Raw genomic sequence first — 57671 nt, forward strand, 5'->3', positions numbered from 1 at the left:
AGATCCGTTTCCAACCAGCAGTCTTTGGCAATGGAGCCATACGTGGTGGTTGTTTTTTTCTTTCAATTACTAATGTAATCCATGCAATTAAACCAAATAATGCGATTGAAACAATCCATGCGCCACCATAGCCTAATCCTGTAGATGTCGCTAGTGAGATCGGTTCAAAAGATGGTGTCTCATCCGTCCAAAATGGCAAATGATAGGCACCGATTGTTGAACCTACAATGAAAAATAGCAAAGTAAACAGCATTACTGTACGTCCACCTCCAACAGCATAGAGCGTACCAGAGGCACAACCGCCACCTAACTGCATTCCAATACCAAATAAAAACGCACCTAAAATCACGCTAACACCGACAGGAGAAACATAGCCAGATACTCCTGTACCAAAGAAAGACACACCGAATGCGAGAATCGGTGCAAATAATGTGACCGCGACCGCAAGCATAACCATATGGGCGCGAACGGCTTGCCCATTCCCTACTGCTGCTAAGCGGCGAAAGGCAGATGTAAAACCAAAACGCGCATGAAACAGTGTATATCCAAGTAATAAACCAAGGATTAATAAAATAGATTGCATTGCGACTTGGGTGAACAATAAATACACCATTAATATAGCCGTTACAATCAAGCCAGCTATAATCAAAGGTGTTTGTGGTTGATTTAACTGTTGATCTTCTCTTTTTATTGGATCTAAAGCCTCGTTGACAGGCTGTACTTTTGTTGTCATATTCAATTCCTCCATTTCCGATTGATTTAATCGGGTTTAACATATTGTCTATAATATTCCCCTGCCGGCTTTTTGTCAATAAAAATTCTCCAAAATAAAAAAGATACAAGAGTGATGGTCTCTCGTATCTTTCATTTAGCAATAGCAGGCGATTTTAAATATCGTCCGGCCGCTCAATCCGTATTTGTTATTTATATTCAAAGAATATTGTTCAGCATAACGTCCAATAAGATTGAGTTATCGATCTTTTTTGGGCGTATGCTTGCTGTTGACTGCTGATAAATGTGATCGGACTGTTGATTAATGCTTGCTGACTGTTGATTAATGGGTTCGAACTGCTGATAAATGCTTTTGACTGCTGATAAAACGGTTCGAACTGCTGATAAACGCCTTCTGACTGCTGATAAATGGGTTCGAACTGCTGATAAACGCAGGCTGACTGCTGATAAATGGACTCGAACTGCTGATAAATGCAGGCTAACTGCTGATAAATAAGCTCGAACTGTTGATAAACGCCTTCTGACTGCTGATAAACAGGCTCGAACCGCTGATAAACGCAGCTTTTCGATACTTTTTCAGCAACAGTACCTATATAACAAATTCTAAGTCACTGCTTAGACTTACTTTTGTCTAAATAATCTATAATCCCTTGTGCACAAACTTTCATATCAACTTCTAAAAGCTGATAAACAGGATGATCATCACTCACCTTACGATCCACTAAATGTGAAGCGACGGATTCAATTAGCAACTCGTAGAGCAATTCCGCCTTTTCGGATGATGTCCGTCCCTCATAGTCCTGATCGACCTTTCTGCCTCGATCCATGAATATAGGGAGAAAATAGGTGATTTGGCGATAGACATTTTCAGGATCTTCCGATACCCCATAATGACCAAAGAAGATTCTTGAAACACCCATATCCTTGATTCGTTGCATGGATTCCAACATTGAGTCCGGGTTAAATTGATTTGGCGACGTCGATGGCAAAATAAATTCATGTTCACCTGCCAGTTGGGCATAACGAACACCAATCGTATCTCCGGTAAACATACCGTTACTAACAGAATCATGTATAGAAAAGTGATGCTTTGCATGACCTGGTGTATCGTAGAATGTTAAAACTCGATGTTCACTTAGGCGTAATTGCTCGCCGTCTTCCTTTGTGATAATCCGGTCTTCGGGCACCGGCTTAATCGGATCGAATAATTGATCAAATTGGTCACCGTAGACCGCCCGTGCTCCTTGAATCAACTTCGTTGGATTAGCGATATGTCTAGCACCACGTGGATGAACGACTACCGTTGCATTCGGACAATGCTCCAGTAAAACACCAACGCCTCCAGCGTGATCTAAATGAATATGTGTCACAATAATATATTGAATTTCTTCTGGTTGAATTTCCAATTGTTCCAAGCCGTTTAATAAATGAGGGATGGATGGACTTGCACTCGTTTCGATAATTGACGGTTGTTCTTCGTGGAGAATATAGCTTCCCGTTCTTTCTGGAACAAACAAGTCATGTAAATCAACCATTGAAATTTTATCGCCTAAGTCTGTGATGGTCGACATTTTATCGCTCCCCTTCTAAATAATTTCACACTAATGACTATATTCAACAAAAATCGCAAAATCCCTTTAAAGACGTAACATCTTATTACTCCATCCTATTTATTATACGCATCCGAAGTCTTAAGATGTATCTCATCGATTCAAACATGCCACCCACTAAACGGTCTCTATTCCCAAACGGAACATAAAATCTCAAGCACACTTGCCTAATGAATGAATATCTTATGGATGAAGACTAAAGGAGGGATTCATGATGAGTCATAAAGATGCTTATCAGCCAAAGAAACAACCAGAAGCAATGTGTGGAGATCACCATCAACACGGCATGATGTATGGACATCAAGGAAATCCAAGTATGGTTCAAGGACAGCATTATATGGGGCCTGGAATGGACTGCAATCAACAAAAGCTGCCCGCACATTATGGTAATATGCCACAACAAATGATGCCTGGACAGCATGGATTTATGCCACAACAAATGGATGAAAAACAACATAAAAAGAATATGTATGACCACTGCAATAAGCATAAACTTCATCTCATGCATGCGCAGTTAATGGATGGATCGATGGTAGAAGGTATTTTAGATGAATATGACGATGATGGTGTGACACTGATTATTCCATGTGGGGATGAGTTGAGGGAATCATCCGATGAACGGATTAATGGATTCGGATCAGGTTATGGTGGCTATGGGCACGGCGGCTACGGATCTGGCTATGGGCACGGAGGCTACGGATCTGGCTATGGGCACGGAGGTTATGGCGGCTATGGATCTGGTTATGGACACGGGGGATATGGCGGCTCCTATGATCATTACCCAAGAAGATTCCGCAGATTCCGTCGTCGTCGATATCCATTCACTAATATTTTCCGACTGTTTACTCCATTCTTTTTTTAATAGAAAGCAAAGAACCGCACAGCTATCATAGCCATGCGGTTCTCTTCTTACATATTGCACGAGTCGTCATCACAATATTCCGTCTTGGATCCCAACACCTGAATTTTTGACTCTTGTTTTTCTTCCTCTTGTACCTTTTGCAGTACTTCTAAGAATGTCTCACTAGGTTGTGCTCCTGATACGCCATACTTATCGTTAAATACGAAAAACGGAACACCTTGGGCACCAATTTGCGCAGCTGTCTGCTGATCTGCAACTACTTGGTCTTTAAAGCGGTCGCTTTCCAAAACTTGTATCGATTCTTCTTTATCAAGATCTACATCTTCTGCGAGCCCCAGTAAAACATCTTGATCGTTAATATTCTTGCCCTCTGTAAAGTATGCTTTCAACGTACGGTTGACAAAGGCTTCCATCTTTCCTTGCTCTTTTGCATAATGGCTAAGCCGATGAGCATTTTCCGTATTTGCCGGACGTGCTTTGTCTAAGTTAAATTCCAATCCAACGTCTTTAGCTTGTTCGCTGATCGAGTCATTCATTTCTTTCGCTTTTTCAACTGACATTTGATATTTTTTAGCCAATGCTTCATCCAGACTCATATCTGTTTCTTTCGGACTGTTCGGATCCAATTGGAAACTTCGATACGACACCGAAACATCCGATTGACCTGAGAAGTTTTCCAACGCCTGTTCAAAACGTTTTTTACCTATATAACAAAAAGGACAGACCATATCTGAGTAAATATCAACTCTCATATTCATACCTCCGTCTTCACTTCAATTCAAAACATTTCTCTAAACATTATTTAAGAAATCCCTTTAAAAATCAACCAATTGAACTTACTGTTTCGCTTCAATATGACTATCCAATTCATTTAAAAACCGATGTTTTACAAAGATGTTTTCAGAACACAAGCGCTATTTTCCAACCAAAGTTACCGCGAACGACAGTGGTCATAAAATACTTATCCCTCTTGCGTTTAGTTTACTTCCAATGAAGGAATGCTTATGTATATAATGTTTTTCAAGAGGTGATTTTTATGGATACAGAAAAACATGTACAGCATATTGTGAATTGGTTAAAGGAATATAAAGACCAAGCCGGTGCAAAAGGTGGCGTCGTCGGGTTGAGCGGCGGGCTTGATTCCACTGTTGTCGCTTACCTCATGAAGCGCGCTTTTGGTGATCATGCCCTTGGTGTCCTATTACCGATCCACAACTCTGTTGAGGCAGAAGAAGATGCACTGCTTGTCGCAAAGGATTCGAAAATAAACCATATCGGAATTGAACTGACGGATGCATTTAAAGAAGGTTTCGGTCAAATTGAAAAAACACTTGGCGAAAAGTGGAATAAAGATTCCGCTCAATTGGTCGGTGCGAATTTCCAAGCAAGATTACGTATGTCAACGTTATATGCGATTGCTCAAAATAATCAATATCTAGTGATTGGTACCGGAAATTCTTCGGAGCTCTTTACCGGCTATTTTACGAAGTATGGTGATGAAGGTGTCGACATCAATCCTCTCGTTAATTACAGAAAAGAACAAGTGAAAGAAATGGCTAAATACTTAGGTGTACCTGATCGTATACTAAACAAGGCTCCTAGCGCAGATTTATGGGAAGGACAGACGGACGAAAAGGAGATGGGTATTTCTTACGCTGCAATCGACCGTTATCTTCGTGGAGAAGAAATCCCGGCAGAAGACGAAAAAACACTCATGAAACTACACAAGTCTTCAGAGCACAAACGTCATCTTCCACCTGGACCACCTCAACTAGACGCATAAGCTAGAAGGAGAGTTCCTATGAAAGACAACACAGCACTGATTTTAATTGATATGATCAATAAAATGGATTTTGAGGGTGGTGAGGATCTTCTTGAAAATACGAAACCAATCGTCGATCCCATCATGAAGTTGAAAAAACAAGCAAAGGAATTAGGTTTACCTACGATTTATGTAAACGATAACTTCGGCCTCTGGCAAGAAGACGTTGAAAATGTCATTGAAGTATGCAGAAATGAACGTGGACAAGAAGTCGTTGAACAAGTCCTCCCTGAAAAAGATGACTTTTTCATCATCAAGCCAAAACACAGTGGTTTTTATAGTACTCAACTGGATATCTTACTCAGCCACTTAGGTGTCAAGAATCTAATTTTGACCGGTGTTGCTGGAGATATCTGTGTGCTGTTCACAGCGGATGATGCTTATATGCGGGAATATAACTTATGGGTACCAAGTGATTGCACAGCTTCCGAAACGGAAGGAGACAATGATAACGCCCTTCGTTTGATGAAACGCTCGATGTTCGCAAATATCCAGCCAACGACAAAGGTGAACATAGAAAGCGCCTTTCAACAGACAAAACAATAACTCTGTTTCAAACCTTCTCTGATGTTCAGAGAAGGTTATTTAGTATGAACATGTTCATTGAGACAAACAATCCCTCTACTAATTAAATTTTTAAAAAATTCCCTACAACTTCAATTTTTTTGATACAATGTTTAGTTAGTGACATATCATTCATAACATAATGAATAAGTTATCGGGGGAGGGAAATTTTGTGAATGAAATATTAAGCGTTAAAGGATTAGGTAAGTCGTTTAAAAATACGCGGGTAGTAAAGAATATCGACTTTGATGTACATAAAGGTGAAATCATGGCGGTTCTTGGACCAAATGGTGCTGGTAAGTCGACTACAATCCGTAGTATTATGGGCATCCTATTGCCTGATGAGGGTACAGTCACATTTCACAATCATGCGCAAGGCGAGGTGCCGAGGCACAAGATCGGGTATTTGCCTGAAGAGCGCGGACTTTATAAAAAGGTTAAGGTAATGGACATCTTACTTTATTTTGCGGAGTTGAAAGATTATCCATTGGATAAAGCCAAGGAACGTGCACTCGCTTATTTGAAAAAATTTGATCTTGAAGGAAAAGAGAATGTTTCTGTCGATGAACTATCCAAAGGAATGGGCCAAAAAGTTCAGTTTATTGGATCCATTATTCATGAACCGGAGTTATTGATTTTGGATGAACCATTCTCCGGATTGGATCCTGTCAGTCAAGAAGTTTTCAAGCAAGAGATCAAAGACCTTGCCAAAAAAGGAACCGCTATATTGCTAAGTTCTCACCAAATGAACTTAGTAGAAGAAATGTGTGATCGGTTGTTTTTAATCCATCGTGGTCAAAAAGTTATTTATGGTTCTATGGATGAAGTGAAGGCACAATATGCGAACTTTAAATGTACGATTCACGGTAATAATGATCGTTCTCTCTTAGAAAAGATCAATCAAGTTGAGCGAATTGAACAGCAAGATGACATTTCCATTTTATACTTGTCTTCCGATGTGCAGGTCAACGATTGGATCAAACAATTACCGAGTACATTAGATATTCAAGAGCTGAGCGTCGATCGTATTTCACTCCATGAAATCTTTGTCGATATTGCGACAGACAGTAGTTTAGCACAGGAAGCAGGTGTAGTTGATGCGAAATAGTTGGAAAGTCGCCAAATGGGAAATCAGAAGAAACCTTAAAAGCAAATCTTTTTTAATTTCATTGTTTTTAACACCGATTATTTTTGCGATCTTCGCAACCGTTCCAACACTACTTAGTGATTCAGGCGAAGACCAAGACAGTGAACCAGCACAAACAACTGTCTACCTGAATGATGAAATTGGAGTGTGGGATCAACTGGAACCGATGCTGAGTGAAGGTGGAGACCTTCATTGGGATGTTGAGCTTACAGATGAATCATCTGATGAGATGGCTACAACGCTTGAAGATGAAACACGGTCCGTTTATATACATCTAGATGAATCTGCCTTGCAGAGTGGAACAGTTGATTATTATACCTCAGAAGAAGTTCCTGAGAGTTTTCAATATGAAGTGCAGCTATTTGAGCAGCCACTTCGCTATATTCAGCTTGAGCGAACAGGTTTAGACGAATCAGAGATCCAGACAGCCATGAATCCAATTACATTCAACCAAAATGAAGTGACAATGGAAGCAGGTACTGACGCTGGTGAAGCACAATCACAAGGAATCGAATACTTTTTACAAAAGTTTGTTCCGGGTGTCTTTGCTGGACTTGTTCTTTTCTCCATCGCCATTACCGGTATGATGGTTTTCCAAAGCGCCTCAGAAGAAAAGAAAGAGAAAGTGGCGGAGATCATTTTATCTTCCGTTACGGCGGGTGAATTGATGCAAGGGAAAATTATTGGTTATTTCGTTTTAGGAATTTTACAAGTGACGGTTTGGATTGGAATGGCTGCACCAGTTGCGCTAGCCTTAGTCGATTATCCGATTATCGAATACTTACTTGTCCCTGAATTGTTATTATTCCTTCTTATTGCTATTTTGGGTTACCTGATGTTTGCGTCGATTTTTGTCGGACTCGGTGCTACATTAGAAGACTCATCTAGCGGAAGCAACTTCCAAGGTTTTGTTTTCATGATTCCTTGGTTACCATTCATTTTTATTGGCCCGGTTCTTACAAATCCAGAAGGCATGCTATCGCAAGTTTTATCTTATATTCCATTTACATCACCTGGTATCATGATCCTTCGGTTATCGATATTGGACGAATGGCCATGGGTTCAAATTTTCATCAGTCTTGCCATTTTGATTGTCTCTATCTGGTTACTCATGAAGTTAGCCGGTAAGATCTTTAGAATCGGCATCCTGATTTACGGTAAAAATGCTACACTACCTGAAATTTGGAAATGGTTACGTTCGTAACGATTTAAGGACGAAGAAAAAATTCTTCGTCCTTTTTTTATTTTCAATTGCTGCTCGAATAGTTTCTGATGTTTGTTCAAACAATATATCTGTATTTCTTTTTTTAAGTAAGGAGAAGATGGATGGATCTCAATAAATTAAGGAGTGTGTTTATGGGCGTATTAAGTGGCAATCCAACAAATGAGCCAATTAGTTAAATCATGCTGGTGATGAAGATTTAAAAAAGTTATTGGAAGAAGCAATTGAAGCAGGACAACGTGAAAGTAAACAAATTGAAGCGCTATTAAAGGAAAATGGAATTGGACTGCCTCCAACACCACCGGAACGTCCAAAAGCTTCTTTAAATGATATTCCCATTGGGGCACGTTTTCAAGACCCAGAAATCACTGCCGCTTTATCGGCACATATTGCTGCTGGGTTAATAGCATGCAGTACAATCATGGGCGAATCGATTCGGGAAGATATCGGCATGCTGTTTGGACAATTCCATACGCAAAAGGCTCAACTCGGTGCAAAGGTCCTTCGTTTGAAAAAAGATAAAGGATGGTTAGTCCCACCTCCTTTACATCATCATAAAGCGGATGATTGTTGATTCTGCATCGGCTCGTAGACGCAAAAGAACTGGACGGGAATGATTCCGTCCAGTTCTTTTCTATTTATATTTAAATTTATTTTATCGATGTCCTAGTTCCATATCTAAATTTGGATGTGCTTGATCTATTGGAAGTGTTGTATTGGTATCATTTCTGCGATTTCTCACTTGAGTCACCAAGCTATCCACCGCGTACAACACGAATAATGTGGAAAATACTGAGAGCGATACAATGATTAATGATGTTGTCATTATCATCAAACCCCTTTCTCCCTTAAACGTTATATATTTTTGTTTCTAATTATATCATACCAAATTTGGCCATTATTACAACCTTATTGCTCATATACATACGATTTATTCTAATTTCTTCACCATTCTGCCATATACTCAAAACGCATTTTTACTTTAACGTTAAAAAGTGATTTATAAAAATTATAGCTGTTTTAGATAAACAAATAATGGGTAATATATAAATATAGCGATCAATAACATGATGCAGCTATCTCTAACATCCTTTAAAGGAGGCTAATGCATGAATGTTATCCGTGCACAAGAAGTTTCTGACTTACCGGATATGAAGCATGTTGAATATAACGGCGAACGCGTCTATATCAAACATGTCGATGAAGAAAAACAAACAGCCGTCATTAATTATTTAGAAGACGTCGATAAGGATTTAGAGGTGAAAGTACAAGACTTGGAAGAAAAAGAATAATCACGCTATGTTCTCTCTCCCCCTTGAGTTCATATAAAAAAATCTGGGCCTGAATCGGCCCAGATTTTTTAGGTTATTGATCAATTTCATTTGGTGACGTTTCATCGTTTCTCCCTTCAACCGAGTGTCGAGCTCAACCCCAAGAGATATGCGCCATTGAAATTTTAGAGGAAAATGAGTAGCACGATTTAAATATATGAACCCAATTCCAGGAAATATGCGCCCAACCTGGCGAGATATGCCGCCTGATGCTGTATAAATGCGACCGACCAGACGAGATATGAGCCCGTGAGCAGGATATATGCACTCACTTTTGATTTTTATGCGCCCATCGGAATTTTAGAGGAAAATGATTAGCATGATTTATATATATGAGCCCAATTCCAGGAAATATGTGCCCAACCTGGCAAGATATGCCGCCTAATGCTGTGTATATGCGACCGGCCTGGCGAGATATGAGCCCGTGAGCAGAATATATGCACCCACTTTTGATTTTTATGCGCCCTTCGGAATTTTAGAGGAGAATGATTAGCATGATTTATATATATGAACCCAATTCCAAGAAATATGCGTCCAACCTGGCAAGATATGCTCCTAATGCTGTGTATATGCGACCTGCCTGGCGAGATATGAGCCCGTGAGCAGAATATATGCACCCACTTTTGATTTTTATGTGACCAACGGAATTTTGGAAGGACCTTTTCACTCTTTTTTGCACCATTCAGGCGTTTAGAAGTAGACTACTACAAAATCAAAAGCCGATGTGCGTCGTTGTAATGTAACACTCAGCAATGTTCATCGAATCGACGTATAATATAAAAAAACAGCTGATTGCTCAGCTGTTTTCCTTCAATCATTATACCGTTTCTTTTTTCTTCCGTGCTTTTTCTTTTTTGATTTGCTTGCTTCGTAATTGTCCACATGCTGCATCAATGTCTGTTCCCTGTTCAACTCGTACACCGCATTGGATTCCATTTTCGAGTAAAATTTCATAAAACTTAAGAATGTTTTCTTTACGGCTTCGTTCGTATTGATTATGCTCTTCAACCGGGTTGTATGGAATCAAGTTAACATAGGACAGATGCTTTTTATCCTTCAGCAGTTTGACTAGTTGTCTTGCTTCTTCAGGATGATCATTCACATCATGCAGTAAAATATATTCAAATGTGATACGTCGATTTGTTTTTTCTAAATAATAATCGATGGCTGGCATTAATTTTTCAAGCGGATACGCTTTGTTGATCTTCATGATACGTGTACGCAATTCATTGTTTGGTGCGTGAATGGATAGCGCCAAGTTGACTTGAGATTGCTCATCAGCGAATTGATAAATTTTATCCGCTAAACCACTCGTTGAAACGGTGATGTGACGAGCTCCTATGGATAGACCTTTTTGGTCGTTCACGATATTTAAGAACTTCATCGTGTTGTCATAGTTATCAAACGGTTCACCGATTCCCATCACAACGATATGGCTAACCCGCTCATCCTTTTGTTGCTGATCAAGATGATGTTGTACATTCATAATTTGCTCAACAATTTCACCGCTCGTTAGATCGCGATTTTTTCGAAGCAGTCCACTGGCACAAAAAGAACAACCAATATTACAGCCGACTTGTGTCGTTACACAAACCGATAATCCATAGTTGAAACGCATTAAAACCGTTTCGATATGGTTTCCATCAGGGAGTTCAAATAGAAATTTGATGGTTCCGTCCTTGGACTCCTGCTTGATCACTTGTTCCAATGCTTGTACCTCGAAATTTTCTTCAAGCAGTTCAATGCATTCTTTATTCACATTTTTCATATCTTCAAAACGTTTAATTCGTTTCTTATAAAGCCAGTCCCACACTTGGGATGCACGAAAACGTTTTTCACCATTCTCAACTAACCAATCTTGCAAATCATTATATGTCAAACCATAAATAGATGGTTTTTGCATGCTTACCCTCTTTTCGAATTTGCTTATTTCCTTTGTCAATACTACTGAATGTTGCGCGAATAATCAACTCATAACAAACAAAAAATCCCTGGAAACCAACACGGATCACCAGGAATTTTTCCATTATGAAAGTAGATTATCAAAGAAAACACGTAAGACATCAGCGCCACCGATAAATGTTCCGATTGAGCTACCGATGTTTGCCAACACGACAATCAACAAAATACGTGTGACTTTATTGTCCCAAAATCCTTTTACGGAAAGCACATCATCCGGTAGGGTCTCAAAATCTGACACATGCGGCTTCCGGATCAACGCTTGGACAATGCCCGCAAACCAACCCGCTGCCAATAACGGGTTCAATGAGCTGAATGGTGCCGCCAAAAATGCAGTCAATACCGTCAGTGGGTGCCCTAAAGCGATGGCTGCACCTAAAGCAGATAATCCACCGTTCCATAGGATCCAACTAATGGTTTGTTGCCAACCGGCTGATGGATTCATATAAAATGTGTAGGCGATCACGGATAAAATAATGATCGGAATCGACCAACCGATAATCTTTGGCACTTTCGACTTTTTCGGAACCTCAGAAAGTTGCTTCAAATCATTTTCTTGATGGATCTCTTTTGTAATCCCAGGAACATGTGCTGCACCTAATACAGCAACCACTTTATCACCTGGGGCTGTTTTGATCTTTTGAGCCAAATATTGATCGCGTTCATCAATTAATGGTGTCTTTAAACGTGGAAACTCTCTCGTAAACTCCTCCATGACGGAATTCAACATGTCTTGGGATTTCATTTTTTCCAGTTCTTCTTCGGAAATCTCTTCTTTATTAAAAATACTGTAAAAGATACTCATCATTAACTTTGCGCGTCCTGAAAGACCAATATTCCGCCAAATACGCGAAAAGGTCGTTTGGATATTCCGATCGGCGAGTACAAGCTCGGCTCCGGTTTCATTGGCTGATTCAATCCCTTGAATCATTTCCTGGCCTGGCTGGATTCCAAATTGCTTAGCAACGCGATTTTGAAATGATGAAATCATCATGTTCATTAATAACAGTGTCGCTTTCTTTTCCTTGACGACTTTAAAAATGTCCATGTTTTGCCACTTGTTTTTATCTTTCACGGATTCATAGCGCTGTGCGTCTAACTCGACACAAACAGAGTCCGGTTGCTCCGCTTCGATTACTTCTTTCACTTGTAGAGCGCTTTGTTTCGAGACATGTGCTGTACCTATGAGGATGATCTCTTTCCCGTCTAACTCTATGCGCGTTATATTTTCTTCTGACATAAGCGACTTCCTTTAAATAAAATTTCAAATAACCTCTTCATTTTACCACAAAAGAGCCCGTCCCTAGAAAGGAATGGGGCTCTTTTTTAAAAATACTTTTGATTTCCTGTAAGCTTATACGTAACCTGGCTTCCCAAGTAATTCAAAGATCTTCGTTTTATAATCTTCAACACCCGGTTGGTCAAACGGATTAACATCCAATAAATAACCGGAATACGCACAGGCGAGCATGTAAAAATAAAGCAAATGACCAATGTGGTGAACGTCTAATTTTTTCATGCGTAAGCCAATCTGGGGAACGTCTCCGGCCAAGTGAGCCTCAGAAACACCTTGATAAGCCTTTTCATTAAACTCATGTAAGCTACGTCCTGCCAAGTAGTTGAGCTGATCTGCATTATTCTCTTTTTCAGCAATCGTCAAATCTTGATCGACTTCATCAAACACGATAAAGGATTCAAATAGGTTTCTTTCGCCATCTTGAATATATTGTCCCAATGAATGCAAGTCCGTCGTATAAGAAACGGATACAGGGAAAATTCCTTTTCCTTGCTTGCCTTCACTTTCTCCGAATAATTGCTTCCACCATTCTTGAACGTAATTCATCTTCGGTTCAAAGGTTGCTTGTACTTCCGTCTTGTATCCTTCCTGGTAAAGAGCATGACGGATCGCTGCATAACGAATTGCTGGGTTTTGGTCCACATCGAACGACTTGTATGCTTGTTCCGCTTCTTTCGCACCAGCAATCAATTCATCAATTGAAAATCCTGCACTCGCGATCGGTAATAAGCCAACTGCTGTAAATACGGAATACCGTCCACCGATATCGTCTGGAACGACAAAGCGGTCGTAGCCTTTTTCTTTTGAGACTTCGAGCAAAGCACCTTTCTTTTCATCCGTCGTGACATAAATCCGCGAAGCCGCTTCATCACCATATCGTTCTTCCATATATTGCTGAAGAAAACGAAAAGCAATCGCCGGCTCTGTCGTTGTGCCTGATTTCGAGATGACATTAACCGCAACTTCTTTATCGTTGATGTATGCCAAAAGTTCTTTTAAGTATGCACCGCTTACCTGATGGCCCGCAAAAAGAACTTCGAAATCATTGTCGTTGGAAAAATATGACGACAAGGCTTCAATCACTGCCTTTGCTCCTAGATAAGAACCGCCGATTCCGATGACAACAAGCACATTTGCTTGCTTACGGATCGTGTCGGCAGTTTCGTTCATTCTATTCAAAAATGGTTCACTCAGTTGGCTTGGCCAATCCAGCCAACCGAGAAATTCTGACCCCGCGCCTTTTTTATCATATAAATTGGCGTGGGTTTGTTGTAAAGATTCTTTGCGTTCATTGATGATCTGTTGTTCATCACCTGAATAAGTCAGCTGAATCATCTTATTCCCTCCGACTGCTTTTAATGAATATGTTCGACCTCATAACCTTCTTCTTCCAATATGGAGATGACATGAGGTTCTAGAATCAAATGTAAACTTCCGACAATGACAAAGTAGGTTTGGTCTTCTCCTGATTCGAGAAACTTGGTGATTTCCTCTGCCATTCCGTAGTTTCGGTTATCATTCAATGCTTCCATGTAAGCTTCTTCCTCCACACTCATGGCAGCATCTGTTTCAAATAAAACATCCAATAAGTCATCGACATTTCCCGATTTATAAATATCAATTAACTGCTGCAAGTCTTGCTCATATGTGTTGATATCAATCAGTGACTCTTCCAACATTTGCACTTGATAGTCCATCGACAAATCCGCAAAGATCCCGAGCTGGTCTCTCGGTGTTTCCAAAGCGATGATTTCTTTGTCGTCCGCCTGCGCTTTCGATAAGAAATACATATCGACACCTTCAGTAAATCCAAGTTCTTGTACCATCAATTGGGAGACCATGTTTGATACGAGCCATGGTTTATACGTATCGATGACACCCATTGGAAAGCCTCTGTCCATGAAAAACGTTTCTACTTCTTGATAAGTCTCTTCAGGAAGATGGTCTTCTAGATTTGTTTCATCTTGGTATGTTCCCAACTCCATTTGTAGTTTGTTCATTTCAGCCATTTCAACATTAAACAAATCAATCTCCGGCACGACGACATCGGATTCTACATAAGCTTGCTCGATTTTTTCATGCATCGGGAAAAGATCCGGCTCACCTAAATGGACCGTCCCTTGAAGGTAAACTGTAGTGTCACCATTCTCGACCTTCCATAAAAATCCTCCCGGTCCATCAGGCAAACCGACTTGTTCTATTTCGAAAGCTACTTCAATACCGTTCTCTTCCAATTCTGTGATTGCTTCTTCTTCCAATGGATTACCGGTCAGCTTAACTTCTTTCAATTCGGGCATCGTTGTTAACGGCTCTACATCGGTAATCTCATTATCTGTTAAATTGATTTCTTCGATTGATTCGAGCGCTTCAATGCCATCTAAATCTTCAATTGCTTTTGCAGACAGATCTAACGTTTTTAAATCACGTACGTCCGATAAATACAATTCATCTTCAGGTTGATCTACTTCAGCTCGGATTGCTTCTTCCAACTGTTGATCGGCAAAATTCACTTCTGTTTCCGATTGGCAAGCAACAAGCAAGAAGAATGTGAGCAGGAATAGAATGGGCTTCAAAATCTTCACATGAACTCTCCTTCATTAAAAGCTTTAGATATCTTTCTTATTGAACATTTTCAATAACGACTGCAATCCCTTGGCCACCGCCGATACAAAGGCTCGCAACGCCATAGCGCTTATTCTGTCTCTTTAATTCATATGCCAAGCTCAATACCAATCGTGTTCCACTCACACCAACTGGATGCCCGAGCGCAATCGCTCCCCCATTCACATTGGTTTTTGCACGATCCAATCCGAGTTCTTTTTCAACGGCTAAATATTGAGCGGCAAATGCCTCGTTGACTTCAATTACATCCATATCTTCCAAGCTCATGTCAGCACGCTTCAACGCTTGTTTGATTGCAGGAACTGGGCCGATCCCCATAATCGTCGGGTCTACTCCTGCAATCCCCCACGAAACGATCTTTGCCATCGGTTGTAATTGATGTTTTTCTACAGCTGATTCAGTTGCGACGATGACAGAAGCTGCCCCATCATTGATGCCGCTCGCGTTTCCAGCTGTTACCGTGCCATCTTTTTTGAAAGATGGTTTGAGCTGAGCCATTTCCTCTGTCGTTGCATCCGCTTTGATATGTTCATCTTGTTCAAAAATAATTGAACCTTTTCTCGTTTTCACTTCATAAGGAACAATCTCTTCGGAAAAACGCCCTGAATCTCTCGCTGCATCAGCTCTTTGCTGACTCTCGAGTGCAAAAGCATCCTGTTCTTCTCGAGAAATTTCATACTGTTCCGCAAGCTTTTCAGCAGTCAATCCCATGCCGCTTCCCGCATATTCATCTGTTAACGTACTCATCAGCATGTCCTCAAACTTCAACGTTCCCATTTTTTTGCCGCCGAATCGTTGTTCGAAATTGGCGAAAGGAGCCATCGACATATTTTCCGCTCCACCAGCTAAGGCGATCTCACCGTCACCAACCATTAAGGATTGGACTGCTGAAATAATGGACTGTGCACCTGATCCGCACAACCGGTTTAACGTTAATGCTGGCACCTCTTGTGGGATGCCTGCTTTCAGACCAATATGTCTTGCCAAATAAGCTGCATTGGTATGAGAATGAATGACGTTACCATAAACAATATGATCGATCTGCTCTTCGCTTACATTCGACCTTTTCAAGGCTTCCCTTGCTGTAACAGCACCCAAGTCATCCGCCTGTTCGGATTTCAATGAACCGCCAAATGTTCCAAATGCCGTACGTGCACCATCAATTAAATAAATTGGTTTCATAATATCCCCCTTAGTATGTAAAATTATCCTACTTCCTATCATACCTTATTTATGATTGAATTTCTGCTCATAAAAAAATCCCCCTGTGACATTCACAGCGAGATTTTCTATTGCTATTCCCATATATATTGTAATGTCAGTCTTCCTCGTTCCCCTTCTTCCTTGGCGTTGAGTTGCACTTCTAATTCCGTCGGCGTGTATTTCACCGAGCAAACGGAAGATTCGAGTGATTGACCCAATAAAGAAACCACCGTTTCATGGTCATTTCTCTGAGCAGCTCCCATAATCGCACGAGCATGAGATTCCGAGTCAGTAATGGCCGTTGTCAGGCGATCAGCATCTTTAATCAATCGAGTCATTTGGGAGGACGACGTCTGAAATGCTTGTGGCTGAACTTCAGGATATTGATATTGCTGATCTGGACTTTGTTGCCGGAAAACAGGTGTCCAGTACGTTGGGTTTCCATTCATGACCACTCTCATCGACCTCCCTTTTCTACTGTTATCTTATGCAGCTGGCTTTGCCATATTACTTATTTTTACGCAGGTGATTCCACACAAATAAATGATGAATGACGGTAAAGACAATCAACAACGTGTTCTGAGAGATAATACAGTTCAACTTTCTTTTCACAGAATCCATCGATCATACCCTCCTATCCTTTTATTAAAATCATTCCCTACAGGATCCGATATTAAGCATTTCGCTTAAGCGCATACAAATGCTTTTAATTGACTTTCCATCACTTGCCAGGTTATACTTAGACGTCTGATAGGTTCTTAACAACAACGATTGGATAGTTACAGCTGAAAATGGAAGTAACACTTTTTCGCCTAATTCAGCATGTGCTATTTTTTTATGGAGATAATAGATATTAGGCATTTTACATTATAGGAGGAAAAAGTTTGAAAACATTTAACGAATTAAACATTGAAGCAAGTGTTTTGAAGTCGCTTGCCGAAATGGGATTTGAGTCAGCTACGCCAATTCAGGAGCAAGCAATCCCAACCGCTCTAGCCGGTAAAGACATGATCGGACAAGCGCAAACAGGTACGGGTAAAACGACTGCTTTCGGGGTGCCGATGATCCAAAATATTGACCCAAGCAACCGTTCTATTCAAGGAATTGTCATTGCCCCAACACGTGAATTAGCAATCCAAGTTGCTGAGGAATTAAACCGGATTGGACAGCATAAAAACGTGCATACCGTTCCAGTTTACGGAGGACAAGATATTCAACGACAGATTCGTGCGTTGAAACGACGTCCACAATTAGTCGCAGCAACACCTGGCCGCTTATTGGACCACATTCGTCGCAAAACCATTCGTTTGGATGGCATCCGTACAGCTGTATTGGATGAAGCAGATGAAATGTTGAATATGGGTTTCATTGAAGATATCGAAGCGATTTTAGCAGAAATTAAACAAGAACACCAAACATTGCTTTTCTCGGCAACAATGCCGAAACGGATTCAGAATCTTGCAGAAAGATTCATGAATGAACCAGAAATGATCCGTGTAAAAGCAAAACAACTCACCGTCGATCATATCGATCAGTTTTACTTCGTTGTCAAAGAGAACGCAAAATTCGATGCGCTATGTAGATTATTAGATACGGAGTCACCGGATTTAGCAATCATTTTCGGTCGGACGAAAAAACGTGTCGATGAATTGACAAGTGGTTTACTGAAACGTGGTTATTCTGCAGAAGGAATCCACGGTGACATTCAACAGTCTAAACGTGAAAAAGTCATTTCACGCTTTAAAGAACAAACAACAGAAATCCTTGTCGCTACCGACGTCGCAGCGCGTGGTCTTGATATTACTGGAGTTACACATGTGTATAACTTCGATTTGCCTCAAGATCCGGAAAGCTACGTACACCGTATCGGTCGTACAGGTCGGGCAGGGAAAAAAGGTCAAGCCTACTCTTTTGCAACACCTAGAGAGATTGACCACTTGCGATCCATTGAAAAATTGATCAAACGGAAAATCGAAGAAAAAGCAATTCCTTCGTATTCCGATGTCGTCGAAGGACTTCAGGAAACGGCAGTAGAAGACCTTCTGCAAACGATTTGGACAGATGAAAGCAAAAAATATCATCGTTCCGCTGAAGAAATCTTATCTAAAGAAGATGCAGTGGACGTTGTCGCAGCAGCGATTAAATTATTAACGAAAGAGCCAAATCAAGCACCGGTTAAACTAACCGCAGTAGAGCCGATCCGTGCCAAGAAATCATACGGCGGCAATCGCGGCAACAGCTACCGAGGAAACCGTGGTGGCGGCCGAGGCAGAGGAAACCAAGGACGTAATGACCGACGCGGCGGTAATAATAATCGCGGTGGCAGTGGCGGCGGCCAAGGTCGCGGCAGAACTTCTAAAAATCAACGAAAATTTACTCGCTAAACATCGAAAGTGCTGACATCTGTCGGCACTTTTTTTATTGTTGGGTAAATGACCATTCTGAATTAAAAATGAAACTTATGATTAATAATGACAGTCTTATAAGCGAGAGGGGGACAGAACGTGGATGAGATTCAAGAGAAAAAGTTGATTCGCCAAGCATTGGAAGGAAATGACCTAGCATTCCGCGACCTAATTGAAGCTTATTACAAAACCATTGAACGGTTCGCTAGGCAAATCGGCGTTCAAGAAGACGATTTGGCGGATGTTACCCAAGAAGTTTTCATTAAAGTCTATCGATTTTTAAGTAAATACTCACGTGGGAAATTCTCAACATGGCTTTATAGCATCACACTGAATGTCTCGAAAGACCTCTTTAAAAAACAAAAGCGCGAGTCGGAAAAACGCAAAAAATTCTCGGAACTGCCATCGATCGAATCGTATGTGGAAAACCATTTTCTTTCTGAGAATGAGCAACTATTACACAACACCATTCAACAAATGGAAGATAAATACCGAATACCTATTGTTTTGTTCTACTTTCACGATCAATCGATTAACGAAATAGCAGCCATCACGAAAACAAAGGAAGCAACGATCAAAACCCACTTAAAGAGAGGTAAAGAAAGACTCAAGGAAGCATTGAAGGAAGGAGGTTACATTGATGAAGGATAAATCTCTTGAGCATCATATGGAACGGTTGAACGATAAATACAAACAAGCAGCAAGCAAGTCCTCAACAAAAGAGATCTTTCAAGCGGTTATGCAAGAGAACGACCGACGAAAGAAACGAACACTTCTCCCTGTCATCGCTGCCTCAATCGTCGCTCTACTCGCCGGAGGAATTTTCTTTAGCTCCTTGTTTTTCTCAGATGAAGCAGGTCCTAACGAGCTACAAGAAGTAAGTACGCCAGGTGATCTGGATGAAGACAAGGAAACGCCAAACGAAGACAATAACCAATCGCTTGAACCGAGTGAAGAAGATAATGGTCAATCAGAGGACGAATCACCTAAGGAATCCGATGAAACGGACACGACTGCAGACGAACAAAACACCGAAGATGATGCTGAAGAAACATCCGAAATTCAGCCGTATCAAAATCGAGAAGATACGATTACTGAAACGGTTTATCCAGAAGGCATGAAAGAGCAAATTACCATGCGATTGACGATCAATGAAAAGTTAGGCTATTCTTCTTACGTGCACCAGCCGATGATCCATCAAAGTGAACAAGAAAACGGCAAACCGGTTGATTACTTCTATCCTGATTTCGGAGAATCGGATGAAATTCAGTATGAGGATGCGTTTATCCGTGTCGAGAAATTTGAAGGTTTGACGATTGACCAGGTAGTTGAAGAGCGGGAACAAAGCATTTTCAATCAAGGATTTGAAGAAAAGGATATACACGAACAAATCGGCATGTCATCATTTCATGCGATGTATATAAACGGAGATTTGACGAGGTATGTAACAATTGTTGAAGATGGCAATGATGTGTATGCCATTGACTCGCAGTTGTTTGGCGCTATGGGAGACGGTTCATTCCCATGGATCATCGATCAATTTATTCAGAAAATGCAATTCAGTGAATAATAAAGTCCCCAGCTTAAGAAGAAAGCTGGGGAATTTTTATCGATACTAATTTATTTTTTCGTCATTTTCTTATCTAAGTTATCAAATACTTGATTCGCCACATCTTTTTTCTCTTTACTTTTCACCGCGTCCGCTTCCAACTCCTGTCGCTCTTCTGATGAAAGTGAGAAGAACTTTTTGTCATTCCTCTGTTGTTCCTTTGGCATTTGTTTTCTTCCTCTCTGAAGAATTTACTTAACCTTACACACCTACTCATTCAGTTCCTTATCAAAGTAACTTTTTCTTTTCACCCAAACAAACCCGTCACCTTTCGATATGACTGCTACGTCGATCGGCGGGCCAACTGATTCCGTAGCACGCGTTAATTTTCGCTTGAATGACGTTAAATTCATCAACGTTTCTGCCATATTGGCGAGTTCATCCTTTGGCAAAGATCGAACGATTCCCAACAGTGGTTGTAAGTAGTTTCTTCTTTGGTAATCGTCTAACGTATCTTTGATGGAGTGATATAGTTCATTACCCATTTCTTTCAAGTTACTAACCTGTTTTTTGTCCAAATCAATCCCTAAATGATGTTGAATCTTTTCTGGATACTCAGATAATACACGGTCAATGATCCCAAACATCGTTTCTTCCATGTGTGGCTCAATGCCAACCATAAAAGAATCGACCATTTCGCGTTGCGCAAAAGCCTCAATGACTGCTGTCCCATCATGTTTGTTTTGACGATAATCAATTTTCCGCTCTTTCAATAACTTGTATTTCAACTTGCCTAAAACAAATCCTTCCAATCGATAATTCAATAAATGAGGAAAGATTTCTTCTTCCCCATAACCAGCGATAACGAAGCCTGTGCTTCCACGACTGAAGAAATCATTCTTCACGCTTTCAAATGCAAGGCGACATAGTTTTTTGGAAAATGTTTTGGACGTTTCAAAGTCGATGTATTCTTCTTTAATTTCTTGAATAGTATCAAAAAAAGCAGATTCAAATGCTTTATAGTCCATATCCAATATTGCTTCTTCCGTTAAAAAGTCCTTTGTCTGCTGATCGACTTCTTCTTCAAGTAGCTTTCTCGCCTTCTGTTCACCACTCGCTTCATCGCCCTCTTCTTCCATTTCCGTCTCGACGCGTCGAATCATTTGCTTGAGTAAATCCGAAAAGGTTCGATAAACAATAATATCTTCAAGTTCTTCGTTTTTAAACCGCATATCTTGACGTAAAAAGTCCATGAAATCATCGAAATAATCTTGTACATTATTGAATCGTTTATTACCTAAATAGTCCCGATACGATTTAATAATGACTTCCCATGGAATCTCCATAAAAGAAGCAGAGCCATAAACCATAAACCCAATCGGATGCTCCTTTGATAATGGAAATAGCTTGTTTGCAGAATTATAAACCTTTGGCACACCGTCAAAGCCACTTGTAATAGCACTGTCGGCAGCCATAGACATTCCATGTTTATTCATAATTGATACTTCGGCTGTCATGATTGTCCCACCCTTATTACGTACTACTATTATGCATATCACTTGTGGTGACAATTCAAACCGAACTGACGTTAATTGTTGTCGAAGTACCTCACTCGTTTGGTTGGTTCAATATATTCAAAATCACTTCATTCGTTAAATTCGGAACGATTTCCATAGAATATTTTATTTCGAGTCGTTCCAATTTCGCGTGTGCATCCATCCCGTAAGGCCCAATATTGATGACCGGTACATTTAAATCACGAATGTCTTGATAGTCGACAAAATGCTTCTCACCCCAGCTTGGGTTATTGTTCTGTACAGCTTCGATTCCTTCCAAGTCATCACTCATTGCCAAAAAACTCATATCTGAAATATACGGAAAGAAGTTTTTTGTGACAATTGGATGTTTATAATGCGGCTGAATTTTTTCAACTGCTTCATCTAAAGCAGACAAAAGGACTCGCTCATCTTCCGTTTTCCCACTCATTTCGATTCGAGGCGAATAGAGAGATGAATAAAATAAAATCATGGCAGGCGATTTATCATCCATCCACTTCCATGCTTCTTCAACAACACGCGCGGCGAACATGCGGGTATCCAAGTCTGGGTCGACTGCCAGTTCCTCCTTGAATTCATGCATATGATTGATAAACGGAGCTCCATGTAACGCAATGAGCTGATGCTCCATTTCCTCATACGTCATCACACGCGTTTTCCAAGGTAACTCCCGATAAGGATGGCCACTGATCTCGCAAAAAAGTCGGTACCTTTGTTCATATAATTCGAGTGCATTTCCAAAAGCAATCGTTGCATGCTCTTTTAATTTCTCCAAGACGTCTTTCGGTGACCACGAATGAATAAAAAAGTTGTAATACACATAAGCAGACAGAGCCGTCTGAACCGTATAACTTGGCTTTAAATCGGTCTGTTTGAGGGATACCGGCGGAATCGTCGTCTCACCAAGCGCTTCATTACTGAGCTCTGGATTATATTCAATTTGCCGCGTTAATTCAGCTGCTAAGAAATTCGGATCCAACCCATCAAAAGCAGCACCGACATGGCTTTCATGACCCGTAATAAAAAATGACGGTAGGAGTTTTCCGACAGTTCCTTTATATACATAACGATTTTCGTCACCTTCATATAACGAAGAGACAAAGTCAGCATTTATGGCAGCGACATATTCAAATTGTTGTTCCTTCTTCCAACGCTTTAACGTTTTCAAACTTGATAGAATCCCGTTCGAACCGTCTTCCTCATCACATTCCGATACAAAAACTAAATTCCCCTCCAATTGGTCTGGGTGCATCGAATAATAACGCATTAGATAAAGGTGACTGGCTAATCCACTCTTCATATCAAGCGCTCCCCGGCCAAACAACCATTCACCGGACGTAAGATGTTCTTGGGCTGGAGACGGTAAATCTTGCTCCCCGAATGCCTCCATCAATTCGTTTGGAAGAAACGCAAGTTCTTTCAGTTGGTTGAAATCGTCTACACCGACAGTATCCATATGACCAAACAAGATAACTGTCCGATCACTCTTCTTTTTCGTTCCTTTAACAAAACAAAGCACATTATATCTTTCTCTATGGTCATTGATCGTTTGTTCCAGCATGACTTGGTCAGGATTTTTTTCGAAATAATCAAAGGATGAAATCAGCTCATAAAGGGAGCGAGCGATCACTTTTTCACCAGCTGTATTAACGATGCTTTCCATACTTACCAAACGCTTTGTCAATGACAAAACTTCCTCTCGCGTATCAAACACATGAATCCCCCACAATCATTGATTTTCTTTAGTATATGAAAGATTGTTCTGAAAAGAAAGAACCGTTTATTTCTTTTTTCATTTGTATTTTGTATACTAACGATTAACTCGTTTAACTTGGAGGGATCGACATGGCTACCATTCGTTTAATGGAAGAGAAAGATATACCAAGCGTCCAGCATGTTGCACATATGAGCTGGCATGATACATATGAAGGGATTATTCCAAAGAAGGTTCGGAATGTTTTTTTAGAAAAGGCCTACAGTAGACCGATGCTAGAGAAGAAGTTAGAGAACGGTATAATCTTCGTGGCCATTCATGAGGATATTGTCAACGGCTACGCTCACTTTACGCCTGTAGATGAAAACGGAGATTCATTACTGGCAGCAATCTACCTTCTCCCTACTGTTCAAAATAAAGGATTAGGAAGTATGCTATTGGAAGAGGGAATCAAACAACTCGAAGGTCTCCAAACAATTACACTTGAAGTCGAAGAAGAAAATGAGGCTGCAAAACATTTTTATAAAAGAAAAGAATTTATTGAAGTAGAAAGGTATGTTGAACAATTTTTTGACTATGACTTGCACACGATTCGGATGAAAAAATATTTATAAACATACTCGTTCGTCAGCAATGCAGTGCATACAAACAATCCCGGTAATATACTCTAATTTCGGCGAAGTGAAATTTTGTATATTACCAGGGTTATTGTCGTACCTCAAACGTTCAGATAAATTTAAATCGAGGTTCGTTTTTTATGTGGATCATTTTTGCTGAAGCAAAAATGTACCTTTGATTTTTTCCACCCATCTTCGCTCGGCAAGCCGCTGAAAAATGTTGGGAAGCCGTCGAAAAACTGGTGTAGCCGCTCGATGAAGCGTTCTAACCGCTCAATAAACGTGCTACTGTACCATTAAAGTAGACACCAAAAAACCGCACAGATAGTAAAAGTGTTATCATAACTATTTGGAGGTTGAGGATTATGAAACAAATGAAATATCCGTATGAGCTAAAAAAACAGGTAGTCGAATTATTCTTTGAAGGAGAATCCGTTCCTGAATTGACGAAGAGGTTTTCAATAAAGAGCCGCCGAAGAATATATGACTGGGTAGCTATTGTTAGAGAACATGGTTATACGGCATTGGAATACGGCGTACCAAAAACAACGAATGAAAAGGATCGAGAGACAAGCGATCTGAAAAAAGAAAATGCTCGTCTGAAACTGGAGAATGAATACTTAAAAAAGGTATTAGATCTAAGAAGGGGGTGAATAACAAACAGGTACGTTATGCCTTTATCCTTGCTTATTCTAAAGAATATCCAATATCTACACTGGCTGAAATCACAAAAGTATCGAGATCTGGCTATTATAAATGGTTAAAGCGTGACGGAGAAAGTAGTTTGGATAAAAAAGATGAAGAAATGATCCCTTTTATTCTGAAAATATTCAATGATCACAAAGGAACTTATGGAAGAAAGCGAATCAAGCTTGCGCTTGAAAATGAATATCAGATAAAGGTCAATGAGAAGCGAGTTTCCAGACTGATAAGAAAGTATGGATTACAGTGTAAGATACGCAGAAAACGTTTCAAGCGGTTCCCACAGCCTCATGGAAAGATACCTAATATTCTGGAACGAAACTTTAGGGCCAATAAACCAGGGATTAAATTTGCCGTTGATATTACTTACATGGACGTAAAAAAAGGCAATCAAAAATGGATGTACTTATGTTCCATAAAAGATTTGTTTAATGGGGAGATTGTAGCCTATTCCATAGGAACAAGCCAAGAAATCGCGTTAGTACACCGGGCATTGAACGAATTACAAAAAAAAGGATTTGCGAAAGGAGCCATCTTGCATAGTGATCAAGGCTTCCAATTCACAAATCCCGCCTACATGAAGCGTTTAAAGGATATGGGTATTACCCAATCTATGTCCCGCAGAGGCAACTGCTGGGACAACGCTTGCATCGAGAACTTTTTCGGTCATCTTAAAAGTGAAATGTACCATTTCACAAATCCAAAAACCGTAATCGAAGTCCACAATGCCGTAGATACTTACATGAACTATTATAACAACAAACGGATCCAAATTAAATTAAAAATGAGTCCAGTGCAGTATCGCTTAAGAGCAGCAGTTTAACTAGAGAACATTATAAGAAAATCTCATCGGAGCCACAGCGAAGCTGTTTGGCCTTGACCGTCGTGCCACATCTTAGTGATCGCTGGAGGGGGACGGGGCCCCACCAGCGGAACTTAGAAGTGATTGCCCATGGTACGCTAGATTTGCGGATGTAGCCTTTGAAGGCTTTATTTTTCCCATCCGCTAACTGAAAATGACCATGGTCACAAACAAGGTCAAGGCTGGCGGATAAGGAAAGAGAGTTGTGCGGTTTAGTACTGTCTACTTGACAGGTACATGTACAACGCATCGAACCGCTCGACGAAGCGTGCCAACCGCTCGATAAACGCATCGAACCGCTCGATGAAGCGTTCTAACCGCTCAATAAACGCATCGAACCGCTCGACAAAGCGTGCCAACCGCTCGATAAACGCGACGAACCGCTCGACAAAACGTTCCAACCGCTCGATAAACGCATCGAACCGCTCGACAATGTACAACAGCCACTGAATCTAGACGGGAGTCGCCGAATCCGTTTAAGCTTCTTTCTTTTTCGTCCGAATCGTTTTAATAATTGGGAATATGAAAGATAGTACGGACATGATAATTAATACGAGTGAGATGTTATTTTCAAAAAATATGGAAATATTTCCGCCTGAAATGGTCATGGATTGTCTGAATGATTGTTCCATCATTCCACCAAGGATGAATGCGAGAATAAATGGTGGCGCTGGAAAGGCAAACATACGCATTAACAAGCCTAAGACCCCAAATGCCAATAATAAGTATAGGTCAAATACACTAAAGCTGATCGCATAGACACCAATAAAACTGAACATGATTACCAGTGAAATCAACATCGGTCTCGGAATCGTCAATAACCTTGCGATATACGGAATTAACGGTAAGTTCAAGATTAATAGAAAGATATTACCGATATACATACTAGCAATAATGCCCCAGAATACTTCCGGGCGATCGGTCATCATCATTGGTCCTGGCTGTAACCCTAAGACTAGAAAAGCACCGAGCATGACTGCCGTCGTTCCTGAACCTGGAATACCTAAACTAAGTAATGGAACGAACGCCCCACTGGTCGCTGCGTTATTTGATGCTTCAGGTGCAGCCAACCCTTTAATGGATCCTTTACCGAATTCATCTGGGTTTTTCGCAATCTTTTTTTCAGTGATGTAACTGATGAATGACGCGATCGTTGCCCCAGCACCTGGTAAAATACCTAAAATAAAGCCTAAAAATGATTGTCGACCTGCTGGGCCACTCATTTCTTTAAAATCACTTTTGCTTAAACGAAGGCTTCCGATTTCCTTCGCACTTCCAATGGATTTTTTATCACGATTCATGATTAGGTAGCATACTTCGGCAATCGCAAATAAACCAAGTGCGATGACGAGAAAATCGATTCCATCCAATAAATTCGCACTACCAAAGTTAAACCGTGCTGTCCCCGTTTGTGGGTCAATTCCAATCGTTGCAATCATGAAACCTATAACAGCTGAAATCATCGCTTTAATCGTCGAACCTTCTGACAAACTAGCGATGGCTGATAAGCCCAATAGCATCAATGCAAAATAAGCCGGTGGACCAAATGAAATAGCCACGCTCGCGAGCATTGGCGCAAAGATCATCAGCAAGACAACACTAATCGTTCCTCCAACAAAGGAAGAAATCGCAGCAATGGCCAATGCCTTCCCCGCTTTTCCTTGTTGGGCCATCGGATAACCATCAAATGCTGATGCCACTGTTCCGGAAATACCTGGTGCGTTTAAAAGAATAGAGGATGTTGAACCACCAAAAACGGCACCATAGTATACACCTGCCATCATGACTAATGCCATCGTCGGATCCATGCCATAAGTAATCGGGATCATAATGGCAATGGCACTTATCGGCCCCAAACCAGGTAACATTCCGATAAACGTACCGACAAACACACCAATTAAAACAAACATGATTCCTTCTAAACTTAATGCGACTTGAAAGCCTGTCGCAATTCCGTCAAGTGCTCCCATTATATCCCTCCTTTAAAATGGTAAGATTCCTGCTGGCAATCTAATTTGAAGCATATAAACGAAAATACTATATAAAATGACTGGAAATAAAATGGATACAATCGCATTAACCAAATGCTTTTTGTAACCTAAGTACCATGTAGAACTGAATACAAATAATACTGTCGCTAAAATAAATCCGAGTGATTCGAAAAACGTAATATACAAAAAGACAAATAGGAAAACGACCAATAGACTAATCACATCTTTTTTTGGAATGTGTCTTTTTGCTTTTTGTTCTTCGGAATCCCGATCTTTAGAGAAAAACAGACCTACTGATAAAGCAAGCAGTAACCAGCCGAGCGTTTTAGGTATAGCATCGGCGTCTACAGGAATATATGGATACGTCGGTAATTGATAACTTAAAATGAGGTAAAAAGCCGATAGAACTGCCAATACGATCGCAATTCGTTGGTTCACGTTTTTCAACACAGGATTCTCCTCCTCTCGCACAATGAATCTCGTATAAATAAACAATCAGAAGTCAACAGGGGACCCCTGCTGACTTCATAGGATAATAAATGATTCGTTATTGAAATCTATTATTCGTTCAATAAATCTAGCTCTTCCAATAATCCTTTTAAATTCTCTTTTTCTTCATCCAAGAAGTTTTTGTATTCTTCGCTACCCATGTACATTTCATTCCATCCGTAGTTCGAACGGATTTCAGCAAATGCTTCGGATTCGCTTAACTCTTTGAATTTTGTTTCGTAATAAGCTACTTGCTCATCCGTCATGTCTGCCGGGCCAAAGAAGCCACGCCAGTTAATGAACTTTTCATCAATTCCTTGCTCTTTCGCCGTCGGGAACTCAGATAGAGTTTCTCCTTCAAGTCTTTCTTCAGAGGTCACAGCAAGTACGCGAATTTCTCCGGCTCTCGCTTGTTCAACCACTTCACCGACACCTGTTGAGAAGACGTCAGCACTTCCATTAAGCACTTGAGTGATTCCTCCTGCGTCTGGAGCAGATACGTATTTGATTTTTGTAATGTCAACGCCTGCCGCTTTCGCAAAGCGAACGAATTGGATGTGGTCCATACTTCCAGGTGATGATGTTCCTACAACCGTTACACTAGAAGGATCTTCTTTCATTTGTTCGAATAACTCACTTAAATTCTCCCATTCAGCATCTTCACGTACAGCAAATGCACCATAGTCAGCAATGACGTTTGCAATTGGTGTGAAGTCTTCATGTCCATGTTCAGATTGACCGCTTAACGGCACTAATAGAATTGGAGAAGATGATACGAATAGGCTATGTGGATTTCCTTCTTGGTTAGCAATGTATGACCAACCAATCGCTCCTCCTGCACCTTCTTTGTTCACAACTCCAATACTCTCTTCGATAATTCCTTCTTCATTTAATACTTGTGCAGCCATACGGGCAGTCGTATCCCAACCACCACCGGCTCCTGCTGGTGCGACCATTTCGATGTTCTGATCAGGCGTCCATTCTCCACCTTCCGCATTCCCTTCAGAACTTTCTTCCGTACTTTCTTCATTGCTCTTTGAATCTTCTTGAGATTCTTCATTATCCTCGCCACCACAAGCAGCTAGGAAACCAAGCAAGAATACAAACAATAAAATAGCTAAAAACTTCTTCATGCTTCTACCCCCTAATAATTTTTGTTCAATTCACAAAATGTTCACTGTTTGTTATATTAGCACTTTAATATTTTGTTTGTAACCGTTTTCATTATTAGTAAAATAAAGACCATAAAGGTGATTTTGTTCATTTTGTTCACGAAAACAAAAAACCTCAACCCGTTCACCAGGTCGAGGTAAGCATTCGTATCTCTATTCATTAGATATTTGCATAATAATGTCTTTCTGGCCGACCGACGATTCCATACTCTAATTCTGCGTAGCACTCGCCAATTGAAATCAAATACTCCAAATATCTTCTCGCCGTCGTCCTGGATGCACCCATTCGCTCACCCATTTCTTCTGCTGTGAAGCCTTTTGATTCCTCTCTTAGAATTTTATTGACCTTTTGCAGGCTCAAAGGATCGATCCCTTTTGGTGTATCTTCTTTCAGTTGATTTTTCGATTGGAAACCAAAGTACTGGTCAAGGAACGTCTGATCGATTTCCTTATATTGATCTAACTCCAATTGAAACTTCCGGTATTTCTCAATCGTTTCAATAAAGCGGTCCATCGTAACCGGCTTTATGATGTAGTCAAACACACCTAATTGAAGTGCTTGTTTCACGACTTCTTTTTCAGTAGCCGCACTAATCATGATGATGCCGAGTTCTGGCTTTATCATGCGAATGTCATTAATCAATTCAGTGCCAAGGCGATCTGGCATATAGATATCCAACAACAATAAATCAATATCTACCGACTTAATCTTATTTATTGTATCTTCTGCGTTTAATTCTTTAAAAACGATTTTTACGTCATCCATTTTGGATAAAAACCCTTCATGAATGGAAGCGACCCGAAAATCATCCTCTGCTATTCCAATCCGCAACACATTAACCCACCTCGCTTTGTTGATCACTTAACGTTTTCGGTAAATAAACCGTAAATACAGTCCCATTTGAATCGGTATCAAAACTGATCGTTCCTTGTAAATCCACAACTACTTCTTCAACAATTGGCAATCCAAAACCACGATCTTCTTCTTTCGTCGAGAATCCCCTTGAGAAAATATTCATTTGCTTATCTTCTGGAATGCCTGGACCGTTGTCACTGACTTCAAAAATGATATCATTTCCGAGATCTGTTGCAAAAAACGTCACGCGTCGTTCTTCTTGATCTTGTACTGCATCCATTGCGTTATCAAATAAATTACCTAAAATCGTCGTTAACTTTGAAGTCGTCAGATGCTCTGGCAACTTGGCAAGCTGACTGTTTTCATCTACAGAAAGCTCAATCTTTTTCTCAGAAGCTTTTCCTAGTTTGCCGAGTAAAATGGCTTGTACAGGTTCATCTTTGATATGCTCAAACAAACTTTTTGTCTGTTGTTGGTAGAAGTAAGATTCTTCTTGGATTAAATCAATCGCTTCTTGATAGTGACCGAGCTGTAATAACCCAGACAGTACGTATAGCTTATTTGTGAATTCATGTGTTTGTGCCCGTAAATCTTCCGAGTAACTTTTCACTTCCGATAGCGCGTTGATCATCTGTTGCATTTCAGTCTTATCTCGGAAACTAGCAACAGCTCCGACCGTCTTGCCGTTTTCATATAGAGGGATTCGGTTGACGATCACATGCCGGTCTCTTAAAATGATTTCTTCGTCAATGTCTGGCTTGCCACTTTGTAAAACATCGTACATTTTTGTATTCGGTAATACATCTTCAATATGTTTATACTTGGCACGCTCATCGAGCCCAAGCATCTTTCTCGCCGAATGGTTTAAAAGTGTTATCATTCCTTTTTGATCGACTGCAATAATCCCTTCCTTCACGGAGCGCAAAACAGCTTTTCGATCACGGTAAAGACTGGCAATCTCGCGAGGTTCAAGTCCTAATATATCTTTTCGGATACTCTTTGTGAGAAATAGACCACCCACAGCTCCAACAAGAAGCACCAACAAGGAAAATAAAAACAGATCATTCAGCCGTTCAAAAATCATCCCCTTAATGTCTTCGATCATAAAACCGACTGAAACGATTCCAATAATATCTCCTTCTTGATTGAAAATCGGCGCTTTTCCGCGTAACGATGGTCCTAATGAGCCTACTGCTTCCGATTTATAGTATTCTCCTTGGATTAACGCCTTGTCGTTATCTCCGCCAACCATTTTTTTGCCGATTTTATGCGTTTCAGGGTGGGCAATCCGTGTACTTTCTGCATCTCCAACAACAATAAATTCAGAACCAACCCGCTTTCGAATATTTTCAGCAATCGGCTGAATGGTTTCGGTTGGGTTGGGATCATCAAAAGCATTGATCACTTCCGGCATCAGAGAGATGGACGTAGCTACATCAAGTGCTCTTTGCCCCATATGATCTTTGATTTGATTGTATTCTATGTATGATTGAATGGCCGTCAATGAGAAAGTAACGATAAACAAAAGGGTAATGAGCATCGTCATAATTTTTGTTTGTAACGAAAATTTACTTGCCATAGTCTTATTCCTTCCTTACTCTATTATCAATAGATTAACATGGTGAGCCAGCAATTGTTAGTAAGCTTTCAATATTTTGAAATTGATTTTTTCGGTGAGAGGTGATGATAAATGGCACAATTCATAACGAAGCTATTAGCAGGTATTCTCTTAATTCTTTTTTTGATTCGTCTGTTTAATAACCAATTAGAGATTCCTTCTTTCCTCTACTACGTAGTCGGTATGTTTTTCTTGTTAATTGTTTCCTTGACTTATTGGAAGGATCAAAGAATCGGATTGAGTTTATTTGTCTTGATTGTTGCAATCATGACAGGGTTCGTTGCTGTTGCAGAGATCTACTAGTTTACCTTGTGCCGTTTACGAATCGTGCAACTTTCTAGCGTACACCTCAACACATCCAATATATGTTAAACTAGGGATAATACATATAAGTAGGTGAACTTTATGGCGCTCACAGTTCCTGAAACCATTCGCCGGACGGCAACCGCCGGTGAACGCGTGTTGTTTCGTACGCTAAAAGAATTTTTACCGGAAGACTATATCGTTTACTATGAGCCTGAAATCCACGGCAGGAGACCGGATTTTGTCATCATCGGACCTGACCTTGGACTGATTGTATTAGAAGTGAAGGATTGGACCCTTTCGACGATTGTTCAAGCGACGAAGGATGAATGGATTATCTTCGGGCGGAACCAGCAGCAAGCCATAGAAACAAACCCCTACAAAAAAGCCGAAGAATTTACGTTTCACTTGATGAATTATTTAAAGAAGGACCAAAACCTCATTCAATCAAATGGACGGCACCGATTCAATTTAAAATTCCCATGTGGCTATGGTGCCGTTTTTTCCCGATTACAGACGGAGAATTTATCAAAAGAGAATCTCTATTCGGTCATCAGCCCTCAGTATTGCTTGGCCAGAAATGAAATCGATCCGGACCACGAGGATTTCTCTGAAGAAATTCTTATGGAAAAGTTAATGAATATGTTCAAGATTAATTTTCGACTACGCGAACCACTGCAGCGAGAAGACATTGATGCGATTCGTCATCATCTATTTCCAGAGGTACGCATTGGTGGAGAATATCAGGAACAGGCTCCTCATCAGGAGCAAATTCTGCTTTCGATGCATAATCTAAAAGCGATGGATGTCCACCAAGAAAACTATGCGAAAAATATCGGTGATAAAAACCGAATTATTCGAGGGGTTGCTGGTAGTGGTAAAACGCTAATCTTGGCAACTAGAGCCGCGCTGCTTGCTCGCGAAAACCCTGATTGGAAAATCATGATTCTTTGTTATAATGTATCGCTCGCCAATTACTTACGCTATTTGATCGACTTGAAAATTCAAGATTTAAAAGAAGATGGCGACCAGGTTTCTTTGTTTGAAACGTCAGGGCCTAAAAAACTCGGAGACATAGAAGTTTATAACTTCCATTCATTTTTAAAGGATAAATTCAATGCGAATGAAAATCGTATCCCTCATTTGATTCGATCGCTTCAAACGAGTACACAGTTTGTAGACCGATATGACGCTATTTTAATTGATGAGGGCCAAGATTTTGAGTCTGAATGGTTACAATTGGTCAGCCAACTGGTCAACCCACAAACGAGCTCGCTATTGTTAGTTGAAGACCGAGCGCAAGATATATACAAACGCCGTCGTACCTACAAACAGGATTTAGGACTCGATTTCACTGGGAGATCGCGAATCCTATCGATCAATTATCGGAACACGCAACAAATCGTCCGATTTGCATGGGAATTTTACCAGCGTCATTCTACTTTGAAAGATAAAGTCGCTGAGCAACATATTGAAGGAGAAATCATTGCTCCTAAATCGACCCCACGAAAAGGTCCTGAACCGTACGTCTATAAGGCTGACTCGTTCATGGATGAAATGAAAAAAGTTTGTGCGACGATTCAACGTTTGCACAGGAAGCATCATGTTCCTTACGATGAAATGGCCATTCTTTATCGAGTGAAAAAATCATCTAAACAAAATTACATTTCAATCATTCAAAGGCAATTAGCCAAAAATAACCTTCCTTTTTATTGGGTCGCTGAAAACCAAGGCACGAAGAAAACGTACTCCAAGGATGACGGAAAGATTAAAATCAGCACTATTGACTCTAGTAAAGGACTCGATTTTCAAGCTGTATTTATTGTCAATGTTGATAATATCCCATTTGAATTGGAGAAGGATAAAAATAGAGAAGCCGCCCTTCTTTATATCGCGATGACACGAGCTCACAAGTTTTTATCGCTCTCTTTCTCAGGCGAATCGGAATATACACAGTTTTTGGAGGAAATGAACGAGCGCTTTTCCCAAGACAGTATTCGCGCCGACAGTAGTTAAGATTTTCCTTCGGGCCGTAAAAATGTTTTTAAAAACCCTTGAACCACACACGTATGTGTATCGTTCAAGGGTTTTAGTTAATCTACAAATAATTCAACTGGAAATAGAATCAACTCTGGTACATACGTAACAAGAATCAACACGAGTATAAGCACACCCACTTGCGGGAATAAATACTTGAACATCTTCGGAACGGTAATTTTCGCAATGGAAGACGTAACAAATAAGCAGACGCCAAGTGGTGGTGTCACCATTCCAATCGTCAAGTTTACGGATAAGATTATCCCGAAATGGATTGGATCGATGCCCGCCGCCAATGCAAGCGGCAAGAATAACGGTGTAAAAATAGATACGGCACTAATCGTATCAATGAATGTACCTGCAATAAGCAAGATGACGTTTATCAACAAGAGCAACAGAATCGGATTATCCGCTACTGGACCGAGCATATTCAGTAACTGGTTCGGAATTGAATTAAACGATAAGAACCAGATAAATAAGGATGCTGCACCGATCAAGAAAATAATCGTCGCTGTCGTTTTTGCGGTTTGAAGTAAAATTGGCCAGAAGTCTTTGATTGTAATCTCTTTATAGACAAACATACCAATCACAATGGCATAGACCACGGCAATTACACCTGATTCAGTTGCTGTAAAGATTCCACTGACAATCCCGCCAATAATGATGATTGGCATAACTAATGCCAAGACAGCATCTTTTGCGCCGACGATAATTTCTTTAAACGTCGCACGGCGGTCACTCGCACGGTAACCCTCTTTTTTGCCGACAAAATAACTATAGATCATTAAGCCAAGGCCCATTAAAATACCAGGAAGCACCCCAGCAATGAACAAATCACCAATTGATACACTAGCGATGACTCCATATAGGATTAACACGATACTTGGTGGAATAATGGGACCGATTGTTGAAGATGTTGCAACAATACTGGCAGAGAAGCGTTTGTCATAGCCTTCCTTGTCCATGGCAGGAATCATCATGCCTCCGATTGCCGCAGCTGCAGCAATCGCTGTACCGGTTAAGGCTGAAAAGAACATACTCGCCAAGATGACGACCATTGCAAGACCGCCGGGAAGTGGACCAACCAATGTTTTCGAAAAGTTGATCAGACGTTTGGAAATTCCACCTTGTGTCATCAGCTCTCCCGCTAAAATAAAGAGCGGTACGGCAACTAAAGTGAAATTATTGACGCCTCCGAATATTTGTCTTGGAACATTGATTAACAGATCTGCGTCAGATAATACGATACCAAGAATGGTGACGGAACCTAGCGCAAAGGCAATCGGTGTTCCAAGAAGTATGAGTACAAATAGTACTGGAATTAACCATATCATGTGAACACCTTCCTAACATGATAGTATGCCATGAATACTGAGCTGATTGGCAGTGCCATATAGACATACGCCATTTTCAACGGTAGCATGCTCATCGTCTGCCCTGATTTAAAATTATTTTGTACCAATTCAGTACCGTAAAGAAACAGAACGACAATTAATACTCCGACAATGATAAATTCAATACTTTTTAGAACAATATTAATGCTCTTCGGAACTTTTTCGAATAAATCAACCTTTAAATGATCTCCATTTCTAATCGCTAGAGCCGCTCCAAAAAGAATGCTATAGACAAACGCAATCATCAAAGCTTCCTGCGACCATGTCAGTGGTTGATCTAAGACATATCGAAAAATCACTTGCAGGAAGGTAATGATGACCACTGACCCTAAGCAAAGTGTAATCACTACCTCAAGTAATTTTCCGATGAAGTTGTCTAGGCTTTTTAAAGCAGTCATACGAATCACCTTCACTTTAAAGTAGAATGCCCAGGAGAGAGTATCCCCTCCCGGGCAATCCTATTACTTATTGTTTTCAATTTTTTCGATTAAGTCTTGTGGGACTTCTTCAACAGTGTTTTTCACATCACTTGTTGCTTCTTTGAACGCTGCACGGTCTGGCTCTGTAACCGTTACACCTTCGTCTTCAAGCATTTGAAGAATTTCTTCCTCTTTGTCAGCCAATAGTTCTCTATGGTAATCCGTCGTTTCGTCCGTTGCCTCTTGAATCGCTTTCTGGTGTTCTTCACTTAATTCATTCCACAAATCTAAATTCATGACAGTAATCGCTGGATTATATGTGTGACCTGTCAATGAAACATAGTCTTGTACTTCGTAAAACTTCATTGATTCGATGGTTGGAAGTGGATTCTCTTGTCCATCAACAACTCCTTGATCAAGAGCAGAGTATAGTTCGTTAAAGTCAACTGGAGTTGGACTCGCACCGATTGCTTTCATATGCTCTTCCCATACTGGAGAAGGCTGTACACGAATTTGTAGTCCTTCAGCATCTTCTGGTGTGACAATTTCATTTTGATTGTTCGTCAAATGTCTGAAACCGATTTCCCACCAGCCAAGACCTTTCATGTTATGTTCTTCAGATAAAGCAAGTAATTCATCACCAATCTCGCCATCTAATGTGCTGTATGCGTGATCGCGATCTTCAAACAAGTACGGAATACCAAACACGTTCATTTCAGGTACAGTGTTCGAAAAGTTACTGTCTGGTGCAACCGTTGTCATATCCAACGAACCGTCCATAACTTGCTCAACTGCTTCTCCTTCACTACCTAATGTCGCATTCGGGTGAATTTCAATAGTAATTTCACCATCTGTTTTTTCTTCAACCAATTCTTTGAACTTCTCAGATGCCAAGTGATATTGGTGAGTCTCAGATCCTGTATGAGCTAGTTTCAATGTTTGTGAGTCTCCAGATCCTTCTGAATCTGACCCACCACATGCTGCAAGTGTTACCATTAACACGATGAGTAGTGTGCTGAATAAAATTCTCTTCATTTTAAAACTCCTTTTCTCTGTATATTTATTTTACAACCATCTTGCTCTACCAAAGATTTAATGGCTCCTTGGCGAGACGCTATCCTTTTTATCTATAGTAAGGTTTGACGCTATCTTTTATCCGAATCGTTTGTCTTTTCTTAATATTTAAGGTAAAAAATTTCAAGTTGTTATTTGTAATATCTAACTTCATACATCGTGCATCCGTTTGGTGATTTCCAAGGTCCATGCTTCATCCCTGGAGGTCTAGATGCAATCATGCCTGCGGTGAATTCTTTGTTCAATGTCAAATCAATGAATGAACCTTCTATAATGAAGACTTCCTCCCAGTAATCATGTGACTGGACTCCATTTGGTGTGGTATCTGTACCAGGTTCAAATTCCATGATTCTCACTAAATCCTTGCCTTGATCGTCTTGTGAAATCATTCGTTGGTATAGTCCATCCACCTTGCCATCAATTTTTTCTCTTTTGAATTGGTGGTAATCCGTAAACTCCACTGATGGCCGGCTCATTCGATCACCTCCCCCTAGACTTTATTTTGGTTGAATCAGTATAGATGTGGCACCCGACTATCGAAAATCGGCACTTCTTTTCTGACTTCCAATACTCTATCTGGATTTAAAGATCCTGTAAGTGTTTCTTCCTTGTCATCCGATCCTTGTGCCAATACATCTCCCCATGGGTCGATAATCATGGATGCACCAGCGTATTCAACATCATTCAAAGATCCAACGTTATTGGAGGAAACGACATACATTTGATTTTCAATGGCTCTTGCGACTTGCAAGCTCGTCCAGTGTCTTCTTCTTGGTGTCGGCCATTCTGCGACGACGAACATTACTTGGGCGCCGTCCATAGCTAGTTGGCGAGCCAATTCAGGGAAACGAAGGTCATAACAAATGATGACACCCATTTTTACCCCTTCTAGCTCAAAGGTTTTGACCTTTTCTTGCCCACCAGTTAAATAAAGTGGTTCGTTTAGCATTGGGACTAAGTGAATTTTGCTATATTCATGCACAAGATTACCTTCTCGGTCGAAAACGAAGCTTGTGTTGTACACTTTTCCATCAATTTTGTTAGCTACAGAGCCACCGACAATATTGACGTCATACTCTTTTGCCAGATCACTTAGGAAGGATCGAGTTGGCTCACCAGCATTGTCTGCAATATCTTGAAGCTGATCCAACGTATAAGAAGTTGTCCACAATTCTGGCAGAACAATCGTATCTGGCTTCTCACCTTGTGAAAGCTCCTCCACCCACTGCTGGACTTTCTCTCTATTTTTTTCAGGGTTACCAGCAACAACTTCCATTTGATAAATAGCGAATCTCATTGTTCATTACTCCCTTTCAATATTGATGATGTCGTATTCTGATGTGATTTCGTCATTGTTGACAGGGTCTCTAAATGTCATACGGAAAGCTGTTCCATATTTGAAGCCGTCTTTTAACGGGACAGTTCCTGAAAAGAAAATACTATTTTTCTTTGGCGCTTCTACCTTTTCAATATATTGAATGATTTCTTCATAAGGCATAATAGCTTTCAAGGAATCCTGTTGGTAATCAACCCATTCACCGTCCACATACACCTGAGAAGTTAATTCTAGTTCATCCCAATGATCGAGAACATCTTGGAGTTTCCATGCTTTCGTAGCAAATGGTTTCCCACAGACTTGCTTTGATTTATTGATATCAACTGTTTCCAATCCACGATCTGTGTGATCACTTCCGACTGTTACATAAACGTCTTCGGATGAGTCACCAAAGATAAGAACGACTTCTGCTTCTCCGCTTGTTTTCTTACCAACCACTTCCATTGCTTGATTCTGAAAGATGGTGTTGCCACTGACTGGGTAAAGCATTGGCACTTCTTTTGGTTCAGGAATACCAATTTCAGCAAGCTCTTTAATATGAGCATAAGTATTTTCTTTGTTTCGTCCTGTGTAACCGATGCAGAAAGCTTTATGAATGGCTAGCTCTTTTGTTTCTCCGGCTACATCGAGTTGATAAGTTGTTTTAGACATATTAAAGACCTCCTAGTGAATCGCTTTTCTCTTTGTTGTTTTTCAACTGCTCACGCTGTTTTTTGACAGAAGACGCCGTTGTCAGCAAGTGGTGTCTCATTAAATCGGCTGCCTTTTCTTCATCTCTTTCTCGTAATGCATTGACAATTTCTCTATGCTCTTGGATAACTTCTTCCATCCGTCCCTCTTTGGAAATGGCCGCATGTCCGATAAGTCGGGTGAGATTATAGAGTTCTTGCAAGATTTGCTCCAATATATTTTGGTTGGAAAGTTTAAGCAAATGGCGATGAAGGATTTGATCCAGTTCTATATAACGAATTCGATCGTTATTTTGGATAGCTATTTGTTGTTCATCAATCAAGGCATCCAACTTCTTCAATTCTTCATCCGTAATATGGTCAATAAGCATTTTCACGCTTCTCATTTCGATGGATATTCTCAGGTAGAGAATTTGCTCCATATCGTCCTCGTCGATTCTTCGGACTTTAAAGCCTTTCCTTGGAATGTGGATGAGCAATCCTTCTTTCGTCAAATCTCCTACCGCTTCCCTCACAGGCGTACGGGAGATATGTAACGATTCAGCCAGTGATGTTTCAGTCATCATTTGGTTCGGATCTAACTCTCCACTGAGAATGGATCGTTTGAGCTGATCATATACAATTTCTTTTGTCGTTTTCCTTCTTGCGATGGGTTCCAATGATTTCACTCCGAATAAATAATTAAGTATGAATAACTTATAGCTGCAATAAAACGCTTTCATGAAATAGATAAAACAGCTGTTTGTGTGTGCACTGTATTATGTATACAGTATAAGTGAGGGCCTTCTAAATTGTCAAATAAATTTTATCTAGAAATATTGACGGGTTAGATTGAGCTGATCTTTGGGCTGTGGGAGGGAGCTTGCCGAATACAATTAGGCGGGTATTTGCATTTTCAGTTATTGAGAATGGCCTATCGAGTACGGAAGACGATCATTTTCTTGTGCTTCCGTTGTTGAGAGCGTCTATCGAGTACGGAAGACGATCATTTTCTTGTGCTTCCGTTGTTGAGAGCGCCTATCAAATACGGAAGATGATCATTTTCTCGCGCTTCCGTTGTTGAGAGCACCTATCGAGCACGGAAGACGACCATTTTCTCGCGCTTCCGTTGTTGAGAGTGCCTATCGAGCACGGAAGACGGCCGATTTCTCGCGCTTCCGTTGTTGAGAGCGCTTATCGGACACGGAAGACGAACATTTTCTCGTGCTTCCGTTGTTGAGAGCGCCTATCAAGCACGGAAGACGAACATTTTCTCGCGCTTCCGTTGTTGAGAGCGCTTATCGGACACGGAAGACGACCATTTTCTCGCGCTTCCGTTGTTGAGAGCACCTATCGAGTACGGAAGACGACCATTTTCTCGCGCTTCCGTTGTTGAGAGCGCTTATCGGACACGTATTAACTTTTCATTCACAAAAAAACTCCCCATAGTCAACCAGTTTTCTGGTCTTATGAGGAAGTTGTTATTTTTATTAAGTTTCATCCATCGCTTGTTCAACATTGTAAGGGGTAAGATCAATTTCTACATCTTGCCCTGTCGCTAACTGTGATAATAAATATCCTAAATAAGGTCCGCTCGTTAAACCTGAGGAACCTAATCCATTGGCGACAAATAGATTTTCAGTTTTAGGAGCTGGTCCAATTAATGGGAGCGAGTTTGGCGTGAACGGGCGGAATCCAACTCGGACTTCTTTAAACGTTGCATGGTTTAACCCCGGTGCAGCTGAAAGAACATTATTCAATATTTCATGAATTCCTTCTGCTGTAGCTCGGTGATCAAAACCGACATCGTCTTCGTGCGTTGCCCCGACAATCACTCGTCCGCTGCGGTTTGTTAATAGATACAATTTATTTAAACCGATAATTACCGGCCAATTTCCTGGGTCTTGATCAGGCAATTCTAAATGAAGTATTTGTGCACGTTGTGAGCGAACATTAAATTGAAGTCCAAGATCACTCAATAATTGATTTGACCAAGCGCCTGTCGTATCAATTACTTGGTCGACATCTATGGTTTCTTGACCGGCATGAACTGCACTCACTCGATTTCCATCTCGGATAAGTGTTGCATCTGCGTTCACATACCGCGCTCCATGTTTTTGTGCTGCTCGCAATAGAGAATCTTTCAGAGCTCGACCATTCACCCGAGCTCCTCCTGCAATGTGTACGGATTGAAATTCCGTACCCAACGCTGGAAAATAAGCTTGTGTTTCTTCTTCATTCAATTTCGTAAGTTCCCCGATTTCTGGGGCATCTTTTCTTCTTTCCACACCTCGCTGGTACATTTTTTCAATAATAGCTGGGTCGCGGTGCAAGTGAAGGGCGCCCACTTTTTCATATCCCGTATTCGATTCACCGTCTTCATTTAGTTGGTTCACCAAATCAGGATAGTAGCGCGCTCCGTTTTTTACAAGCACGTACCAATCTTTATTGCGGCGCTGAGTTAACCAAGGGCAGACGATTCCCGCTGCCGCGTGTGAAGCTCTGCCAGGTTCTTCTCGGTCAATAATCGTTACATCTTCTCCCTTTTTAGCTAAATGATACGCACAGGATGCGCCCAATATACCTGCCCCGATGACAGTAATCATATATTTTATCCTCCTCGTTCGTTCACATTTCTTCATATGTAGAATGACTGATTTCTTTATTTTCACATAGGAAGGAGTCGATTTAAAATCATTTGGATTGTTTAACCGGATCGTTGCAAGGAAATAAAACAGAAATAGGAGGCGGTTGTATGTTTTTTAATGGCTGGGAACCACTCATACGAATTCTTATTTTAGGGATTTCGAGTTACTTTTTCCTAATATTTTTCTTGCGCATATCCGGTAAACGTACGTTATCTAAAATGAACATGTTTGATTTAATTATTACCGTTGCCCTTGGTTCCACATTTGCAACGATCATATTAAACAGCAAAATATCCTTATCCGAGGGGATTGTTGCTCTCGGTCTGTTGACATTTCTGCAATATCTCGTTGCATGGTTATCGGTTCGGTCAAAAACATTCCGTAACCTAATCAAATCAACACCTGTTCTGTTATTTTACGAAGGAAGATATAAAACAGATGCCATGAAGGTAAATCGTGTCCATCGTTCTGAGATCCTACAATCTGTGCGCGAACAAGGTATCGGATCGTTGGATCAAGTGAAAGCGGTCGTCATGGAGACGAACGGTTCATTATCGATTATTAAAAAAGCAAATAATGATGATGAGAATGCTTTGCAGAATGTTACTGAGCTAGATGGAAAATAGGATGGGAATTTGATTTGACGTGGAAACGGATTCTCGTGGACCTTTTTACATGCTTGATAGACGCGTCCAGATGTTGAGACGAATTCTCGATGATCTTTTACATGCTTGACAGACCCGGCCTGGTTTTGAGTTGTCTGCTTTGAACTGCACCCATCATTGCAAACGCATAAAGAGGAGTCTTCTTTCGGAAGAAGATTAAAAAGAAAAATGCTTCTTCAAATAGTTTGTCACTATGAGAAGGAGCATTTTTACGAGATATAGTTGAAGTTATTTTTTAACTGTACTTCTTGGAACAGCAGCATGACTCTTCTCCATATGACGATGATTCTGTTTTATTTGGTTGCCTTTTTGAATCGCGTCTCTTGCTCGTTCCTTATCTCCCATCAATTGGTAGCCATGAGATAGACTGATATACGTGTCCGCTAACGCCTCTGAAGGCAATCCTAAACGAATGGCACGTTCAAAATAAGGTACAGATTCTGTTTCCTTTCCCACTAACATTAAACTTTGTGCACATTCATAGTTAATGGAAGCATAAAAAGGATAGATTTCAGCTAAACGGATCAATAGGACGGTTGATTTATTGAACTCTCCATTTTTTCGTAATACCATTGCTCGATTTAATTCTTCTTCCACCTTATTCACTCCTTATGATGGACGACTTATGATATGTATTCGATTAAAAACGCAAAAAAGTGGCTATCTTTTATCAATTGATAGCCACTTTCTTCATATTGCTCTATTTTATTTATACATATGCAGGTTGTTTCTCGAGCATTGTTCCTTCTTCCGCAAACCGCGTATGCCAAGATAATGCTTTTTCCAATACGTGTGGTGTTTGTCCGCCACGTGTTTTTGCTTCTTCATAGTATTCACGAAGTTGTTCTTTATATAATGGATGCACACAGTTATCAATAATTTTTTCTACACGTTCTCTCGGTGCAAGACCGCGAAGATCTGCGTATCCTTGCTCGGTAACGAGAACGTCTACATCATGTTCCGTGTGATCCACATGGGGAACAAATGGCACGACACTTGAGATATCGCCATTTTTCGCAATGGATTTCGTTACGAAAATTCCAAGGCGTGCGTTTCTCGCAAAGTCACCAGAACCACCGATTCCGTTCATCATCTTCGTTCCACCGACATGTGTGGAGTTCACATTTCCGTAAATGTCGAACTCAAGCGCTGTATTGATGGAAATCAAGCCCATTCGACGGATTAATTCCGGCTGGTTGGAAATTTCCTGCGCACGCATAACGAGACGATCTTTATATTCCTCGAAGTTCTCAAAAACTTTTTTCATTTTTTCTTCTGACAATGTGATGGAACATGCAGAGGCAAAGTTAACTTTACCAGCATCGATCAAATCGAACACCGCATCTTGCAATACTTCTGAGTAAACCTTCAAATCTTCAAAATCAGAATCCAATAATCCGTGTAAAACCGCATTCGCAATGGATCCAATTCCGGATTGAAGTGGTGCCAAGTTCTTGGTTAATCGACCTGCTTCGACTTCATTTTCAAGAAAACGAATGAGGTGGCCAGCCATCAGCTTTGTCTCTTCATCTGGGGGAACAATTGGAGATGGAGAATCCGCTTGATTTGTGAAGACGATTCCTTTGATTTTAGCTGGATCGACTTTGATTCCTTTTACACCGATTCGATCTTCTGGTTTCGTAATATCGATTGGTCCGCGTTCGCCTTGTTTCTCTAATGAAAACAAGTCATGAACCCCTTCAAGAGAAGTTGGCTGTGCCACATTTAATTCGATTAAAACATTATCAGCATACTCTACGAAAATAGCAGAGTTTCCAATCGATGTCGATGGAATAATCATACCATCTTCTGAAATAGATACCGCTTCCACAATAGCGTAATCAATTTTGTCTAACGTTCCTTGACGCAACATTTCGGATGTGTGAGACAAGTGCTGATCGACAAAATAAAATTCACCATCATTTAATTTTTTACGCATCGTTGCATCCGCTTGGAATGGCAAACGTTTGTTTAAAATTCCCGCTTCAGCAAATAATTTATCCACATCAGAGCCTAAAGAAGCTCCTGTGTAAACGTTTACTTTTAATGGGTCCGTTTTCGCTCTGTCTACCAGTGCGAAAGGTATTGCTTTTGCATCGCCAGCTCGTGTGAAACCGCTCAACCCTAACGTCATACCATCCTGAATCCAGGAAGCAGCTTCCTCCGCTGATACGACATTATTTCGCAGTTCCGGCTGGTGAATACGTTCATAACCCTTTTCCATAAAACACCCCGCCTTTCAATGTAAACCTTTTCATATATAGTTTACCCAATTTATTGGTGTTGAGGGGCGTTTTCGGACAGACGCTTCCACTTCATGATCGAAACAGTAGATTTATGCATGAGCCAGCAAATTAAAATCCTAGCAATTTTCTGAAATAACTAGAGTGTGTTTGACTGACAGGAATCTTTGCGCCGTTCTTCATTTTCAGCTCAAATGTCGAATGAGTATTCGGATAAATTGCTTCAATATGATGGATATTGATCACAAACGAACGGTGACATCGAATAAAACGATCTCGTGGCAAGAAAAAATCGAATTCATTCAGCGAATTTCGATGTGTCCCAGATGTGTTCTTGCCGATCACGTACGTTTTACGGTTCTTTGCTTCAATATACAAAATATCTTCAAAAGGCATCGGGATCCACCCATCCGCTACTTGTACCGTCACCACGGATAAAGCATCACTTAAAGCAGGGAAAACAGCAGTCACACACCCCGCGATTCGCCCGTTATGCTTGTACGGTACCGCCATGCCGTAATAAGGAACACCAAACACATCACGGTCGATGTATTCCGAGACCTTTTGTTTTAACTTTAAAGCTTTCGCTGTAATGGTCCCTTCAACGACTGGGTCACCGGGTTTGATTTTCAAATCGATCCGCTCACTCGGTCGATAATAAAGATAATTTTTAGTGTCAGACAGAACGATTGATGTCTCCTCGGTGTATAAATCACCGATGATATCAATCAACGTTTCTGCACGGATGTTTAACATGTTCATCACCTAGTTTACGCTATTTATCGTTCTTATTTTATCAAAAATATGAACGCTTTCTGACTTAACCGATCCATTGAATAAGAATAAAGGTAAGTAACGAAAGAATAATCGATCCGTATAATCCCGCCTTTAACGCATTGATTCCATTGCTTTTGAACGAAGACAGTTGGACATTCAATCCAATACCAACCATCGCCATCCCCATCAGTAGATAGGATCCATCAATGATTCGGTCAGCTATATTTTCTGGAATCTGAAAAATCGTATTCAACGTACTCATGATCGCAAATCCGAAAATAAACCAAGGCACCATCGATAAGGAAAAACGTTTCGATGATTCCTCTTTTTCTTTTTTCGCGAATACAAATCCAATGAAAATAATGACCGGAACGAGTAAAGCCACACGGATTAATTTGACTAATACAGCCAGATCGACAGCTTCACTTCCACCGGCAGCTCCAGCTGCAACTACGTGGGCGACTTCATGTAATGTCGAACCTGAAAACATGCCGTATTGGTCAGCTGTAAAGTTCATATATTGATACCCTATAGAATACACCAAGGTAAATATGGTTCCCAATAAAGCGATTGTTCCTGTAGCAATTGCAATATCATTATTTTTCGTTTTAATTTGTGGTGCTGTCGCAATGATTGCAGCCGCTCCGCATATGGCCGTTCCACAAGCTGTTAAAATGCCAAGCTTCTGGTCAACCTTTAATAGTTTACTAAACGCATAAACAACTGTAAAACCTATAACTACCGCAAAAACGGCCAATAAAATAACCTGCCAGCCTGCTTCATAAATTTCGTATAAATTCAATTGCACACCTAAGAGAATAATCCCTAAACGTAATAGTTTTTTCGTCGAGAATTGGATTCCTGGTTCGAGCTTCTTATTTTCTTTGAAAATCATTCGCCAGACCATTCCTAATAAAATGGCGATGACGAGCGGTCCCATAATTGATAAGAAAGGAAGCTTCGCCAATTGAATGGCTAACGAAGCCAAAATTAACGCAACGAAGAGACCTGGAAAGTACCCTTTTTTGAAAAAATCCATACTGACACTCAACCCCTTTTCTACTTTCACTTTAATAAACAGGGGTTGATTAGTAAAATAGATAATAATGATGATCTCTATTAAAAATACTAATAGTTATTTTTTGCAAAAAGGGAGTGTACTTAAATGAATGTTGATGCGTTCCGAACGTTCATGACCCTTGCTGAATTGAAAAATTTCACGAAAACAGCTCAGGCTTTGTATATCTCTCAACCGAGTGTCAGTATGCATATCCGGTCGCTGGAAAATGAATTAAATACAGAACTGTTTATCCGCTCACCAAAAAAGCTTCAAATTACGCCAACAGGTGAATTGCTTTATGAACGCATTAAACAACTTTTCTCAATCTACGAGCAAACTGTTGAAGATATTTTGGAAATTCAACAATCTGTCCAAGGTAAGCTTTCAATCGGTGCGAGCTTTACGGTCGGAGAATACATTGTTCCTTCGTTGATGAAGAGCATGCAATCGGCTTATCCTGAGGTAGAGTTTGATATTACGATTGGGAATACCGATGAAATTATTCAGCTCGTTCAACAGTTGGATGTCGATCTCGGCTTGATTGAGGGACAAACGAGCTCAAAAGATTTACATGTAGAACCGTTTATGGAAGACGAGCTATTTATCGTTGCCGCTCCGAATCACCCGTTGTCCAAAAAGGAAACCGTAATGATCGATGATTTACAAGACCAAGTGTGGATCAGTCGCGAAGAAGGTTCGGGTACACGGGAGTATCTTTCCCACCTCATTCGATCAAACGGCTTACGACCAAAATCTATGCTGTCTATTTCCAGCAATCAAGCCATTAAAGAAAGCATTATTGAAGGGATGGGTCTATCTCTTTTATCCAAGCATGTATGCAAAAGAGAATTGGAACAAAATCTATTAACGAAGCTACCACTCGAAAAGGAACCATTCACGCGAACCTTTTCGAGCATCACCTCTCCTTTGCTCGTCAACAAACGCAATGTTGAGGCATTTTTTCGTGAAATAGAAAATTTGGAAGACCGGTAGTCTACTGAGGGACCATATATTTCAGCTTAGGGAGCAAATTTTATTAAGTTGGGATCATATTTACCGAAGTTGGACGTATATATAGTCATTCAGGGTGCATATCCGACCATCTTGGCACATATACTTCTCTATTGGTCCCATTTATTCTCGAAAAAACGAGTGAGCTAACCGCTTCACTCGTCTTCATGTCGAGGTCGATGCATTTTTTGTGAAGTTGAAGCTTGGAAGACCGGTAGTCTGCTGAGGGACCATATATTTCAGCTTAGGGAGCAAATCTCATTAAGCTGGGAACATATCTTCCGAAGTTGGACGTATATATAGTCATTCAGGATGCATATCCGACCATCTTGGCACATATATTTCTCTATTGGTCCCATTTATTCTCGATAAAAACGAGTGAGCTAACCGCTTCACTCGTCTTCACTCATTTTAGTAATCTTTACTTTCCCTATCGTCCGTCTATCCAGCTCCAAAATGGAGAACTTCAATCCTTCGTATTCAAATTCCTGATCCTGCTTCGGAAAGTCCGTCAGTTCTTTTAGGATAAATCCTGCCAGCACGTCCTCTTCTTCTGGAATCTTTGTTTGGAATAGAGAGTTCAACCGATGTAGCGTGATCTTTCCATCGCAAATGATTTCATTTTCCGAGAGCTTCTCAATTAATGGATCGTCTGTCGGATCAAGTTCATCTTCAATTTCAAGTCCAATCATCGCTTCAATCATATCTTCCATACTTAAAATGCCCTCTGTTCCACCATATTCATCAAGGACAATGGCCATATGTTTATTTTCCTTGATCATTCGCTTGAACACCCATTCACTATTATGGAACTCATACACAATAAGTGGGTGCATATCCGCGAAGTCTGTAAGTCTTTTTTCTGGTTCGGCTGACCATTGAATAAGGAATTTTGAATGAAAGATTCCAATCAAGTGATCAATCGTTTCATCATAAACAGGATACCGGGTGTATGGATTAGCGATGACAATCTCTCTCACTACTTCATACGTTGAATTATGTGGCAAGCCAACGATTTCTACACGCGGTGTCTTTAACACATCTTTTACATTCAATCGGTTAAAATCCAAAACCCCGATGATACGGCTTGATTCTTCTCTCTGAAACGTTCCCTCTGAATCGGCCATCTCCACCATTGTCCGAAGCTCTTCTTTTGAATAGGTATTAACGTTTTTCTGACCCTTCGACAAAGCTTTCGTGAGCATGCCTGTTAACCAATTCAATACGATCGTGAATGGTTTGAAAATAAACGTAAAAAACCGAATGATCGGATAGACAAGCATGCTGATCCGATCAGGAAAAGTAGCAGCAACCGATTTCGGAAAAACTTCAGCGAACACAATAACGGTAATGGTTAAGATGGCTGATGCGATTCCAACATTGACGCCTTGCTGAATGGCGAATGTCGTCACTAAGGTTGGCAGCAAAATGTTTGCGATATTATTTCCAATTAAAATCGTCGTTATGAATTCACTCGGTTTCGATACCAAGTCCAATAGTTTACCCGCTTTCGCATTCCCTTGATTATATTGCGTCCGTAAACGCATTTTATTGGAAGCTGTTAATGCTGTTTCACTACCTGAGAAAAACAGTGAAACAAACAGCAATAAAATGATGGCTATGATCATGATTCGCTCTCCTCCATCTAGATAAGTATGTATGCTTCTTACTATAACCACTCTTTGTTATTTACATTTCACTTTTATTGAAATTATAAACGCGTTCTAGCAATGATGCACATGATAAAGCGGTTAACTTTCGACTTTATCCAAAAACACCTTTACAAAAAAATAAAAATTGATTATAATACAGCTAATCAAATGTTTCCCTTAGGAAACTTTATTTTCCTTAGGCAACTCGTCTATTTTATAAAATTGTAAAAGAAGGTGAGCGTCATTAAACGTACAGTAGAATTCAATCACTTAACTGTTTCTTATTATGGAAACGAAGTGGTAAGAGATGTCTCGTGCTCTTTTGATACGGGGAATCTGATCGGCATTGTCGGCCCGAATGGTGCCGGTAAATCCACCATGATGAAAGCTGCTCTGGGATTAATTCCTAAAGACGATGGTCATGTTGAAATAGCTGGAGAACCGATTCACCGTGTTCGGAAAGAAATCGCGTATGTTCCACAACGAAATAATATCGATTGGGATTTCCCTATTCTTGTTAAGGATGTTGTATTGTTAGGGACTTATCCGCATCGAGGAATTTTCAAGCGTCCACGAAAGAAAGATCGCGAATGGGCTATGCAATGTTTGGAAAGAGTCGGAATGGAAGATTTTTGTAATCGACAAATAGCAGAACTTTCAGGAGGGCAACAACAGCGTGTATTTCTTGCTCGGGCGTTGGCGCAAAAGGCGGATTACTTTTTCTTAGACGAACCATTCGTCGGTATTGACGTAGGCAGCGAAGAAGTAATTATTCGCATTTTAAAACAGTTGCGAGATCAAGGAAAAACGATATTCGTCGTGCACCACGACCTTTCAAAAGTCGAAAATTACTTCGATGATTTAATTTTAATCAACAAAGAGCTTTACGGTGCTGGACCTGTCAACAAAGTATTCCAACCGGAAAATATGGAAAGATGCTTTAAGATGAGAATTGGCTTACCTTCAAGTTTGGGGGTCGAAGTGTAATGGAATTTTTTCAAGATTTAATGGCGTATGAATTTCTGCAAAAAGCATTTATTACCTCCATTATGGTTGGCATTATATGTGGCGTGATTGGTAGTTTCATCATATTACGTGGCATGGCTTTGATGGGGGATGCAATCTCGCACGCCGTCTTACCTGGAGTTGCGATTTCTTATATGTTAGGAATCAATTTCTTTTATGGCGCAGTTGTCACGGGTGTATTGACATCATTGGGAATCGGAGCCATCAGTCAAAACAGCCGGATTAAAAACGATTCCTCGATTGGAATCGTCTTCGCAGCTATGTTTGCGCTCGGGATTATTCTCATTACATCTGCACAAAGTGCGATTGACTTAACACAAATTCTTTTCGGCAATGTGTTGTCTGTTCGTACTTCTGATGTGATTGTCACCCTTGTTGTTGGAGTTGTTGTCCTATTAGCCGTTTATCTATTTTATAAGGAACTGCTTGTTTCCAGTTTTGATGAAACGATGGCTGCAGCTTATGGATTAAAAGTACGTATGATTCATTACGGCATCATGGTATTACTAACACTGGTTACGGTTGCTTCTCTTCAAACAGTGGGCGTCGTTCTTGTCATAGCGATGCTAATCACACCGGCAGCCACAGCTTATCTACTGACAAACCGTCTATCCACCATGATCTTTTTAGCAGCCTTTTTTGGGGCAGCATCTTCTGTGATCGGGCTTTATGTCAGCTTCACGTATAATTTGCCATCTGGCCCAGTGATCGTACTAGTAGCAACAGCTATTTTTGCTTTTATGTTCCTTTTTTCACCAAAGCAAGGGGTCGTCGGACGAATGCTTCAATCGAATAGAAGAAAAGTAGCTTAAGAATAAATAAAGATAAAGGGAGAGTATGAAAATAATGAAACCTGTATTAAGGAGTATGTATCTAGCAAGTTTAATTTTACTTCTAGTATTTCTCGCAGCATGTGGAAGTGAGGACACCACTTCAGCCGCCGACCAGGAAGGCTCAGCAAACGACGCTGAAGAAACAAGTGCAAATGAAGATAAGTTGCAAGTCGTTTCTTCTTTTACGATTATTACAGACATGGTAAGAGAAGTCGGTGGCGATAAGGTAGATGTTCATAACTTAGTGCCTACTGGGACGGATCCACATGAGTACGAACCATTACCAGAAGACACCAAGAAAGCAGCAGACGCTGATGTTTTGTTCTATAATGGCATGAACTTAGAAGGCGGAGAAGATGGTTGGTTTTTCAAAATGATTGATTCTGTCGGCCAAGATCATGCTAAAGTATATAGCTTAACCGAGCAAATCGAACCGATGTATTTACGTGATGAAACAACAAATGAAGAAGAAATTAATCCACATTCTTTCATTGACCCTGTCGTAGGAATTCAGATGGTAAAAGATATGCGGGACGCATTTGTAGAAGTCGATCCAGACAACAAGGACTATTATGAGAAACGGGCAAGTGACTATTTAGATCGACTAGGTGAATTAGAAAAAGAGTATGCAGATCGATTAGGAGAGCTCCCTGAAGAAAATAAAGTTTTAGTAACGAGCGAATGCGCATTCCAATACATGCTTGACCGGTATGACATGAAAGAAGCGTGTATTTGGAAAGTTGACACCGAAGAAAATGGTTCTCCAGGACAGATTACTTCTTTACTAAAATTCATTGAAGAAGAAAATGTACCTCTTCTATTTTTAGAATCCAATGTTGATCCAAGACCTATGGAAACTGTTTCAAAAGAGTCAGGTGTGGAAATATTTGAGAAGCCAATCTATTCAGATGAGATTGGAAAGCCTGGTGATGAAGTCGATACGTATGTCAAATACCTAACCTATAATATCAACATTATCTCTGAAGGTCTTAGCCAACAATAAAAAAATTTTTGATGGTTGGTACCTTTTTGGTTTAAATGTTTGTCATCATTTATGGTAAGTAAAATTAATAAAAAACGACAACAATCAGCTGTAAGTGCATATGTTGAAGGACAAGAAACTGAAAAAGAAAGTAAAACTGAAAACACAAGCAGTAGCCCACAAAACAAGAACACTCAGAAGAAACCAACAAAACAACAAGAAAAGAGTAACTCAGAAAAGATTAGTAATGAGTTTGACATTTATGAAGAGTTGACTCAAAAACAGAAACCGAAAAACGTCTTTAGTGGGTTTCATCTTGAACCTCAGGTTTTTGAGGGGTTAGAGGAACTAGCGAAAAAATATGAGGCTGAAACAGGAATGAAGAAAGGTTTTAAGTCTGACTTAGTGAACAATATTTTAAAAATATACCTTGAAAGAAAAGGCGTCATAAAATAAGAACTCTTGTTCTGATTGGTCTGTTTTTATGGTATAATAGAGTTATCCCTTTTCCAAACAATTATTATTGTTTAAGGGAAGAAGATTCTTTCTTCTGGAAAGGGGTGAATAGGTATGGATGAAGTGCTGATTCTTATTACGTCAGTTATCAACCTTGTGATAGCCATAATTAATTTGGCCGTTGCAAGTATGAACTATCGTAACAAGAAAAGGGATTCCCGCTCGGCTAAGCGAAAATCCCGGTAAACTTCAAGGGTTTGAAGATTCCCGAAAGGGTTTCTTCATTCCCGACCATATTCTATTCTTATTATATCCGAAATATACAAATGTTACAAGAAATGAGGTTGCGGTATGTATTGGTTAGCATTCATCTTTTCGATCCTTGCTTTATTTATTTCCATTTATTCACTGATTCTTACGCGGAAGAAGTAAACTGTACCCTGACTTAATATATGATAATTTTTGCTTATTTGACTGGTTTCCATTCCACTTCCTCTTGATTTAGTACTTGTTTGAAATTGTTATTTTCTACTATGGTATAGTATTTTGAATCACCTACAATTATATCACTATCTGCCATATTAAAGGTAAAGTCTTTTTTAGTATGAACAAAGTTCACACGAATAATGTAAAACGAAGTGGTATGGGAACTTTTACTTTTAAAACCTTTGTTTCTCTTGAGTTTCATATTTGCTGACTTTTTCAATAATCTTTTTATCGTCTCTTGCTCTTTAATTGATACTCTCCTTTCTTCTATTCTTTTTCCGTTGTCATCCCTAATTGTCTCATTAATAATAATATCTTTAATGTCATTTTCTTCGTACAAGGAAGGTAAGGCTTCTTTAAAGGTAGTTGTTGCTTTAAAATAGAATGTATATATAATGAAGATTGCTACACAAACAATGACAAAGAAATAAAGCCACTTTTTCACCAGTTATTCCCCCCAGTTTCTTTAAAATAGTAAAAACACCTCTAAGTTATTATAACATCCTTAGAGGCGTTTTTAGAATATTTAATTAACCATATTGTGGGCTGATCCATTGTCCATTTGAAAGTTGCATTCGATTGATTCGATATGCTTTTCCTTTATGATCACCGTAAGGGTTACCACGAGGGTACCTGTTTAATCGTCCGTCAGCAGTTTGAAATTCGTGGTAATACATGGTAACGTCTAAATTTATAATGTCATTCGCATAGCAATAATCTCTTAGTTCAATACACATATTTTCTCCATTAAGGAACCCTTCTAACTGAGTTCGGTTAACAGAATTAGCAATTTCCGCAACGTTATCAACTACAACGCCAATAGCTGAAGTAGTTTTGCTCATTTTATAGAACAAAGAAAAAACAGTAGAAACAACTCCTGATACTGTATTGTAAATATGATTTTTAGAAACACCATAATACCCGTTATAATACTGTTCGTCACACAGTTCAGCCATATCGTTAAGCTGACTCGGGCTTTTCGTTGTTCTCATCCAACCTTCATCAACAAGTCTTGCCATAATACCACTCCTTATAATTATTTGATGTACCGTACATCTATTTAATAAAGAGGTTTTAACTTAGTTTTCTAAACCAAATTTAAAATTTTTTTAAAAATAAAACCGCACCCTAATTTTAGAGTACGGTTTTACTTCTCATAGAATACGAAGGTGGATATATTCAATTAATTTTTACTTGCCTGAATCATATTTTAATTGGTTACTCATTTTCATCAATAACTCATAAAAATGTGGCAAATCTCCTTGATTAGCATATCCTAAATGATGTGAAAACACTCTAGGATGATGTAGATTGTGTGATTGATATTTAGTGTATTTGACTGCTTCATCACGAACGAAAAAGAATGCAACATCTTCCCAATATTCTTCTACCCAAGCCATAGTGAAGAAGTTCACTCCGTATGCTTGAAAATAATCTTCGTAATCAAGGATGAAATACATCTCACCATCAACACCTATAAAATCTGAGCAGCCATCTGCTTCCTTAAAAGAAATGATTTCAATAGGACACTCTTCATTAATCCATTCATAATATTTATTAATAGCTTCCATCTCTGTTTTATTCTAAACTCTCTTCGTCCAAACACTTTTTCCTTGAATATGAGTTTGATTTTAATATTTTTTTTAAGTATATTAAATTAAATTATAAGAAGTATCAGTGTCATAATATGATACTATAAAACGAAAGAAATTTCACTCTATAATAACGTGATTTTACAAATAATATTATGAATAAGGTGTTGAAGAACGTGGGAATTATTTTACGGGGTATCGCAGTTGGAATTACTGAAACCGTACCTGGAATAAGTGGAAGTACGGTAGCAATGATCTTTGGAATATATGAACGATTAATTTATTCTTTAAGCTTATTAACAACAAAAAAAAGAAAAGAGGTATTACCTTTTCTAATCACATTTGCTACAGGTATGGTTATTGGGTTTGTATTTTCCATATTTATTATAAATTATTTATTAGATACTTATCGCACACCCACGCTGATGTTATTTACAGGTATTATTGTAGGTTTTTTACCCTACCTTTGGAAAGAAACGGTTTTTCTATCAAAAAACAAACTCTTATTAAAACATTATGTAATAATTGTACTGTTTTTTATTCTTGTATTAGTCAGCCAAGCATTAAACGGTATTGTTGAAATTGATTCGACTAATTTATCAATGAGTGACTATATTTTCTTTGTTGTGGCAGGGTTTATTGCGAGCACAGCTCTTGTCCTACCTGGGTTGAGTGGCGCTTTAATCTTGACTATATTAGGCTTATATGAGCTAGTAACAGTTTCTTTAATATCGTTTGATTTGGCGATAATTTTTGCTGTCGGTTCAGGAATCGTACTAGGGGTTCTGTTCACCAGTAAACTTATCCGGTATTTGTTATCAAATTACATGATAGAAACCTACGCAGCAATAATAGGGTTAGTAAGTGGTTCTATTTATGCAATTTTGAATAACTTAGAAAGTTCATTTAATACCTCAACTATTTTAATTTCAGTGGTTACGTTTATTGTTGGAATCATATTGATAGTCACATTAAAACAAACTCAACATGATTAATCTTAGTAACATTATTTTTCAGATTCTTTTATTCGGTATGTAGAATATGAGTATATGATATAAAAAGACATCTGTGCAAAATAAAACTTCTGAATAAAAATTTTATTTTGCACAGAGAATTTAATGAAATAAATTATCAAATTTTACTTTATGAATATAACTTTTCACTTAAGGGGTTACTAAAATTACTTACTTTTGAATATATTAAAATTGGTGTGACAATTACAATATTAATAAAAATTAATAAAACTAATTTTAGAATTAAGTCAGAAAATATGAAGTGCGAATAATATATTATAAAAGTATTATTTAATAAAAACAATTTAATATTTTCAAGTTTATTACTAGTTTTAGAAATAATATTATCCGTCACACGAGGGTTGGGTAGAAGTCCGTGGCACTGCTAAAACTCGAGAGAAGCGTGCAGTCGGTAAAACTGAATGGGGAGTTCATCACTTTACGAGAGCATGGCTACAAAAAAGGAACGGTACTGCTAGACAAGGTGTAGTAACCGTTTACGGAACTGGAACAACTATGGCCAAGAGTGGTTGGGGTAACACTAATCTAATTTCTCCAGACCCATATGTTGCTAGAACAGGATATGGTAAAGTTCATAACCCTAATAATCCTCTTTCTACGGATCAATAACTATTGGATAGAAACACCCCTGATTATTTAGGGGTGTTTCCATTTCTAAGTTTATTATTATAACTTTGTCAAAATAATGAAATCTTAACACATAGTAACAATTTAATTAATGAAAAAATGAGAATTTTTAAAAATATAGACCTTTTTTACTATATATGTAATCAAACTAAGAAGAGTGTCTTTCTTTATAGGAATCTACAAGATTCTAACGTTTTAAACTTAAACTGATTGTTTTGAAATTATGTAGGGTCCATATAGAACTAGTTTTAGATCTTGCTATTTTTTTATTCCGTTAATGAATCCACCCAAGTATAAAGACCAGATAAACAAAGATAGCTTAACAGGAATTTTGTTCATTGAATTTGGACCGCCACAATGAGGGGCATAAATTTGTACTTCCAGAAACTTCCATTAAACACCTTCTGCAAAATTTCATTTTATCACCCTAGTAAAGTTGTACTGTAATGATCTAATTTTTGGTCGAAATCATTGAACAAGCTCTCATAGAGTGTTTTGATTTCTTTTTTCTAACTTCATGATGATAAACAAACTTTTCTTTTTTTCATGGTAAAGATAAGCTTCAACCAAAGTTTGTTTCAACTGTTCAATTTATTTTTCTCTATTCATATAACCACCCTTATTCTTCATAGAGTAAAGTTTCAAAATCATTAGGAACACGACAAGTTCGATAACTTCTTGAAAAGTATCTTGCAAGAACTAATTCGACTTCGGATTTTTCAGGAAAAGATAAGTTATCAAATAGAAATACACGAGGGTCTGGATTAGGCTTTTCTTTTTCCATAAAGAATATTTTCCACGTTAAGTAAGGTGTAGCTTGTTGATTTACTATCAACCAATTTAAAATTTTTCTTTGTTCATCTGATAATTTTAATTTCTTCTTTAAAACCAATACCAAAGTAATTCACTCATTTCTTTTTTGTTGGAAAAAATAGTGTTTGTAAAGGTTAACTAAAAATAAACGATAATATAGAAAAGCGTGGTACCTGCCTAATCGGTAAGTACCACGCTTTTTCAATTTACTGAGTTTTGTCCCCGCCTCACGGTTTTGTTCATGTTATTGACTTTTGTCAGAGACTTTCACCAATAACTTTCCGATATTGTTACCTTTGAACAGATCTAAAAATGCTTCTGGAATATTGTCAAAACCTTCAACAATTGTTTCACGATAACTCAACTTGCCCTCTTGTAGCCATTTACCTAATTGCACGGCACCTTCTTTGAAGCGGTCTGTATAGTTACCGACCGTAAACCCTTGCATCATTGCACTTTTCTTAATGAGCGTTGTTTGTACACGTGGTCCCAGGTCCGCTTCTTCCGAGTTATATGTCGAGATTGCACCACATACTGGAACACGAGCAAATGTATTCAGCTGTGATAGAACGGCATCAGAGATCTCTCCACCGACGTTATCAAAGTATACATCGACCTTATTCGGACATGCTT

The 57671-nt window shown here is 39.6% G+C and carries 58 protein-coding genes and 1 pseudogene (2 of these 59 running past the window's edge); 22 read left to right on the top strand and 37 right to left on the bottom strand.

Features of this window, described 5'->3' with window-relative positions; all coding sequences use genetic code 11:
- Both KQ486_RS02330 and KQ486_RS02335 read right to left on the bottom strand, forming a co-directional pair.
- Positions 1–733: the 5' portion of a YeeE/YedE family protein gene (locus KQ486_RS02330; protein ID WP_144161217.1), read on the bottom strand. It extends 521 nt beyond the left edge of the window; only the first 733 of its 1254 coding nucleotides appear in the window; its start codon is at positions 731–733; the stop codon falls past the left edge of the window.
- A 607-nt stretch (positions 734–1340) separates the two neighbouring features.
- Complete coding sequence (locus KQ486_RS02335) at positions 1341–2303, bottom strand: MBL fold metallo-hydrolase (RefSeq protein WP_144161212.1); 963 nt, start codon at positions 2301–2303, stop codon at positions 1341–1343.
- 253 nt (positions 2304–2556) lie between these two features.
- On the opposite strand from KQ486_RS02335, the gene KQ486_RS02340 reads away from it, so the two are divergent.
- The gene (locus KQ486_RS02340) at positions 2557–3204 is read left to right on the top strand and encodes a hypothetical protein (RefSeq protein ID WP_216686670.1); all 648 of its coding nucleotides are present in this window, start codon (positions 2557–2559) and stop codon (positions 3202–3204) included.
- Between the two features lie 47 nt (positions 3205–3251).
- Here the strand turns inward: KQ486_RS02340 and KQ486_RS02345 are convergent, their stop codons facing one another.
- Positions 3252–3956: a DsbA family oxidoreductase gene (locus tag KQ486_RS02345; protein WP_216686671.1), complete on the bottom strand. Its 705-nt coding sequence runs from the start codon at positions 3954–3956 to the stop codon at positions 3252–3254.
- A gap of 284 nt (positions 3957–4240) precedes the next feature.
- Between KQ486_RS02345 and nadE the strand changes: the two genes are divergently transcribed.
- From nadE to KQ486_RS02370, 5 genes and pseudogenes are all read left to right on the top strand, one after another.
- Positions 4241–4987, top strand: coding sequence for an NAD(+) synthase (nadE, locus tag KQ486_RS02350; protein WP_144161204.1), 747 nt, complete (start codon positions 4241–4243; stop codon positions 4985–4987).
- 18 nt (positions 4988–5005) lie between these two features.
- On the top strand, positions 5006–5572 hold the full coding sequence (locus tag KQ486_RS02355; protein WP_216686672.1) for a cysteine hydrolase family protein: 567 nt from the start codon (positions 5006–5008) through the stop codon (positions 5570–5572).
- Positions 5573–5762: 190 nt separating this feature from the next.
- Entirely contained in the window at positions 5763–6698 is a 936-nt protein-coding gene (locus KQ486_RS02360; protein WP_144161198.1) for an ABC transporter ATP-binding protein, read from the top strand.
- A complete protein-coding gene (locus tag KQ486_RS02365; protein ID WP_144161195.1) occupies positions 6688–7941 on the top strand; it encodes an ABC transporter permease in 1254 nt (417 codons plus the stop codon). Before KQ486_RS02360 ends, KQ486_RS02365 begins: the two co-directional genes overlap by 11 nt.
- 152 nt (positions 7942–8093) lie before the next feature.
- Positions 8094–8533: pseudogene (locus KQ486_RS02370) on the top strand (DUF3231 family protein).
- Between the two features lie 81 nt (positions 8534–8614).
- Here the strand turns inward: KQ486_RS02370 and KQ486_RS02375 are convergent.
- Positions 8615–8785: a hypothetical protein gene (locus KQ486_RS02375; protein WP_186278542.1), complete on the bottom strand. Its 171-nt coding sequence runs from the start codon at positions 8783–8785 to the stop codon at positions 8615–8617.
- A 283-nt stretch (positions 8786–9068) separates the two neighbouring features.
- On the opposite strand from KQ486_RS02375, the gene KQ486_RS02380 reads away from it, so the two are divergent.
- On the top strand, positions 9069–9251 hold the full coding sequence (locus tag KQ486_RS02380; RefSeq protein ID WP_144161192.1) for an H-type small acid-soluble spore protein: 183 nt from the start codon (positions 9069–9071) through the stop codon (positions 9249–9251).
- A gap of 856 nt (positions 9252–10107) precedes the next feature.
- Here KQ486_RS02380 and rlmN read toward each other — a convergent pair.
- The 6 genes from rlmN to KQ486_RS02410 all read right to left on the bottom strand — a co-directional run bounded on the left by rlmN (position 10108) and on the right by KQ486_RS02410 (position 16820).
- Positions 10108–11193, bottom strand: coding sequence for a dual-specificity RNA methyltransferase RlmN (gene rlmN / locus KQ486_RS02385; protein WP_144161189.1), 1086 nt, complete (start codon positions 11191–11193; stop codon positions 10108–10110).
- A 123-nt stretch (positions 11194–11316) separates the two neighbouring features.
- A complete protein-coding gene (locus KQ486_RS02390; RefSeq protein ID WP_144161186.1) occupies positions 11317–12489 on the bottom strand; it encodes a TraB/GumN family protein in 1173 nt (390 codons plus the stop codon).
- 114 nt (positions 12490–12603) lie between these two features.
- Positions 12604–13881: a glucose-6-phosphate isomerase gene (locus tag KQ486_RS02395; RefSeq protein WP_216686673.1), complete on the bottom strand. Its 1278-nt coding sequence runs from the start codon at positions 13879–13881 to the stop codon at positions 12604–12606.
- Between the two features lie 20 nt (positions 13882–13901).
- Positions 13902–15128, bottom strand: coding sequence for a TraB/GumN family protein (locus tag KQ486_RS02400; RefSeq protein WP_216686674.1), 1227 nt, complete (start codon positions 15126–15128; stop codon positions 13902–13904).
- 37 nt (positions 15129–15165) lie between these two features.
- On the bottom strand, positions 15166–16350 hold the full coding sequence (locus tag KQ486_RS02405; RefSeq protein WP_216686675.1) for an acetyl-CoA C-acetyltransferase: 1185 nt from the start codon (positions 16348–16350) through the stop codon (positions 15166–15168).
- A 113-nt stretch (positions 16351–16463) separates the two neighbouring features.
- Positions 16464–16820, bottom strand: a complete 357-nt coding sequence (locus KQ486_RS02410; RefSeq protein ID WP_476286808.1) for a YuzC family spore coat inner layer protein — start codon at positions 16818–16820, stop codon at positions 16464–16466.
- A 435-nt stretch (positions 16821–17255) separates the two neighbouring features.
- On the opposite strand from KQ486_RS02410, the gene cshA reads away from it, so the two are divergent.
- From cshA to KQ486_RS02425, 3 genes are all read left to right on the top strand, one after another.
- Positions 17256–18755 carry a degradosome RNA helicase CshA gene (gene cshA, locus KQ486_RS02415; RefSeq protein WP_144161172.1) on the top strand — a complete coding sequence of 500 codons (1500 nt, stop codon included), beginning with the start codon at positions 17256–17258 and terminating at the stop codon, positions 18753–18755.
- Positions 18756–18875: 120 nt separating this feature from the next.
- Entirely contained in the window at positions 18876–19427 is a 552-nt protein-coding gene (locus KQ486_RS02420; protein WP_255439710.1) for an RNA polymerase sigma factor, read from the top strand.
- Positions 19417–20346, top strand: coding sequence for a hypothetical protein (locus KQ486_RS02425; protein WP_144161170.1), 930 nt, complete (start codon positions 19417–19419; stop codon positions 20344–20346). The genes KQ486_RS02420 and KQ486_RS02425 overlap by 11 nt, the downstream gene beginning before the upstream one ends.
- A gap of 50 nt (positions 20347–20396) precedes the next feature.
- Here the strand turns inward: KQ486_RS02425 and KQ486_RS02430 are convergent, their stop codons facing one another.
- From KQ486_RS02430 to KQ486_RS02440, 3 genes are all read right to left on the bottom strand, one after another.
- Positions 20397–20552, bottom strand: coding sequence for a hypothetical protein (locus tag KQ486_RS02430; protein ID WP_186278540.1), 156 nt, complete (start codon positions 20550–20552; stop codon positions 20397–20399).
- A 42-nt stretch (positions 20553–20594) separates the two neighbouring features.
- Positions 20595–21842, bottom strand: a complete 1248-nt coding sequence (locus KQ486_RS02435) for a hypothetical protein (RefSeq protein ID WP_144161167.1) — start codon at positions 21840–21842, stop codon at positions 20595–20597.
- A 91-nt stretch (positions 21843–21933) separates the two neighbouring features.
- Positions 21934–23595, bottom strand: coding sequence for a M20/M25/M40 family metallo-hydrolase (locus KQ486_RS02440; protein WP_216686677.1), 1662 nt, complete (start codon positions 23593–23595; stop codon positions 21934–21936).
- 131 nt (positions 23596–23726) lie between these two features.
- On the opposite strand from KQ486_RS02440, the gene KQ486_RS02445 reads away from it, so the two are divergent.
- The 3 genes from KQ486_RS02445 (at position 23727) to KQ486_RS02455 (ending at position 25737) form a co-directional block, all read left to right on the top strand.
- Positions 23727–24209: a GNAT family N-acetyltransferase gene (locus KQ486_RS02445; RefSeq protein WP_144161160.1), complete on the top strand. Its 483-nt coding sequence runs from the start codon at positions 23727–23729 to the stop codon at positions 24207–24209.
- Positions 24210–24577: 368 nt separating this feature from the next.
- Entirely contained in the window at positions 24578–24865 is a 288-nt protein-coding gene (locus KQ486_RS02450; RefSeq protein ID WP_216686678.1) for a helix-turn-helix domain-containing protein, read from the top strand.
- The gene (locus KQ486_RS02455; protein WP_216686679.1) at positions 24862–25737 is read left to right on the top strand and encodes an IS3 family transposase; all 876 of its coding nucleotides are present in this window, start codon (positions 24862–24864) and stop codon (positions 25735–25737) included. Before KQ486_RS02450 ends, KQ486_RS02455 begins: the two co-directional genes overlap by 4 nt.
- Before the next feature lie 251 nt (positions 25738–25988).
- Here the strand turns inward: KQ486_RS02455 and KQ486_RS02460 are convergent, their stop codons facing one another.
- The 6 genes from KQ486_RS02460 to KQ486_RS02485 all read right to left on the bottom strand — a co-directional run bounded on the left by KQ486_RS02460 (position 25989) and on the right by KQ486_RS02485 (position 31863).
- Entirely contained in the window at positions 25989–26216 is a 228-nt protein-coding gene (locus tag KQ486_RS02460) for a hypothetical protein (RefSeq protein WP_216686680.1), read from the bottom strand.
- A gap of 36 nt (positions 26217–26252) precedes the next feature.
- Positions 26253–27746, bottom strand: coding sequence for a tripartite tricarboxylate transporter permease (locus KQ486_RS02465; RefSeq protein ID WP_144161157.1), 1494 nt, complete (start codon positions 27744–27746; stop codon positions 26253–26255).
- A 12-nt stretch (positions 27747–27758) separates the two neighbouring features.
- A complete protein-coding gene (locus tag KQ486_RS02470) occupies positions 27759–28217 on the bottom strand; it encodes a tripartite tricarboxylate transporter TctB family protein (RefSeq protein WP_144161155.1) in 459 nt (152 codons plus the stop codon).
- 110 nt (positions 28218–28327) lie between these two features.
- A complete protein-coding gene (locus tag KQ486_RS02475) occupies positions 28328–29389 on the bottom strand; it encodes a tripartite tricarboxylate transporter substrate binding protein (RefSeq protein ID WP_144161152.1) in 1062 nt (353 codons plus the stop codon).
- A gap of 199 nt (positions 29390–29588) precedes the next feature.
- Positions 29589–30263: a response regulator gene (locus KQ486_RS02480; RefSeq protein ID WP_216686681.1), complete on the bottom strand. Its 675-nt coding sequence runs from the start codon at positions 30261–30263 to the stop codon at positions 29589–29591.
- Between the two features lies 1 nt (position 30264).
- Complete coding sequence (locus KQ486_RS02485) at positions 30265–31863, bottom strand: ATP-binding protein (RefSeq protein WP_216686682.1); 1599 nt, start codon at positions 31861–31863, stop codon at positions 30265–30267.
- 111 nt (positions 31864–31974) lie between these two features.
- Between KQ486_RS02485 and KQ486_RS02490 the strand changes: the two genes are divergently transcribed.
- Together KQ486_RS02490 and KQ486_RS02495 are read left to right on the top strand one after the other, a co-directional pair.
- Positions 31975–32205: a hypothetical protein gene (locus KQ486_RS02490; RefSeq protein ID WP_144161143.1), complete on the top strand. Its 231-nt coding sequence runs from the start codon at positions 31975–31977 to the stop codon at positions 32203–32205.
- Between the two features lie 102 nt (positions 32206–32307).
- Positions 32308–34221 carry a DEAD/DEAH box helicase gene (locus tag KQ486_RS02495; RefSeq protein ID WP_216686683.1) on the top strand — a complete coding sequence of 638 codons (1914 nt, stop codon included), beginning with the start codon at positions 32308–32310 and terminating at the stop codon, positions 34219–34221.
- A 77-nt stretch (positions 34222–34298) separates the two neighbouring features.
- Here KQ486_RS02495 and KQ486_RS02500 read toward each other — a convergent pair whose 3' ends face one another.
- The 8 genes from KQ486_RS02500 to KQ486_RS02535 form a co-directional block, all read right to left on the bottom strand.
- The gene (locus KQ486_RS02500; protein ID WP_216686684.1) at positions 34299–35576 is read right to left on the bottom strand and encodes a TRAP transporter large permease; all 1278 of its coding nucleotides are present in this window, start codon (positions 35574–35576) and stop codon (positions 34299–34301) included.
- The gene (locus KQ486_RS02505) at positions 35573–36034 is read right to left on the bottom strand and encodes a TRAP transporter small permease (protein ID WP_216686685.1); all 462 of its coding nucleotides are present in this window, start codon (positions 36032–36034) and stop codon (positions 35573–35575) included. The genes KQ486_RS02500 and KQ486_RS02505 overlap by 4 nt, the downstream gene beginning before the upstream one ends.
- A gap of 63 nt (positions 36035–36097) precedes the next feature.
- Positions 36098–37090: a TRAP transporter substrate-binding protein gene (locus KQ486_RS02510; protein WP_144161132.1), complete on the bottom strand. Its 993-nt coding sequence runs from the start codon at positions 37088–37090 to the stop codon at positions 36098–36100.
- Positions 37091–37260: 170 nt separating this feature from the next.
- Positions 37261–37605, bottom strand: a complete 345-nt coding sequence (locus KQ486_RS02515) for a cupin domain-containing protein (RefSeq protein ID WP_144161129.1) — start codon at positions 37603–37605, stop codon at positions 37261–37263.
- A gap of 35 nt (positions 37606–37640) precedes the next feature.
- Positions 37641–38426, bottom strand: a complete 786-nt coding sequence (locus KQ486_RS02520; RefSeq protein WP_144161126.1) for a carbon-nitrogen family hydrolase — start codon at positions 38424–38426, stop codon at positions 37641–37643.
- A gap of 6 nt (positions 38427–38432) precedes the next feature.
- A complete protein-coding gene (locus KQ486_RS02525; RefSeq protein WP_216686686.1) occupies positions 38433–39116 on the bottom strand; it encodes a DUF2848 family protein in 684 nt (227 codons plus the stop codon).
- 1 nt (position 39117) lies between these two features.
- Positions 39118–39813 carry a GntR family transcriptional regulator gene (locus KQ486_RS02530; protein WP_144161120.1) on the bottom strand — a complete coding sequence of 232 codons (696 nt, stop codon included), beginning with the start codon at positions 39811–39813 and terminating at the stop codon, positions 39118–39120.
- An 810-nt stretch (positions 39814–40623) separates the two neighbouring features.
- Positions 40624–41739 (bottom strand): NAD(P)/FAD-dependent oxidoreductase, encoded by a 1116-nt coding sequence (locus KQ486_RS02535; RefSeq protein WP_375713317.1) that lies wholly within the window; start codon positions 41737–41739, stop codon positions 40624–40626.
- A gap of 149 nt (positions 41740–41888) precedes the next feature.
- Here KQ486_RS02535 and KQ486_RS02540 point away from each other — a divergent pair, with 149 nt between their 5' ends.
- Positions 41889–42407 (top strand): DUF421 domain-containing protein, encoded by a 519-nt coding sequence (locus tag KQ486_RS02540; RefSeq protein ID WP_144161117.1) that lies wholly within the window; start codon positions 41889–41891, stop codon positions 42405–42407.
- Between the two features lie 267 nt (positions 42408–42674).
- Here KQ486_RS02540 and KQ486_RS02545 read toward each other — a convergent pair whose 3' ends face one another.
- From KQ486_RS02545 to KQ486_RS02560, 4 genes are all read right to left on the bottom strand, one after another.
- On the bottom strand, positions 42675–43043 hold the full coding sequence (locus tag KQ486_RS02545) for a tetratricopeptide repeat protein (RefSeq protein ID WP_144161114.1): 369 nt from the start codon (positions 43041–43043) through the stop codon (positions 42675–42677).
- A gap of 112 nt (positions 43044–43155) precedes the next feature.
- Entirely contained in the window at positions 43156–44670 is a 1515-nt protein-coding gene (scpC, locus tag KQ486_RS02550; protein WP_216686687.1) for a succinyl-CoA:acetate CoA-transferase ScpC, read from the bottom strand.
- A gap of 130 nt (positions 44671–44800) precedes the next feature.
- Positions 44801–45445, bottom strand: coding sequence for a LytTR family DNA-binding domain-containing protein (locus KQ486_RS02555; RefSeq protein WP_144161108.1), 645 nt, complete (start codon positions 45443–45445; stop codon positions 44801–44803).
- Between the two features lie 64 nt (positions 45446–45509).
- Positions 45510–46505, bottom strand: a complete 996-nt coding sequence (locus tag KQ486_RS02560; protein ID WP_216686688.1) for a YeiH family protein — start codon at positions 46503–46505, stop codon at positions 45510–45512.
- 126 nt (positions 46506–46631) lie between these two features.
- On the opposite strand from KQ486_RS02560, the gene KQ486_RS02565 reads away from it, so the two are divergent.
- Positions 46632–47519: a LysR family transcriptional regulator gene (locus KQ486_RS02565; RefSeq protein WP_144161102.1), complete on the top strand. Its 888-nt coding sequence runs from the start codon at positions 46632–46634 to the stop codon at positions 47517–47519.
- Between the two features lie 410 nt (positions 47520–47929).
- Here the strand turns inward: KQ486_RS02565 and KQ486_RS02570 are convergent, their stop codons facing one another.
- The gene (locus tag KQ486_RS02570) at positions 47930–49165 is read right to left on the bottom strand and encodes a hemolysin family protein (RefSeq protein ID WP_144161099.1); all 1236 of its coding nucleotides are present in this window, start codon (positions 49163–49165) and stop codon (positions 47930–47932) included.
- A 267-nt stretch (positions 49166–49432) separates the two neighbouring features.
- On the opposite strand from KQ486_RS02570, the gene KQ486_RS02575 reads away from it, so the two are divergent.
- From KQ486_RS02575 to KQ486_RS02590, 4 genes are read left to right on the top strand one after another with little or no spacing between them, the layout of a single operon-like run.
- Positions 49433–50176: a metal ABC transporter ATP-binding protein gene (locus KQ486_RS02575; protein ID WP_216686746.1), complete on the top strand. Its 744-nt coding sequence runs from the start codon at positions 49433–49435 to the stop codon at positions 50174–50176.
- Complete coding sequence (locus tag KQ486_RS02580) at positions 50176–51027, top strand: metal ABC transporter permease (protein ID WP_144161093.1); 852 nt, start codon at positions 50176–50178, stop codon at positions 51025–51027. The genes KQ486_RS02575 and KQ486_RS02580 overlap by 1 nt, the downstream gene beginning before the upstream one ends.
- Positions 51028–51061: 34 nt before the next feature.
- Positions 51062–52051, top strand: coding sequence for a metal ABC transporter solute-binding protein, Zn/Mn family (locus tag KQ486_RS02585; RefSeq protein ID WP_216686689.1), 990 nt, complete (start codon positions 51062–51064; stop codon positions 52049–52051).
- A 39-nt stretch (positions 52052–52090) separates the two neighbouring features.
- On the top strand, positions 52091–52486 hold the full coding sequence (locus tag KQ486_RS02590) for a hypothetical protein (RefSeq protein ID WP_216686690.1): 396 nt from the start codon (positions 52091–52093) through the stop codon (positions 52484–52486).
- A gap of 466 nt (positions 52487–52952) precedes the next feature.
- Here KQ486_RS02590 and KQ486_RS02595 read toward each other — a convergent pair whose 3' ends face one another.
- From KQ486_RS02595 to KQ486_RS02605, 3 genes are all read right to left on the bottom strand, one after another.
- Positions 52953–53417, bottom strand: coding sequence for a hypothetical protein (locus KQ486_RS02595; protein ID WP_216686691.1), 465 nt, complete (start codon positions 53415–53417; stop codon positions 52953–52955).
- A gap of 85 nt (positions 53418–53502) precedes the next feature.
- Positions 53503–53991, bottom strand: a complete 489-nt coding sequence (locus KQ486_RS02600) for a hypothetical protein (protein WP_216686692.1) — start codon at positions 53989–53991, stop codon at positions 53503–53505.
- A 171-nt stretch (positions 53992–54162) separates the two neighbouring features.
- The gene (locus KQ486_RS02605) at positions 54163–54543 is read right to left on the bottom strand and encodes a hypothetical protein (protein ID WP_144161079.1); all 381 of its coding nucleotides are present in this window, start codon (positions 54541–54543) and stop codon (positions 54163–54165) included.
- Between the two features lie 197 nt (positions 54544–54740).
- On the opposite strand from KQ486_RS02605, the gene KQ486_RS02610 reads away from it, so the two are divergent.
- Complete coding sequence (locus tag KQ486_RS02610) at positions 54741–55559, top strand: DUF368 domain-containing protein (protein WP_186278677.1); 819 nt, start codon at positions 54741–54743, stop codon at positions 55557–55559.
- Between the two features lie 1285 nt (positions 55560–56844).
- Here KQ486_RS02610 and KQ486_RS02615 read toward each other — a convergent pair.
- Entirely contained in the window at positions 56845–57123 is a 279-nt protein-coding gene (locus KQ486_RS02615; RefSeq protein WP_144163733.1) for a hypothetical protein, read from the bottom strand.
- A gap of 159 nt (positions 57124–57282) precedes the next feature.
- Positions 57283–57671 carry the end of an NADPH-dependent curcumin/dihydrocurcumin reductase gene (curA, locus tag KQ486_RS02620; RefSeq protein WP_144163732.1) on the bottom strand. Its footprint extends 631 nt past the window's final position, so only the last 389 of its 1020 coding nucleotides appear in the window; its start codon lies beyond the right edge, outside the window; the stop codon is at positions 57283–57285.

Source organism: Allobacillus halotolerans (assembly GCF_018967645.1).
Classification (GTDB): Bacteria; Bacillota; Bacilli; order Bacillales; family Alkalibacillaceae; genus Allobacillus; species Allobacillus halotolerans.

Excerpts from the sequence above, each read along its gene's own strand:
- KQ486_RS02485 (WP_216686682.1), bottom strand. The coding sequence starts at position 31,863 with ATGGCAAGTAAATTTTCGTTACAAACAAAAATTATGACGATGCTCATT.
- KQ486_RS02475 (WP_144161152.1), bottom strand. The coding sequence starts at position 29,389 with ATGAAGAAGTTTTTAGCTATTTTATTGTTTGTATTCTTGCTTGGTTTC.
- KQ486_RS02565 (WP_144161102.1), top strand. The coding sequence starts at position 46,632 with ATGAATGTTGATGCGTTCCGAACGTTCATGACCCTTGCTGAATTGAAA.
- KQ486_RS02500 (WP_216686684.1), bottom strand. The coding sequence starts at position 35,576 with ATGATATGGTTAATTCCAGTACTATTTGTACTCATACTTCTTGGAACA.
- KQ486_RS02355 (WP_216686672.1), top strand. The coding sequence starts at position 5,006 with ATGAAAGACAACACAGCACTGATTTTAATTGATATGATCAATAAAATG.
- KQ486_RS02365 (WP_144161195.1), top strand. The coding sequence starts at position 6,688 with ATGCGAAATAGTTGGAAAGTCGCCAAATGGGAAATCAGAAGAAACCTT.
- rlmN (WP_144161189.1), bottom strand. The coding sequence starts at position 11,193 with ATGCAAAAACCATCTATTTATGGTTTGACATATAATGATTTGCAAGAT.
- KQ486_RS02490 (WP_144161143.1), top strand. The coding sequence starts at position 31,975 with ATGGCACAATTCATAACGAAGCTATTAGCAGGTATTCTCTTAATTCTT.
- KQ486_RS02410 (WP_476286808.1), bottom strand. The coding sequence starts at position 16,820 with ATGAATGGAAACCCAACGTACTGGACACCTGTTTTCCGGCAACAAAGT.
- KQ486_RS02380 (WP_144161192.1), top strand. The coding sequence starts at position 9,069 with ATGAATGTTATCCGTGCACAAGAAGTTTCTGACTTACCGGATATGAAG.
- KQ486_RS02375 (WP_186278542.1), bottom strand. The coding sequence starts at position 8,785 with ATGACAACATCATTAATCATTGTATCGCTCTCAGTATTTTCCACATTA.
- KQ486_RS02405 (WP_216686675.1), bottom strand. The coding sequence starts at position 16,350 with ATGAAACCAATTTATTTAATTGATGGTGCACGTACGGCATTTGGAACA.
- KQ486_RS02520 (WP_144161126.1), bottom strand. The coding sequence starts at position 38,426 with ATGAGATTCGCTATTTATCAAATGGAAGTTGTTGCTGGTAACCCTGAA.
- KQ486_RS02560 (WP_216686688.1), bottom strand. The coding sequence starts at position 46,505 with ATGGATTTTTTCAAAAAAGGGTACTTTCCAGGTCTCTTCGTTGCGTTA.
- KQ486_RS02445 (WP_144161160.1), top strand. The coding sequence starts at position 23,727 with ATGGCTACCATTCGTTTAATGGAAGAGAAAGATATACCAAGCGTCCAG.
- nadE (WP_144161204.1), top strand. The coding sequence starts at position 4,241 with ATGGATACAGAAAAACATGTACAGCATATTGTGAATTGGTTAAAGGAA.
- KQ486_RS02600 (WP_216686692.1), bottom strand. The coding sequence starts at position 53,991 with ATGGCAAGACTTGTTGATGAAGGTTGGATGAGAACAACGAAAAGCCCG.
- KQ486_RS02335 (WP_144161212.1), bottom strand. The coding sequence starts at position 2,303 with ATGTCGACCATCACAGACTTAGGCGATAAAATTTCAATGGTTGATTTA.
- KQ486_RS02450 (WP_216686678.1), top strand. The coding sequence starts at position 24,578 with ATGAAACAAATGAAATATCCGTATGAGCTAAAAAAACAGGTAGTCGAA.
- KQ486_RS02425 (WP_144161170.1), top strand. The coding sequence starts at position 19,417 with ATGAAGGATAAATCTCTTGAGCATCATATGGAACGGTTGAACGATAAA.
- KQ486_RS02465 (WP_144161157.1), bottom strand. The coding sequence starts at position 27,746 with ATGGGAGCACTTGACGGAATTGCGACAGGCTTTCAAGTCGCATTAAGT.
- KQ486_RS02430 (WP_186278540.1), bottom strand. The coding sequence starts at position 20,552 with ATGCCAAAGGAACAACAGAGGAATGACAAAAAGTTCTTCTCACTTTCA.
- KQ486_RS02525 (WP_216686686.1), bottom strand. The coding sequence starts at position 39,116 with ATGTCTAAAACAACTTATCAACTCGATGTAGCCGGAGAAACAAAAGAG.
- KQ486_RS02585 (WP_216686689.1), top strand. The coding sequence starts at position 51,062 with ATGAAACCTGTATTAAGGAGTATGTATCTAGCAAGTTTAATTTTACTT.
- KQ486_RS02495 (WP_216686683.1), top strand. The coding sequence starts at position 32,308 with ATGGCGCTCACAGTTCCTGAAACCATTCGCCGGACGGCAACCGCCGGT.
- KQ486_RS02345 (WP_216686671.1), bottom strand. The coding sequence starts at position 3,956 with ATGAGAGTTGATATTTACTCAGATATGGTCTGTCCTTTTTGTTATATA.
- KQ486_RS02505 (WP_216686685.1), bottom strand. The coding sequence starts at position 36,034 with ATGACTGCTTTAAAAAGCCTAGACAACTTCATCGGAAAATTACTTGAG.
- KQ486_RS02555 (WP_144161108.1), bottom strand. The coding sequence starts at position 45,445 with ATGTTAAACATCCGTGCAGAAACGTTGATTGATATCATCGGTGATTTA.
- KQ486_RS02340 (WP_216686670.1), top strand. The coding sequence starts at position 2,557 with ATGAGTCATAAAGATGCTTATCAGCCAAAGAAACAACCAGAAGCAATG.
- KQ486_RS02580 (WP_144161093.1), top strand. The coding sequence starts at position 50,176 with ATGGAATTTTTTCAAGATTTAATGGCGTATGAATTTCTGCAAAAAGCA.
- KQ486_RS02390 (WP_144161186.1), bottom strand. The coding sequence starts at position 12,489 with ATGTCAGAAGAAAATATAACGCGCATAGAGTTAGACGGGAAAGAGATC.
- scpC (WP_216686687.1), bottom strand. The coding sequence starts at position 44,670 with ATGGAAAAGGGTTATGAACGTATTCACCAGCCGGAACTGCGAAATAAT.
- KQ486_RS02395 (WP_216686673.1), bottom strand. The coding sequence starts at position 13,881 with ATGATTCAGCTGACTTATTCAGGTGATGAACAACAGATCATCAATGAA.
- KQ486_RS02535 (WP_375713317.1), bottom strand. The coding sequence starts at position 41,739 with ATGATTACTGTCATCGGGGCAGGTATATTGGGCGCATCCTGTGCGTAT.
- KQ486_RS02540 (WP_144161117.1), top strand. The coding sequence starts at position 41,889 with ATGTTTTTTAATGGCTGGGAACCACTCATACGAATTCTTATTTTAGGG.
- KQ486_RS02435 (WP_144161167.1), bottom strand. The coding sequence starts at position 21,842 with ATGACAGCCGAAGTATCAATTATGAATAAACATGGAATGTCTATGGCT.
- KQ486_RS02605 (WP_144161079.1), bottom strand. The coding sequence starts at position 54,543 with ATGGAAGCTATTAATAAATATTATGAATGGATTAATGAAGAGTGTCCT.
- KQ486_RS02515 (WP_144161129.1), bottom strand. The coding sequence starts at position 37,605 with ATGAGCCGGCCATCAGTGGAGTTTACGGATTACCACCAATTCAAAAGA.
- KQ486_RS02570 (WP_144161099.1), bottom strand. The coding sequence starts at position 49,165 with ATGATCATAGCCATCATTTTATTGCTGTTTGTTTCACTGTTTTTCTCA.
- KQ486_RS02510 (WP_144161132.1), bottom strand. The coding sequence starts at position 37,090 with ATGAAGAGAATTTTATTCAGCACACTACTCATCGTGTTAATGGTAACA.